The organism is Marivirga aurantiaca (assembly GCF_016679925.1).
Classification (GTDB): Bacteria; Bacteroidota; Bacteroidia; order Cytophagales; family Cyclobacteriaceae; genus Marivirga; species Marivirga aurantiaca.
The window spans coordinates 57,672-115,342 of record NZ_JAEQBW010000009.1; the positions used below are offsets into that span (position 1 = coordinate 57,672).

Sequence of the window (57,671 nt, forward strand, 5' to 3'; positions counted from 1 at the left end):
ACGTATACAAGTTGCGATAACATATTATTATTATAGGTTTTAATGTTAAACATTAACTTGTCTCCAATTAATATTGTTTATCTCAAGCTCTTACGAATCGATGAACAAGTCCTTAGAAGGCTTTAAGCTTGTCAATTATTAGATGTGAATCAAGTTGCTGCCAATTCTCGAGAATGCCAGGTCGGCTCATTATTTCATCCATAATGGTTTGTTGTTTCTTACCGGTTTTGAGAGCATCAGAGTAGCGCATATCACTAAAAGTAACCATGGAATAGAGAGGAATCCATTGGTCAGGGAATTTTTCATGAAGCATAGCCTCTATTTTCTTTTGTACGAGGAATTTTTCATCTGCTACTAAATCGCGCATTTCTACAAAATTATGAAGTGCCAAATCTGAGATGGCATCTGCATCAACTTTTCTCATTTCCTCATAAAGAGGCAATGCTTTGTCCCAATCATCTGAATATTCTTCCAATAATTTATTCAATACAAAACAATCTTCAAAGCCAGCATTCATTCCCTGCCCATAAAAAGGAACTATTGCGTGGGCTGCATCACCAATTAACACACAATTATTTTTTACCCATGGAAAGCATTTAATAGTGACTAATGAAGAGGTTGGGTTTTTAAAATATTCTTCTCCAATGTTTTTTATATACTCAAGGCTGTCGGGGAAAGTCTCACTAAAGAAAGCACTCACTTGCTCCGGAGTTTGCAGGCTCTCAAAAGAGGGAGTTCCCTCAAAAGGAAAAAACAAGGTACAGGTAAAACTTTTATCTAAATTGGGAAGGGCAATTAACATATACTTTCCTCTTGGCCATATATGTAAGGCATTGGATGCAATAGCAAAATCACCGGATTCTGTTGGGGGAATTGTCAACTCTTTATATCCATGAGGAATGTAATACTGCTCATAATTATACCTGTTAGTTCCCACCATGGCCTGGCGCATTTGAGAGAAAGCCCCATCAGATCCAAAAATTAAATCGAATTGGTGGGTAATATTTTTTTCAGGGGTGGCAAATTCAACATGAGTATTATCAAGGCTCACATTTTTAGATGTGTGTTCAAAGTTAAGCTCTACGCCAACTTCTTCTGCTTTACTAATTAGGATTTCGTTGAGTTTCCCTCGGGAAACAGAATTGATAAACTGTCCTTCTTTGCCATAGGGCTGGAAAGTTAATTGGCCATCAACACCATGCATCATCCGCCCTTCCATCGGCAATAATATTTTGCTTACTTCATCAAATACTCCGACTTCTTTTAATGCTTTAATTCCTCTTCTGCTTAAGGCCAGATTAATCGATCGTCCAGATTCATTCCCTGCTTTACGGATGTCAGCCCGCTTCTCAAACATACTTACTTTATACCCTCTTTTTCTGAGATAAATGCTCAATAACGCACCTACCAGGCCTGCGCCTAAAATGCCAATATGCTTTACTTGCCTGCTCAAATTATTTCTGTTTTAGGGCCTCCAATGATTCTTTCAAAATTTTTGAAAATTGATATTGTTCTTCGAAAGTGTTGTATAAAGGCACGGGTGCCAATCTTATTACATCTGGCTCACGCCAATCTCCTAATATACCACGATTCATCAATTCATCAAAAAGTGCTTTGCCATATTTTAAGGTAAGTAAGGATAACTGGCAACCTCTCTCTTCAGGATTTTCAGGCGTAATGAGTTCGAATATCTTTTCTTCTTTATTTACTTCCTTTATCAAATATTCAAGGTAACCCGTCAATAAAACACTTTTCTTGCGTAAAGCTTCCATTCCTGCCTCTGCAAAAATTTCCAATGAGGCTATGTGTGCAGCACCACCTATTATATTTACATTACTTAGCTGCCAACCATCGGCTCCCTCCATTGGAATAAAACCTTTTTTCATCTTGAACCTTTCCTGTTCGCTATGGCCCCACCAGCCGGCAAATCGTGGGATTTCAGGATTGTTACCAAATCGTTCATGTACATAAATACCGGACACATTCCCAGGGCCGGAATTCAAATATTTATATGTACACCACGTGGCAAAATCCACATCCCAATCATGTAACTTCAGATTAATATTTCCTGCAGCATGCGCCAAATCAAAGCCTGCATAAGCACCTGCTTTGTGGGCAGCTTCCGTAATAGCTTTTAAATTGAAAAACTGACCGGTATAATATTGTACTCCACCAATCAACACCAAAGCCAATTCTCCGCTATGCTTTTGAATGGTTTCAATAATATCTTCAGTTCGCAAATTTCTTTCTCCTTTTCTAGGAGCTATTTCTACAAGGGCTTCTTTCGGGTCAAATAATTTGTTGCCACCATGATAGGCGTGCCAATTTAGTTGAGATTCAAATACGTATTGGTCAGAAGGAAATGCACCTGCCTCAACTATAATTTTATATTTTTTGGCTGTAGGCCTGTAAAAAGACACCATCAGCAAATGCAAATTGACTGTGAGGTTATTCATAGATACCACCTCTTCAGGCTTTGCCCCCATAATTGCAGACAGGCTTTTTTTGCTATAGGTATGAAAGTGATACCAGATATTATCTTTTTTCGGGTTGAAATGTCCTTCCACTCCAAAGAGCTCCCAATCTTTTAATTCTTTTTCAATAAAAGAACGCGTACGTTTTGGCTGTAAGCCGAGTGAATTACCCGTATAATAAATTACCTGTTTCCCATTGATCACTGGTATATGAAATTCATTTCTATAATTCTTTAAAGGATCTTGCTGATCCATTTTTTGAGCAAATTCTCTTGAGTTCTCGTAAACTTGATTCATTTTTTGTTTTAAAATTTAATATACTACTGCTTCCAGCTATATGATGCGAGGTAAATCTTATTTATGGCTATCAGCACTTTAAAAGCTATTTGACAAATAGATTAAGCTGTTTATGATGTTCTGTTTCTATTAACAGCCTTTTCCTTTCCCGCCCACCTACATATCCGGTTAGTTGTCCTTGGGCACCCACCACTCTGTGACATGGGATCAATATCGGTAATGGATTTTTCCCTATCGCATTAGCTACCGCTCTTACTTTTTTTATATCTCCTAATTGAGCTGTAAATTTACCATAGCTGATGGTTTTTCCGCAGGGTATTTCATTTAATTTCTGCCAAACTTCCAATTGAAATTCGGTGCCTTTTAGATCATAAATTAGCCCCAGAAGGAACAGTGATTTTTTTCTCATCTCTATGAAATATTCCTCTATTTATTTCTTAGCAGGCACCTTTTTGCACACTAATATTGCTAAATTAGCTAGCAGGCGTCAGGCGGTTACAAACCGTCTGACGCCTCTCAGCATCCTCTTGCGTCAGAAGGCTATAAGCCGTCAGACGCTTTAAGAAATTTTGATTATTGAATGACATGCTGTTCCTGGTGTAGCCCTAACCATTTCAAGGCATTCTGACCCAATAATTTTCTTTTAATCTCATCACTGAGATGACTTTCCTCAATCAGCTTGCCAGGCTCTAGCTCTCCTAGGGGGAAAGGGTAATCTGTACCCAGGGCAATCATATCTTCTCCCATTGTTTTTACCAAAAATTCCAGACTATTGGGGTCATGCACCAATGAATCCACATAAAATTTTCCAATATAATTCTTCGGATGATGAGGGTTGTCTATGGCGCAAAGGTCTGGCCTTACATCGAAACCATGGCCTATCCGGCCGATAGTGGATGGGAAGGATCCGCCTCCATGAGCAAAAGCTACTTTAAGATTGGGCAACCTTTCAAATACTCCTCCAAAAATCATTGAACAAATCGCCCTGGATGTTTCAGCAGGCATGCCTACCAGCCATGGAAGCCAGTATTTTTTCATTTCATCTTTGCCCATCATGTCCCAGGGATGAATAAAAATGGATGCTCCTAAATCTTCTGCTGCCTGAAAAACGGCAAAAATTTCCGGGGCTTCTAAATTCCAATCGTTAATATGCGTACCAATTTGAACTCCGGCCAGCCCTAATTCTTTCACACATCTTTCTAATTCTTTTATGGCCAGATCAGGTGCCTGCATAGGCAAAGTACCCAGACCAATGTACCTATCGGGATAACGTGCTACCACCGAGGCAATATGATCATTCAAAATCATGGAAAGATCCTGAGCATGATGTGGTTTTGCCCAATAACTGAACATTACCGGCACAGTAGAAAGTACTTGCACATCTACATTGTGATGGTTACAGCTTCTTATACGTACCTCGGGATCCCAGCAATTATCTTCAACCTCACGAAAGAACTTGTCATCCATCATCATCCGGGCACAACATGGTTTATGGTGCTCCAGACTAATAAATCCTCCATATCCATATCTTTCTTTCAAATTAGGCCATGTTTTAGGCAGGATATGGGTATGAATATCTATTTTCAGGGGTCTTTTATGCGCTATCTCACTAACTTTTTCCATTTTACACAAATCTTAGATCGGTCTCCATTACATGCCCACAATTATTGCAGGTTCTTAATTCTTTTGAGCCGTAAAATTCTTTAAATCTTGGTATAAAATCTTTTTCAATATCCTCCAATGGAAAGTATGTTTCATGAAGTTTATTGTTACAGTTATCACAAAACCACATCAGGCCATCTTTCATGGGAGTACCTTTCCTTTTTCGCTCTACTACCAAGCCGATTGAACCCTCTTTTCGCATGGGGCTATGCGGAGTTTTGGCAGGGCATAAAAACATATCACCAGGGCCTAAATCCATGGAAACAGCTTTTCCTTCATCCTGAACTTTTACTGTTATTTCTCCTTCTAACTGGTAAAAAAGCTCTTCAGTTTCATTATAATGGTAATCTTTACGGGCGTTGGGGCCACCTACTATCATAACAATATAGTCATCCGCCTCAGTATATAAGTTTTTATTACCAACAGGTGGCTTGAGTAAATCGCGGTGCTCATCTACCCATTTATTTAAGTTGAAAGGTTTATTAATAGCCATGCATTCAATAATTAATAGGTGAATTTTAAGCTAAAATTTAGCTCTTGTTTTGTTTATCTTTTAAATTTAGTGAAATTAAGATTCAGAATAAAACCTCCGGAATAATTATCAACAAAGGTTTCTGGTAAATTAATCTCACTCGGAGTTCGTTTTAATAAAAGTGTATTATGGCTACCTACGTAAACAGGTCGTCAAATAATATTCAGATAATCTGCAAAAGAGCTTTTATCTTAATTATTAAATCAAGCTAAAATTATCCGTAGTTTTGATAAAGGGGCTGGTTTATTCAACATTCATATTGAAATGAGCATGATTCCTAAAACACCAACCGAGGATGAATATTTGGACATGCGAATTCCATGTGGCAACTAAAAATCAATTATATACACATGAAAGAAATATAAAATGGATTTAAAATTAACAGGAAAAAGAGCGTTGGTTTGTGGTAGTACGGCAGGAATAGGAAAAGCGATTGCAATTGCTTTAAGCAATGAAGGTGTTTCAGTTACATTAATGGCAAGGGACAAAGATAAACTTACTAAAGTGAAAGGTGTTTTGTCCGCTAAAGAGCAGCAAGATCATCACATTATAGTGGCTGATTTTAATGATCCGGAAACGGTGAAAAATGAAATAAAAGAATACTGTCAATCAAACCAAATTGACATCTTAATAAATAATACAGGGGGGCCTAAGCCCAATCCTATTCATGAGTCTTTGGCTAGTGATTTTTTGCAGGCCTTTCAACAGCACCTGATTTGTAATCAGCATTTGGTGCAGGCTGTATTGCCAGGAATGAAAACTGCTGGCTATGGTAGGGTAATTAATATTATATCTACATCGGTAAAACAACCTATTGCCAATCTTGGAGTTTCCAATACAGTGCGCGGAGCAGTGGCCAGCTGGTCAAAAACGCTTTCCAAGGAATTAGGTGGGTTTGGGATCACTGTCAATAATGTGTTGCCGGGCTTTACAATGACGGGGAGATTAGAATCAATCATTCAAAAAAAGAGCAAGGATTCAGGAAAAAGCCTGGAGGAAGTAAGTGCTGAAATGCATACACAAATACCTGCGGGAAGATTTGCCGAACCTCATGAAACAGCTGATGCGGTGGTGTTTTTAGCTTCTCCAAAAGCATCTTATATCAACGGAGTGAATTTGCCTGTAGATGGTGGCAGGTTGGATTGTTTTTAATATGGAAAAAATACAGAATTACATTAATGGAGAACTGAGAGCTCCTGCATCCGGAAAATATATGGAAAATATTAATCCGGCTACTGCTGAGGTTTTCTCACTGGTTCCGGAATCTGATCAATCAGATTTAGAAGTAGCGATTCAATCAGCTCAGGCAGCTTTTCCAACATGGAGTCAAACTGATGTGGCGGAAAGAGCAGCCATTATGGTTAAAATTGCTGACCTTATTTCTCAAAATTTAGAGGAATTGGCAATGGGCGAAACTACAGATACTGGTAAACCACTGCAATTGGCAAGCACTGTGGATATTCCCCGTGCAAGTGCCAATATGCGCTTTTTTGCTCATGCCATTACACAATACAAGTCTGATGCGCACAGCATGCCCGATGCCATTAATTATACTATGCGGCAACCTATAGGTGTAGTAGCTTGTATTTCTCCATGGAACTTGCCTCTCTATTTATTTACATGGAAAATTGCCCCGGCACTGGCTGCGGGAAATTGTGTGATAGCCAAGCCTTCAGAAATTACTCCTTATACAGCCTATCTGTTTAGCAAACTTTGTATTGAAGCGGGTTTGCCTCCTGGAGTACTTAATATTCTGCACGGATTAGGTGGTGACATAGGAAATGCCATTATTGAGAGTCCTCAAATAAAAGCTGTTTCCTTTACCGGTGGCACTGCTACAGGAAGAAAAATTGCTTCCATTTCAGCCCCAATGTTCCGTAAGCTCTCGCTGGAGTTAGGCGGAAAAAATCCTGCTGTGGTTTTTGCAGATTGTGATTTGGATAAGACAGTTGATGCTTTAGTAAAAGCTTCCTTTACCAACCAAGGGGAAATTTGTTTATGCGCTTCAAGAATTTTAGTTGAGCAATCCATTTATGCGGGTTTTAAAGAGCGGTTTGTAGCTAAGGTGAAATTGCTAAAAGTAGGGGATCCTTTGGAGAATGAGACTAATCTGGGAGCTATTGTTTCCCGGGGACATTATCAGAAAATAAAGTCCTATATAGATTTAGCATTGGAAGAGGGTGGTGCAATGCTTTGTGGCGAAGAAATCTCCACCACCAATGAAAGATGTAAAAACGGCTTTTTCTTAAGCCCTTATGTTTTTGAAAACCTAAGTCCTGATTGCCGGGTCAATCAGGAAGAAATATTTGGCCCTGTAATTACTTTGACTCCTTTTGACAATGAAGAGCAAGCATTGGAAATGGCTAATAATTCTGCTTATGGTTTAGCGGGCACTGTCTGGACCAATGATTTAGGGAGAGCTCATAGAGTGAGTGCCCAATTGGAAACCGGCATAGTGTGGGTTAACTGCTGGATGAAAAGAGATTTACGCACGCCATTTGGCGGAATGAAAGCCAGTGGCCTGGGCAGAGAGGGTGGTTTTGAAGCATTAAATTTCTTTACAGAAAGCAAGAATATTTGTATAGCGCATTGATGGATATAATAGGAGCTATAAAGATAGAAGTAGAAATATGATCAATTAAAAATCGATCATCAGCCCTTCAAATGTTTGATTTCCTTATCAAAATCAGAAATAATTTTTTGTGTTTTGTTAAATTGGTCATATTCTGTACCTGCTTTTGAAATAGCTTCGCTGTGCGAGATTTTCCCTTTACCGTCTAAGATCTTGAATTCATTAAAGTTTAGGAACTTATCTACACTTTTCGCTAAACCTTCCATTGTAAAAGTGTTTTCTCGCTCTATCAAATTCTCTATGTAATCAAAATAGCCTGTCACTGTACGTTCCAATCGCTTTATTTCTTTTTCATCCAGATAGTTTTTGGCAATGGAGGTATCGGATTTTAAAATCCTGCCTTTGGGAGCATTTTTCCAGGTGGTCAATCCCATATTTTCCTTGGATGCGCTGGCAGTTGCATAAATAATTTCTGCTGCTGTTTGTCCTGTAATGGCAAAGTGGAACTTGTTTTGAACCATCACATAAAAATGCTTAGTAATTTCAGATTGAGGGTTGTAATCAATACTACACTCTGCAAAAATATCTGTAATTTGCTGGTAAATTCTACGTTCACTTGCCCTAATTGAGCGAACTCGTTCTAATAATTCTTTGAAGTAGTCTTTGCTAAATACTGCTTCGCCTTGTTTCAATCTTTTATCGTCTAATACAAACCCTTTAATAATATATTCTTTAAGGGTCTTAGTCGCCCAAATTCTGAATTGCGTGCCTCTTTGCGATTTAACACGATACCCAACAGAAATGATAACATCAAGAGAATAGAACTTGACAGGTTTGTCAGAACCACTAATGTGCAAATTTTGCACATTGCTTTTTTCTTCAAGTTCACCTTCCTTAAAAACCTTGCCTATATGCTTGGTAATCACACTTCTTTCGCGGTCGAAAAGTTGGCTCATTTGTTCTTGTGAAAGCCAAATAGTTTCATTCTCCAATAATACATTCAGTTTCACTGCGCCTTCTGGCGTGGTATATAATATAAAATTGTCCTGTTTTGGTTCTAATTTATTCATCTCTTCATTACAAGCAGCTAATCAATGTAGTTATTCTTCTATAGCCACTAAATTAGTCAATTTTATAGTACAGCTCGAATGATTGAGGAAATTCAGCGTTGAACAATAGCTCATTTGTGACGAAAAGCCATATTTGTTGTTTGTACCGGATCAATTTCTTTTTTTGTTTGAATGAGTGAATTAATCACAGCACCTCACACCCATTCCCATTAATCCCCGAGCAATATACTTTATTAGCTATTCCTAAATTGTTATAGAAATTAGCAAATAGCAGCGCAATTTCCTCAGCCTTTATTTTGCCCTCTGTAAAGGCAAAAATTGAGGGGCCTGAGCCGGAAATGCTACAGCCAATGGCACCATTTTCCAAAGCCAGTTTTTTCGCTTCTTTATAGCCCGGAATCAGGAAGGAACGAATAGGCTCAGCGATTAAATCGTTCATGCTGGCACCAATTAGCGTGAAATCATTCCCCATCATCCCAGCAACAAGGCCAGCTACATTACCGCATTGTTTGATCACAGCATCCAACCCTAACTCTTTCTTTAGTACTTTTTTGGAGTCGGAAGTCTTTACCTCTATTTGAGGATGGACAATAGCAATATGCAAATTTTCAGGAAAGGGAATATTGAAGACCTGTAAAGGTTCGTAACCTTTAATTATGGTAAAGCCTCCCAAAATGGAAGCTGCCACATTATCAGCATGAGCTTTTCCTGAAGTAGCTTTTTCGCCTAACATGGCAAATTGAATCAATTCTGTCTGTGAGAATGGTTTGCCCAACAACTCATTTAAAGCAAATGCAGCACCTGCCGCACTGGAACCACTGCTTCCCAGGCCACTTCCGGGCATTACATTTTTATGAATGCGAATATCCAGACCTCTTTTTATTTTTTGCTGTTTCAACATTTCAATTGCTACTATCCCGGCAATATTTTCTTCGGCTGTGGTGGGCAAGTCTGGAAATCCATCAATTGGATGGATATGAATCCCTTTCTTGTCCGTCCATTGCATTTCTATCGTATCCCCAATATTTTCAAGTGCTAAGCCAAAAATATCATAGCCCGGACCTACATTGGCGATAGTGGCTGGTGCAAAAATCTTTATTTTATCCATTTTTAATTTTTTATAAAGCGCAGATATTAAATTAATTCTCCCTAAAAGTATTGGCAATCCGCATAATGTCACCAAAAATACCGGAAGCAGTTACATCCGCTCCTGCCCCGGCACCTTTCACTACCAATGGTTGCTCCGGATACCTTTTTGTGGTGAACAATACGATATTATCTTTTCCTTCCAAATTGTATAACGGATGAGATTTTTCAATTAATCTTAAGCCTGTTTCTGCTTTGCCATTTTTGTAAGTCGCGACATATTTCAACTTTTTACCGGCTTCTTCTGCTTCTTTCATTTTCTTCTGAAAAACTGCTTCATGCTTCTCTAGCAGTGAAAAAAAATTATCTACTGTAACTGCCTTCATACATTCTTCGGGGATAAATGGTACTGCCTCAATGTCATCCATTTCCATTTCGAAACCGCTTTCCCTCAAGAGAATTAAAACCTTCCTTTTTACATCCACGCCACTTAAATCTATCCTTGGATCAGGTTCTGTATAGCCTTCTATTTGTGCTTGTTTTACTACTTCCGAAAATAATGATTCCTCGCCATCATAATTATTGAAAATAAAATTCAGACTACCTGATAATACGGCTTCAATCCCCAATATTTCATCTCCACTTTTAATCAGATCATTCAATGTATTAATGATGGGCAAGCCGGCACCCACATTCGTTTCAAAATGAAAGTGGCTTTTGTAGCGCAAGGCAACAGTTTTCAGCTTTTTATAGTCTGCATATTTGCCAGTACAGGCAATTTTATTAGGCGTTACCACTGAAATGCTTTTTCTTAATACAACATCATAAGTTAAGGCAATGCTTTCCTCAGCAGTATTGTCAATGAATATACTATTACGTAGGTTCATGTTAATCATTTGCTCTAAAAACAGATGGGTCTCCATTTTTTGAGCTTTTTCTTCCAAATAGGAAAATGGAGTGGTTAAGTCAATGCCTTCTTCTTCAAAATGCATTTTGCGGGAATTGGCAATGCCCACTATCTTTAAATCCAGGTGATGTTTTTCTTTCAGGTATTCTGTTTGTAAGTCAATTTGTTTTAATAGCGCTTTCCCCACATTTCCAGTACCTACTACAAATAGGTTTACCCGTTTAATGTCTGACAGAAAGAAACTTTCATGTAAGCTGTTCATGGCTTTTTTAATTTGATTTTTCTGAATGACAGCGGAAATATTCTTCTCGGAAGAACCCTGGGCGATGGCGATGATGTTGATGCCATTATTTCCCAAAATACTTAACATCCTGCCACTTACCCCAATTTGCTCTTTCATATTTGATCCCACCAGTGCCACTATGGCCAAGTCAGTATCAATTCTTAATGGATTCAGCTTTTGCTGACGAATTTCTTCAGAGAAAGCACTTTCAATGGCTTCTTTTGCTTTTTGCATTTCTTCCTGATCAATGGCTACACAAATGGAATGTTCCGAGGAAGCTTGTGTAATAAGTATGACTGAAATTTGTACTGAGGCCAGTGTTTCAAAAAGTCGGTATGAAAAATGCGGAATGCCCACCATACTACTTCCTGATAAATTGAGTAAGGCGATATTTTCTATACAGGAAAGCCCTTTGATAATTTGCCCGTTTTTCTTTCCCAATCCGTGAATTTTAGTGCCGGGATCTGTCTTTTTGAAGGTATTTTTGATGAAAACCGGTATTCCTTTCCTCAATACAGGCTGAATAGAGGGTGGATAAAGCACTTTAGCACCAAAATGTGTTAGCTCCATGGCTTCTTCGTAATCCATTTCTTCTATCACATAGGCATTGGGCACCCATTGTGGGTTGGCTGTCATCATTCCGCTTACATCGGTCCAGATTTCTATGCATGGCGCATCCAAAGCGGCTGCTATAATTGCAGCGGTATAATCAGAGCCTCCTCTGCCTAATGTGGTGGTTTCACCATTAGAAGCAGATGCCAGAAAGCCCGGACATACAAATATTTTAAATGGGGCAACAAAATAATCCAAAATGGCTTTGTTGGTTTCCTCAAAGTAAACATTGGCTTTCCCGTGCTGCTTATCAGTATGAATAAATTGTTTGGGGTCCGCTAATGCTACACTTACTTCACTTTCCTGAAGAAAATAAGTGATAATTCGTGCTGAAAGTATTTCACCATAGCAGCTGATTTTATCCAATGTTTTGTTAGAGATTTCCCGAACCAAAAATACACCTCTCAGGATGTCTTCCAATTCATTAAGCAATAGCCGGAGTTGCCCCATAATAGGGCTTTGATTTTTTAAATCAATTAATTGCTGGGCCGTTTCTATATGTTGCTCAACAATTTGTGTAAGTATTACCTGATAGCTTTCATCTCCACTTGCTGCCAGCTTACTGGACTGAATTAAACGATTAGTAACACCGCCAAATGCGGAAACTACTACCACGGTAGAATCTTGAAGTGATTTTTCTTGTATGATTTCCTTTACAAGACGAATATTATGAGGGGTACCTACGGATGTACCTCCAAATTTTAAAACCTGCATGTTTAAATTGGATTAAAGTAAAATTCTTAAAACTTGAATTGATTTTGCGAAGCCCTGCTTCTGGGATGATATGTAAATTTTAACCCCGAAAAGGGGTAATTGTAGTAGCTGTGAATGTGAAAGAAATGCACGCAATACTTCTGTTACACTGAGCAGTGTTGGCTGTAATTTGATTGCGATATTGATTAATATTCTTAAACATTTTACTGTTGATGATGGAAAACTAAGGTTTTATTTTTTAGAAATAAAGTATTTTGATTAAAAAGATTGTAAAATCTGATGAATAGGAAATAAAAGAAGTGAGTAGTAATGAAAGGGGAAATATATTAGTGAGGAGTTTCAGAAAGGTCAGTAGTTTTTTGCACTATATTTTTACATTACTTGATTTGGCAAAAATTTCCTCATTTACTCTTCTCAATTCTTTCCAATCCAAAGTTTCCCCTAGGCTTAAATCCCGATAGAATTCCCTGAAATAACTGATGCATTCCTTTTTAAACAATTCCGGAGCAATACTTGAAGGGTAAATGGGCCTTGCTGTTGGACTGGAATATCGTTCTTTTTTGGAGAGTCTTTCCCCTTCCAGCCTCAAAATAGGTGCGGTATCTGTAAAATGTTCAGCTTTCCATGTTCTTTTGCTGTTTTCCATCCTGTTTAGCCTGTCACACAACAATTGCAAGTTTAATCTGGGAAAATGTTTGCGTGTGGTAGTTACCCAGGTGGTGTATTTATATTCCAACTCATAACGGTTGCCTGAATACAAACTCATAACCATATCTGCATGATTACTGCCGGCATATAAGCTGTAGTAATGCAAAGGTTCCTTGGCTTCTACTAATTGCATTTTTATATCGGAAATAGTCTTCCTTTGTATGTTTTGTTCCAATTGGGCTATTACACATTTATACTCCTCAGTTTCTTTTATTTTTTCTTCATTTTGGATCATTTCTGTGAAAGCTTCTAAAAAGTAATGGTATTTAGGCACACAGGCTTCCATTTCTTTTTCGGCTATTTCAGGTGCACCAAAAGGAGGATAAAATAAGCGCGCTTCTTCCTCATTGAGCAAGCAAACTATTTTTAATGCTTTTCTCCATTCAGAGTTTTTGAAGTCAATTTCCCGGAAATCGGCTATTTGCGCTATTTCAATTAATAGGTTTTTGTGCTTCAAAGCCAATTGAGGATTGAAAAGAGCCCACACTCCTAAAAATCCATCAATGTCATAGTGATTGTTGGTTACATAGCTCTTATTTAATTCGGGAATATCTTTTTCTATTGCTTTAAGCACAATTTCTGTACTTGTATCAGCTTCGCAACCTTCAGGAACGGGTGCTCCTCTCCAGTGTGATAAATCAAAGCCTTGTGGATGATGGGCATCCATTACTATTACTTCATGGGGATATTTTTTGACATCGTAAAAAGGTATGAAGGTTTTCATAGACTATTGGATGATTTTAAAACTTTTATAATGGCTGTCACAAAACTCTGTTTCATGACAGCCATCATTATAGATAAAAATAATCAGAACCTGATATTCATCCCTAGCAAGAAGTTGGTTCCTGCCTGAGGGTAATAGTAATTTTCACGCACTACGTATTCACCGCCTGAATAACCAAATGTATATCCATTGGACACATATTTTTCATTAAAAATGTTATTAACCATTAATTTCAGTTCTGCTGTTTTTATAAAAGGTAAGCTAAATTTATAAGAAGCTACAAAATCGCTTACCAAATAAGCATCGATAGCCCTTTCATCATTGGAAGTATTGTCCAAATATTGTTGGCCTACATATTTACCTAATAAAGAGAAACTAATGGGTTGTAGAGGTGTAAATGTTAAATCACCGCCAGCAATTAGATTTGGAGAGAAAGATATATCAGTGTTTTCGTAATCATTTCTTACGATGTTATATTCACTAAAATCGGCTCCATAATCATATAATATTTCAGTAAATTCTTCAATTTTATTATGACTGAAAGTGGCATTGGCATTCAATTGCAAAGAAGGCGTAATTTTTACAGATCCAATAAGTTCTATTCCCATTCTATAGCTATTGTCAACATTGGTTCTCACACTTGAACCTACATCATTCAAGGCTCCAGTAAGTACTAATTGATTTTTATAATTCATATAATAATAAACGGCCTCTATGCTGTAATTTTTATCTCTTTTTTTATAACCAACTTCCAAATCTCTTAAAGTTTCAGGTTGAGGTGTAACATCTTCAATTGCATCAATGAAATCGTTACGTACCGGCTCTCTGTTGCTTATGGCAAATGAAACATAAGCTGAGCTGTTGTTATCAAAAAAGTAGGAGAGGCCTGCTTTCGGATTAAAAAAGTTGTAATTATCTCCGGCATTTATTTCTCTTAAATCATTATCAACACCTACTGTTCTGTAATCGATACTACGAACCTGCAAATCTGCAAAAAGGTTGATTTGCTGATTAAGCTGGTAATTTGCTTTTAAGAATGAGTTGAAATCCGTTTTGAAGCCATTATTGTCATAATAGCGATCTCTTATTTCAGATTCTCCGGCAAACCTGGCCCAAATGATTTCCCCAAAGTGGTCACCATCATATTCATTATAGCCACCGCCTAATGTGATATCCAGCCCGTTATTATTATCATAATTTAAGCTATAGGTAAATCCATAGAAATGGTTGTCAAGCCATCTTCTTCTTATTAAATCAGTAGAGGATATTGTACTGTCCCCTATTTGTAAATCAGGTAAGTTGTAATCTTCAAAATCATCATCTGCTCTGTGTTGCTCATAATATCCTCTTCCATAGGTGTAATGAAGAGCCGCATTGGCCTGCAATTGTTTGCTAAACTGATGAGAAAGATGTAATTGATAATGATCCTGCTGATAGTTATCAGTTTCATTATCATATTGGTAGTAATTGTAAGTACGACCAGAATTCAGCAGGTTCTCTGCCTGCTCATCTGTGAATCCATTATTGGCAATAACTTCCTGCATTCCGGGAATATCATTTTCCAACCTTGCCTCAGGTGTGCCCCACCAGCTTTGATAAGTCTTTTCTTTGCCTCCAAAAGTGAGTGCTTTGAGAATGGTTTTATCGCCATAATAAGCACCGGAAAGAAAATAAGACTGTAAATCTGATGTAGCCCTGTCTATATAACCATCAGAATGGATATTGGAAAGCCTCCCCTCAAAAGCCCATCCACTATTCATGATGCCGGTATTGAAGATTACATTATGTCTGCGTGTGTTAAAGGAACCAAAGGAATTGTTCACTTCCCCAAAAGCTTCTTGTGCGGGCGTGCTGGTTTGCATATTTATAGACGCGCCAAAAGCCGCAGCGCCATTAGTGGAAGTTCCTACACCTCTTTGTATCTGGATATTGTTGACTGAGGAAGACAGATCAGGCATATTTACCCAAAAAGTGCCATGTGATTCGGAATCGTTAATAGGAATACCATTAACAGTGACATTAATTCTTGTACCATCACTTCCCCTGATACGAATACCGGTATATCCTACTCCGGCTCCCGCATCAGAAGTAGTTACTACAGAAGGCGTATAATTAAGCAAAATAGGCATGTCCTGCCCGAGGTTTTGCTTTTCCAAACGCTCCTTGCTGACATTGGTATAGGTAGTTGGTGTTTTTTCATCCGCCCGGGTGGCTGATACGATAACCTCATCTGTCATCCGGATGTCTTTTTCCATTTTAAATATAAGACTCAGATCACTATTTAATTGTATTTCCTTTTCTATAGGTTTATAGCCTATAAAGGAAACTTTCACTGTGTAAGTGCCTTCCGGAAGTTTATTGATGATAAACTCACCCTCTTCATCCGTCACATCTCCTTTATTTAATTCAGGAATAACTACTGAAGCACCAACTAAAGCCCCTTGTTCTTCTTTGTCCGTTACTGTGCCGGAAAGGCGTAATTGTGCCATGGAGTTAACCGCTAGCAGACAAAAAACTGTGGATAAACACCACCATTTGTTAAAGTGTAACATGTAATTTATTATTATAAGTTTAACATGTGAGAAGTGGGGTACTTACCTCTCTTTGTTTTCCTTAAACCGCTCCCTTCGACCGCATTACCGGCATCAGGTTCATTGGGTATAATCTCAGCCCGTGTATTAAGGCACCCCTAGCTTGTGAAAGCTAAATCTTTATTATCAGAGAATCTGTTTTATCAATAATTATTCAATCTATCTCTTTTTCAAATAAGCATGATTGAAACAGTATAATCTATATTAATTTTTAAATCTGTATTTCGGTATAAATTCCTACGCCCGCATTACCGGGATCAGGTTGTGGGTATGTTCTCAGCCCGTTATTATAAGGCACCCCTTGTTTGATACTACAAAGGTAGATTGGTTAATTGATTTTGACAAAAATTGTGGGGTTTATTTACAATTCGCATTCCATCCTGAATTCATCAAAATAATTATAGATATTTTACTTACTTTGTTAGTTAAATATAACCTATGAACAAGCAGCTTAGAAGCATATTAATCATACTGGCGATAATTATTGTCCCACTATTTATTTATGGCTATTTGCAGCTTCTATCACTTAATGAGGATGAACAAATGGCGAATGTCATTTATGAAAAGCAAATGGAAACAGTGCTTTTTTCATTGAATCAGTATGCTGATGATATGATGACACAGTGGGCGCGTGAACTGGATAATTCCGGCAGTGATATTTTCGAAAATGCCTCCAGACTAGTATTAAGTAATGAACCGATACAGTTATTATCCATCAATAATTTGGAGGCTGAGGTTGATTCTGTTTTCTATGGAGATTATGTAGATGAATCTCTTGATGCGAGACCATTTATAGAACAGTGGCTCTTTAAAAATGACACTACGCTTTCCCGGCTTACCCGCTATTTAAATGCTGGTTTTCAAAAAATTCAAGCTGTGGAGAATTGGGAATCCATCAAAGGATTAAGAGATAACCAGATGGGTATTACTTTTATGCAATATGATAATGATTCGACTTTATATAATGTGTTTATCTTATTGGAGCCCGAATTTTGGGTAGAGCAAGTGCTAGGTGCCAAAATGCAGGAAATTGCGACTGATAATTTTAGCGTAGCAGTTTTGTATGAAACGGAAAATACTGATCCTCGGATTATATATAGTACAGGAGATTTCAGGTTACCAAAAGAATACACACAAAGCAGCCTTTGGATATTGCCCGACATCCATTTAGCGATTCAAACAACCGGTGAAAGTTATTCTGCTTTAATAAGGGAGCGAAGCAGAAATAATCTCTTCTTTTTAATCTTTACCCTACTCACTGTTTTGGTGGGAATCTTTATCATTATCAGGAATATACGAAGTGCTTTAAAAATGGCGCAATTGAAATCGGACTTTGTTTCTAATGTGTCCCATGAAATCAGAACTCCACTGGCACTTATCAGGATGTATGCCGAAACTTTAATGTTGGGCAGAATTCCTTCCCCTGAAAAGCAACAGCATTATTATAATGTCATTTTTCATGAATCTGGCAGACTTACCTATTTGGTGAATAATATCCTGGATTTTTCCAGGATTGAGTCCAATAAGAAAACTTATCAATTTGAAGAAATTGATCTGAATGCATTGGTAGTAAATTTCTGCAAAAGCTATAGTTATACTTTTAACGAAAAAAATGTGAGTTGCCAGCTGAATTTAGCAGAAGGGGAACTCCCTGTTCTGGCGGACAGCCAGTCATTGGAAGAAGCGTTTTCAAACATAGTGGAAAATGCAATCAAATATAATGATAAGACTGTTCAGCTTGAAATGGAGACCAAAAGTGATGGTAAAAAAGCGTTTTTTAGTATCAAGGATAACGGTATAGGTATTCCCAAAAGTGAACAGGCTAAGATATTTGATAAGTTTTACAGGTTGGAAAGTGCCATGACCCAGAAAACCAAAGGAACAGGTTTGGGTTTAAGTTTGGTAAGGCATATCATGGACTCCCATAAGGGAGAAATCAAGATCCAATCTACTGTAGGAGTGGGTAGTACCTTTATATTAATATTTCCTTTAAATCAATCAGCATGAGTAAAATATTAATTGTAGATGATGAGCAGGCTATGAGAGAAGGGCTTTCGGATAATTTGTTGTTTGAGGGCTACGAAACGGTATTGGCTGAAAATGGGAAAGTGGCCCTGGAAAAAGCAAAGGAAGAGCATTTTGACCTGATAGTGTTGGATGTAATGATGCCGGAAATGTCAGGTTTTGATGTGTGCAGAAAACTGAGACAGTTGAATATTTTTACTCCGGTTATTTTGTTAACTGCCAAGGGTGAAGAGATTGACAGGGTGCTTGGCCTTGAGCTGGGAGGGGATGATTACATGACCAAACCTTTCAGTCTAAGGGAATTATTGGCAAGGATTAAGGCGATACTTAGGCGTACCCAAACAAGCGAATCCCAAAATAAGGCAGATGAGTTTATTAAAATTGGGTTAATGGAGGTTGATTTCAATAAGTACATAGCTAAAGTATCAGGTAAGGAATTGAAACTTTCTCATCGTGAGCTAGAAGTACTTCATTTCTTATTGAAACATAAAAACCAAATTGTAAGCAGAGATGATTTGTTGAAAAATATTTGGCAGTATGATGAATTTCCCACAACAAGGACAATTGATAACTTTATATTAAGATTAAGACAAAAAGTAGAGATTCATCCTAATGAGCCAAAAGTGATTTTAACGGTACATGGGATGGGGTATAAGTTGGTATGAGTTACTCGTGACATCATGTGACATTTGTTTACTTTCCAGTGACACACAGTAACATAGATAAGCTTTAGTTTGAATTATAAAACAAAACTAAAAGCTATGAGAACTTTAAAGATTACATTATGGATGATGCTTATGAGCATGTTTACTTACGCACAGGATTATATCTCTACAGAGACTGAGTTTGATAAAAGACCGATTGTTAAAATGAATTTGAATGGAGAAAATGTATGGGTATTATTGGATACAGGTTCTGAATACACCATATTAAATATGGATAGTCAGGATAAGTATCAATACAAAACTTATCCCTTAAGTCAAGCCAGGTATCAGGTTCAGGGAGTCGGGAAACAATTGATGCAGATGTATACTGTGAGAAAAGCTGTGATAACTTTTAACGAAATCCAATTAAAAGGAATAATTTTAGCTTATGATTTATCAAATGTAGCAAATTCCATCAAACAAAGAACCGGGAAAACCATTGCTGGTATAGTTGGTTTGGAGATGATGAGAGCCCATGGATTTGTTATAGATGTTGCAAACAACAAAGTGATTACTAAAAGTGGGAATCATAAGAAAAAAGTATTACAGAATGAAAAATCAACTTTAGCTGTTACAGCTAATTAAGGTATCGATGATAGACCGCAATGAGTAATTATAAAAAAACAATTTTCATTTTTCTCTTGGCTTCTTTACATTGTTTAGTAGCAGGTGCCCAGGTGAAAGGCGATTCCAAAACGGAAGATAATAGTATTATGAGTTGGATATGGGAACTCATGATGGAAGAAAAAAAATGGGATCATCCACATTATGTAAATGAAAATGTTTATCAGGATGTGGATCTTAAAAGAAGTATTGCAGGGCAGTGGAAATTTAGCATTGGGGATAATTTAAAATGGAAAAGTGCCAATTATAATGATAGTAATTGGGAACATATTTTGGTGCCTGCTGATTGGGAAAATGAAGGTTTCCACGGTTACGATGGCTATGCATGGTATCGCTTGCACTTTGATGGTAGATTATTGAACCCTAAAGACGTTAATTTTCTTATACTGGGCTTTATAGATGATGTAGATGAAACCTATATCAATGGAACTTTAATAGGGAAAAGCGGGCAATTTCCCCCACGATTCAGAACAGCTTATAATTCCAACAGGAAATATTATATTCCTACAAGTACTATCAATTTTGGTGGAGACAATGTACTTGCCGTGAGGGTGTATGATGATGGTGCTAATGGTGGGATTGTACGCGGAGAAATGGGTTTTTATACAGCCAAAACCCATAAAGGTTTATTACAACATTTGTATGGTGTTTGGAAGTTCAATACTCAAAATGAACCAAATTTTTATAGTGAAAAGATTGATGATTCCTGCTGGGAAGATATTTTAGCACCAGCATATTGGGATAATCATGGGTATAGAGCCTATGATGGTATAGCCTGGTACAGAAAAAACTTTCAATTGGATTTTAAACCGGATCAAAACAAGCGATACTATTTGATTTTGGGCAAAATAGATGATTTTGATGAAACTTACTTGAATGGTGTCAAAATTGGCGAAACCATTGATGGGAGAGCAGTAGGTGAAAGTAGATCCTACATTAAAACAAGGATTTATAAAATTCCACAAAACTTATTAAGACCTACTGGCAATAATATTGTAGCAGTAAAAGTCACTGATATTGGCATTGAGGGAGGTATCTATAAAGGGCCTTTAGGAATTGTTGAAGAGGCTGATTTGACCAATATATTGAGGGATAACTGATTTCTGCTGGAAGTATTTTCCCTGAATACCATCCTTTCAATACAGCTGACACCCCACTTCTTATTTGTGGTAAAGGTAAGAAAAGCCACCTTCTTCTCAGGCTTTTGATATCATATGAAAATCAATTAAGCTACAAGTAATGTATATTTAATTGGATATATTAAATATGCATTCGTACTTTTGTGGGTTGTAATTGTCTGATAATAAAAGTATTCCCAATCCAATAACTCTATGAATCGAATCTTTACTCTCCCAAAATCCATTTTTTATTTAATTTTTACTGTTGGTTCCATCTTAAATGTACAGGCTGCCGACTATTACTGGATAGGTGGTAGTGGTAACTGGAGTGAGCTATCCCATTGGGTTACAACCTCAGGAGGCAGCACTGAACACACTGTATTACCAGGTGAAACTGATAATGTGTATTTTGATGCCAATTCTTTTACTAACGATGGTCAGGTATTGACTATCGATCGAAGTATCGTCAGAGTAAGGGATTTTATTTCCGAGAACGTGACTTTTAATGTGACTTTCACAAGTGAAGTGGCTGATACTGATTTTGAAATTTATGGTTCTTTTAAAGTGCCAGCCAATGTTGTTTTAGAATGGCCGTATGCATTAGTTGATTTTCGCAGTGATGATGCAGGAAATGAAATTCTTGTTGAGAATGGAAAAGTTAATGCAGAAGGAACAGGCTCCTTCAGGTTTGCCGCTCAGGGAAGCTGGACTTTCTTAAGTGATTTGACAGCTACTTATTTATATCATACTGCAGGAGAGTTAATTTTAGGAGCCAATACTTTTAATTGTGAGTATTTTTGGCTTCAGTATAGCTCTCCTAAAATTCTTAATATTGATAATGCTACTATAAATGTGGAGCAATGGAGAACTTTGGGTGCTTCAGGGATAACTTTTCAATCAAACAACTCCATCATAAATCCTAGTAAACTGTTCGAGGGAATGGATTTAACCTATGGTACGGTGAATTTTAAAAGACCAGATAGTTTTTCTAATGATGTGGAAGTTTTTGGAAGTAATACCTTTAATAATTTCTCTGTTGCCAAAGATATTGCACTTGAACTTGAAGCAGGCACTACTCAAACTATTCTCACTTCTCTGGATTTCAATGGATTGGCTACTGAGGAGGCTAAAATATTATCTAGTGAACCTGGGGAGAAAACTTATTTTGCAGGTGAAGGAATAAATATTTCAGGTGATTATGCGAAAATTAAGGACAGTGACTTTCAGGGAACTGCTACATTTAATTTAGAAAACACAGTGGTCGATCTCAATTCCATTGGATGGGAAGTGAATAGCGTACCCATTCCTACAGGAAATGGGTCATTTTATTATTCAAAGGTTTATGGAGATAGTCTTTATATCGGATTATCTGCTGGAGGAGGCTCTGAAAGAATTATTTTTCTTAGGGAAGGAAGTTTTCCTGATGTGACAGTAGCTGATAATACTTCTTATACAGCAGATAGTGAGTTCGGCAATGGTTCATTAGTGGGTACCGGCACCTATGTAGTTTATCAAGGGAATGATAACCTGGTAAAGATTACTGGTTTAAATCCTGGTACAGAATATTATATGTCAAGGATGGAAGTGAATTCTACTCCTGATAACTCAAGTATAAAATATCAAAGTACCACCACCAGCTTTGCAAGAAGCGAAACCACGTTGGAAAGCGGAGTACTTTATATGAAGAATGGAAGCGCCACTGTAAACACTGGTGATTCGTTTTATGATGATGGTGGAAAAGGTTTTTTCTTTCCAAACCGGGAAAATGTACTTACTTTAAATTCCGGTGAAAGCGGTAAATCTGTGGAGCTTACTTTCAATGAAATGGAAGTCCGCTCTTATGAAAAATTAAGGATATTTGATGGAGCTGACACTACGGCTGCTTTATTGACTTCACTATCAGGAGATAGCCATACATTACCCTTAAAAGTAACTTCTTCTGGAGAAGCATTGACCGTGAAGTTTTATTCAGCAGATTTTGTTACCTCAGAATTTAGCTTGTATGGATGGCAAGCGGATGTGGCTTTGATTTTTGCAGCTCCTACTATTGGTTCATCCAATCGTGTTATAAATTCTTTTACTGATACATCTATCAATTTTGGTTTCACAAAAGGTGATGGTGATAGTAGATTAATTGTGGCGAAACAGGGCAATTCTTCCATACAGTTTACTCCGACTGAAAATACTACTTACTCTTCCAATACTAATTTTGGCTCAGGTCAGGACCTGGGCAATGGTGAATTTGTTGTTGCTTTTTCTGACATCAATAACCTAACTCTCACGAATTTGACATCAGCGACTGATTATACCATTAAGATATGGGAATATAACGAAAGTGGTGGATTAAAAGCTTTCAAGACATCTGGTTATCAATTTAATATAAATAACAACGAAGTTGCACCCGAAGAGATTACAGATTCTTATAATGTAGTATTTAGAGAGCCTTACTTCATTAAAAATGATAAATTAGATATTAGAATAAATTATTCTCTAAGTAGTGGGGATTATCCTTCTGATAGAAAAATACTAGTTTTGGCAAGTGAAGATCCTGTGAACATAGCAGATCTCGAAAGTACATTAGTGGATGATTTCAGAGTGAATGCAAATAATGAATTTGGTTCTGGAGATGAAGTGCTCACCGGAGTATTTGCAGTTCATAATAGTTCTTATACATACTTTGAGCTTAATGGTCTTTCGCCTGAAACACAATATCATCTATATGTAGTCTATTTAAGAGAAAATGGAGCCGGTACCAGGTACGGGTTTAATAATGTAGGATATAATACATATACAACCAAAGAAAGTAATGCAATATTCTTAGGAGAAGCCAACACATCTGTTGATGCTGTAAAAGTATTATACAATCCGACTGGCTTTGGCAGAATAACCCAGGAGTCTTTTGTGGAAACCTATTTCCCGGCAAACCCTGGTGAAAAATTATCCTTTTTAGCTACACTTATAAACCTGGGGTCTGCTGAACAATTTCCTTTTGTCATTTATGACGGATTAAATACTTCGGCTCCTGTTTTAGCAGATTTTAGTGGTTTCAGTTCATCTGATGATCATAATTATTTACCTATAACAGCAACAAATTCTGAAGGTGCTTTAACAATCCATTATGAATATACTGGTGGTGGATTCGGTTATAATGGAGATCCTCTAGGTTTTAGAAGTTTATTGTACGTTTATGATGACGGATTAAGTACTCCCACTGAAAAAGTTAAGAATATAACTGTAAATGATATAACTAAAACAACAGCTAATATTGGATGGGAAAGAGGAGGTGGAGATAATGTTATGGTTATTTTGAATAGAGAGGGATATGAAAAAGCTCAAATAGTAAATGGTTTAACCCATCTGGCAGCCAATGATTTGAGTGAGGAAATATCAGCAGGAAATTATGCCATTTATAGTGGGAATGGAGAGTCAGTAAATCTTACTCAGTTAATTTCCGGAACAAAGTACACGCTAGATTTTTATGAGTTTAATGGTAGTGGGAATAAAATCACTTACGGAGAGCCTGTAAGTTATAGTTTTATAACTGAGACCAGCAGACCTTCACTGGCCTCAACTGATCTTAAATATGAAATTACAGATTCAGAGACTGTTAGGTTAAGTTGGGAGAATGGAGATGGTGAAAATAGAATAGTGATCGCACAAAGTTATACAGGACTTGATTTCGAAAAGAAGGATTATGATGGTAAAGATTTCGAAGCGAACTCTAATTTTGCAAATGGAAAAACTTATATAGATTCGGATTTTGATGAAATCAAAGTGCTATATAATGGAACAGGAAACTTTGTAGATGTAACAGGTCTTTCTAATGACTATTACTATCAATATCGTGTATTAGAATATAATGGTAGTGGATTGACTGCGAATTATCTTGCTTCAGACGTCTCACAATTTTCTTTGTTGCCTGAAACGCCCACAGCAAATGTTACTGATGCAGAACTTTATAATATAACTGCTTCAACTGCTAAGTTAAGCTGGACAAGAAGCGTTAATTCTTCTAGTATAGTGTTTTTAAGTGAAGACCCTAATGCTGTTCTGGAATTAGAAGATGGTATTTACAATAACTATACAATTCAAAACTTTAAGCAGTCTAATGGCTATGTAGTTCACGCTAATGATAGGTATTCTAATGATATATTGATCTCAGATTTAAGAGCAAGTACAACCTACTATGTTTCAATATATACCGCTAATGACTTTAGCAGTCAAATTTATAGTATTAATAGAGAGAATGTTCCGAAATTGACACTTACAACCACCTCTACTAAAGATTTTTACTGGGTAGGTGGTGATGGTGATTGGGCAGATCCATCTCATTGGGCCAAAACAAGCGGAGGAGGAGTTCTGCATGATACTATTCCTACCTCCGGAAGCAAAGTATATATAGATGAAAATTCATTTTCGGATACCGATCAAGGATTTATAAATATCTTAGATAATGTCTCTTTATATGCCCTATCTACTGAAGGATTAAATAAGTCGATTTTATTAAACAATTATGATAGCCTGGAGAATTACAAAAGAGATAATAGGTTTATTGTGTCAGGTGATTTTATCTTGTCGGATTCCATCAGGAGTGGAATTGATAAATATATTTTCAATGGGGTTGAAAGACAGAGTAGAATAAGTTTATCGAATAATTTAGGAAGTAATAGTTATTTGAGTATTAATTTAAGTCAGACTAGCCCTGCTAATGAAATATTAATTGATTCATTACCAAAGAGGATTTGGTATTTTGCTGTAAATGACTGCAAAATTACTTTTAGTAAACCCTATGAGCTAATGGAAGTCATAGATTGGAGTGATAGGAATACGGAAATGATTAATCCTCCAAAAGCGGTAAGGACAAACTATTTGAGGTCTGATCAAAGGTTTCTTAAGCTATATCCTAGATATAATTATTCAACATTTATCATTTCAGGTTCTCCAACCATTGATAGCCTTTTTATAGGAAGTAATGATTTGCAAATCGTTCCATCTGCTCACCTAACGGTCAATGCAATCGCTAATGAAGGGAGTGAATTTTTTATCTATTCAGGAAGTAAGCATGAGCAGGGTTACATTTCAACAGAAAAAGATTCATTGATCATAGAAAATGTGGAGGTATTTAATAGCCATGCAATAGGTGAGGGTAAAATAATTGCTAAAAATGCTGTCTTGTATGATAATACTGATGGATGGTATCTTGATGGAATTAAACAACCTTCAACGCCTTCAAGTCCGCAGAAACCGTATTTATCCTATGGTGACTCAACAAATATTCATGTGAAATGGCCTCAACTATCAGTAGGTAAACCTTTGCTGTTAATTTGGAAGGATGAAGCAGGAACTGAGACACCTGTCAATAATTCGGTTTATCCTTTAGTGAATGATTTTGAATCAGCTACTCTTCTGGGCAGAGCCCGCGTATTCGATTTAAATGACTTGAACCAAGTTAAATTGTCAGGATTACAACCATCCACAACTTATAAAATGGCTCTATATGCTTACAATAAATATGATACAATGATTAGCTACAGTAGCCGTAGTAGTGTCTTTGAATTCAAAACTGCTGATATACACGATTCTTATGTACAGGATTCATTTGATCATCAAATTATAGCACAAGGGCAAACTCTCTATTCTTCAGAAGGCATAGGATATCAACATGAGGGATTAGAACTTCAAAAAGCTACCATATTGGCTGATGCTAATAATAAACAAGTCGCTTTTAGAGTAGCTTATTCTGAAAATAACATCATGAGATTGTCATTATATCCTGAGGATAGTAATGAGGAATTAGTGAATTTCGCAATTAGCGTTTTTGCTGATCCTGAATTTCTGGACAGTACTTATATAAGCCCTTCAGTAGGGAAAGGGTTTAAAGTTAGCTTATATAAAAATGGAGGGTCATCTGCGAATCCATTAGGACCAAAATTTTATATCCAAAGTGTTAATGGTCAATTAAGTGAGGAACCTTTAAGTATCGTAGAGGAATTTCAGGTGCTGCAAGCAACAGATAGCTCCCTTGAATTATCCTGGAATGCTTTAGCGGAAGAGAAGGTACTCATTATTGCAAGTGAGTCCGCTAATATAAATACTATACCAGAGGACTACTTTACCTATCGTGCCGACTCAATATTTAAAGCCGGAGATCGATTGAATACACATGATTATGTAGTTTATAATGGGAATGGTAATAGTTCCACTGTTATTGGCTTAGATCATAATACAGAATATTCTTTTAAGGCCTTCTCTTATCATCAGGAAGCAAATCTAACAACTGATCCCAACTATAAAACAGATACTGCTGCTTTTATTTCAGCTAAAACCTTAATCAAAGTTCCTGAAGGTGGCTTGGAAGAAATGGATCTCAGTGAGTTTACCAGCAAGAGTATGAGGATTTCCTATACAGGTTTTGAGGCTGATGGATCAGTGGTTTTTGTCTCTGAAACGCCTGACTTTGATTTTGCTCCAAACGATTCGATTGAACTTAATTCTTTTAATTACAATAATAGTTATAGCAATGCCCCTGAAGTAGCTGAAGGAGTAAAAATGTTGTATGCGGGGAATCAAAAAACCGTTGATTTTATTTCTTCCGGTTTTGCCGAGAGTAAAAATTACTATTATAAAGTTTTTCTATTCAATGGGAATCGATATGAAAAGAAGTTTAACACCTCCGATTTCCTTTATGATTCAGCCAGAACTATAGAAGCTACTTTTGAAATCACCAGTTTAGAAAGTAACGTACTTTGCCCGGCATCGGAGCTAAATATCAATTATCAGTATACTGGTGTTAATTATACTGGACAACCATCTAAAGCGATAATTTCTGCAAATGAATCGATGATAGATGCTGTTGAATTATCAATTTTGGATTCGGCTGATTTTGGTATGACAATCGAAATACCCGATAATTTACCGTTAGGTGATTACTATATGGCAATTGTTCCTGATAGTGGAGATTTTGAAGTGTTCCCACAGGCTGTTTCAATTGAGGAAGTGTCTATTCCAATAATTATTCGGGAAGCGGATCAATTAATAGCTGATACTGAGGAAAATATCCATTGGCTCAGAAACAATGTTTTAATGGATAATGAAACCGATTCGATTCTTTATTTAACAGAGGAGGGTGAGTATGTTGCGATCAGGGCATTTGCTAATTGTGAGTATACATCCAATAGTATCTATGTGAAAGCACGCGTATCATTTGAAAGTGATACATTGACAACTTGTGTTAATCAGGAAGTTACTTTTAACTATCAAACTTTTGGGAGCTTAAGTGATGTATCGGATTATATTGCTATACTTTCAAATGACAATAGCCAGATTGATGTAGAACTTTCAGAATTAAATATTGAGGAAAATTATTTCAACCTGAACTTACCTGAAGATTTAGTTACTGGTTATTACACAATCACTCTGAAGGAGGCAGCTGACAGTATAGAATCGGGAAGTAAAACGATCTATGTGGAAAATTATGAACCGGTTGTTATTACCGTGACAGAGAATGGCCTTATGTCTAATTATGTAGAAGGAAACCAATGGTATTTCAATGGAACGGAAATACCGGGTGCAACAGGGCAGGCAATAGCTTTGGACAGATCCGGAGCTTATTCAGTAAGGGTGGACACAGAGTTGTGTAGTTTCTTCTCTGAGGATATAGCCCTGACCTCCAACAAGAAAGGACTGGCTGCTGTTGGCTTTAAAGCTTATCCTAACCCAGTAAGAGACCAGTTTCATATAAAATACATGGGAGATAATCTTGCTAAGGTAAAAATCGTAGTTTCCAGCCTTACGGGTAAGTTAGTCCATTCCGAAAATTTTGATTTTAGTCAAAGAAGGAAAGTGGAAATACCTATGAATGAATTGGAATCGGGAGTATATTTTATCACAATAGAAACTCCAGATTTCCGGGTAGTAGAAAAGGTGCTGAAGAAATAGGTAATTGCCTCACAAACTGTAATAAGAAAAGGGACTCAGTCCCTTTTCTTATTTTCAATTATTTCAACTTCCTCAATAGCATTTTGAAGTCTTTTTTCTTTGCCGGAAATGATTGAATAATCAAATCCGTAAGCTTCTAATTCTTCCTGGTATCTGTTAAAAAGTAATTCTCTTATAGTAGGATTTTCCCTCAAGGGATCTGCCTCCCATGGTAAATCAGGCTTACACAGTAAATAAAATTGATAAGGATTAGTTTCAATTTGTTGGAGTACCCAGGGATGACATTCCCCATATTTCACTTCATACCAAACCTTCATCATAATCAAGTCTGTATCGCAGAATAATAAGTTTTTGGCAATGGACATCATTTTATCTTCCCAGATAACCATTCCTTTACTAATGGCTAGCAAATCTGCCCGGCTGTAGTCAGGCCCGTTTTCCTCCAGGTATTTACGGCCATATTCCGGCACGAAGGGTTCATTAAAATGATGGGCCAATCCTTGTGAAATCGTACTTTTCCCTGTGCTTTCAGGCCCTATGATGGCTATTTTATTCATCCTTTTTGCTTTTGATAGGATCTGCGCCATTTTACATAACCAAAAATAGCAATAATAACATAAGCAGTAAATAGAAGGGAGGTGAGATAAAGCTCTCTTTGAAAAAAGATGTAAGCCCCCACGGCATCAATCACTATCCAGTACAACCAGTTTTCCAGCACTTTTCTAGTGACCAGTATAGTAGTAAATATGCTGAAAATAGTAGTGAAGGAATCTAAATAAGGGAGTTGGGCATTGGTTTGGTTGACCAAAATATAACCCAGAGCGACAGTAAGAATTAATCCGGCAACAATGAACAGACTGTGCTGTATGGGTTTCATTTTTGAAACAGGTAAATCTCCTTTTTTTCCTGGATTACGCCAGTGCCACCAACCATAAATAGTAGTACCTAAATAGTAAAACTGTAAGCCCATTTCCGCATACAGTTGTACCTGATAGCAAATAATAATGTAAATTGATACTCCTACCAGGCTTGCAGGCCAGCACCAAATACTTTCTTTGGCGGCAAAAAATATATAAAGTACACCAAAAAAAACACCAAAGCCTTCCAGCCAGCTCATGGCTAAAAGTCCATGGTACAATTCTTTCAAAATATCCATCTGCTAAATCATTTATTCCTACGCCTGCATTATCAGGATCAGGTCCAGGGTATATTCTCAGCCCGCTATTTTAAGGCACCCCTTATTATTTGGCTAAGGTAGGGGGATATTTTGATTTCACCAAGAAGAAGTCAATGCCATTGAGTTAAGACAATCATCCTTCTCTCTTAGGAGAAGGGTCAAAGGATTTACCTGCCAGCATATGGCTGGAGGTTTAAATAAAAGCGTAAATTAATAGCATTGAAGAAGGATTAAGGAGATACTTTTATTCCTCCTTATACTTTTGTTTAAGATTTACAGACTTCGTTTTCTTACTCTTCATCCTTAAATTTAGCACTTCTACCACTAATGAGAAGAAGATAGCGAAGTAAATATAACCTTTTGGCACATGTACATGGAATCCTTCAATAAATAACAACACACCAATCATTAATAAGAATGATAGGGCTAACATTTTTACTGTTGGATGTTTGTTAATGAAATTACTGATGCTTTTTGCAGCTACCAACATTATCACTAAAGAAATTACAACAGCAATTACCATAATCCAGATATTATTAACCAAACCAACGGCTGTTAGTATAGAATCAAAAGAGAAGACAATATCCAGTAAAATGATTTGTACGATCACAGCTTTAAAAGTACTGAGCTTTTTCTTTTCCCCTTCGTGCTCTTCTTCCCCTTCTAATTTTTGATGAATCTCTGTGGTACTTTTATAGATCAGGAATAAACCTCCAAGCATTAAAATGAGATCGCGGCTCGTAAGTGAAAAATCAAACACTGTAAATAAAGGAGCTGTTAATCCCACTAACCAGGTGATGGCGAATAAAAGGGCAATACGCATAAGGAGTGCCAAAAACAAACCTAATTTACGTGCCTTGTCTTGTTGGTTTAGCGGAAGCCGATTACACAATATTGAGATAAAGATGATATTATCAATGCCCAATACAATTTCCATTAAAGTAAGGGATAGTAGGCTTATTAATGCATCAAATGTTAAAAGGGATTCCATAGGTTAATTTTAAGCTTTAATAGTTAAAGTGGGATTTCTACTTTGGGTAATTTCGCGTATTAAATAGTCATTGAGAATGTGAGGGGAGGATGATGGTAAAAGTAGTTCCTTCTCCCAGGGTACTATCAAGTTTTATGTCACCTTTCAAGCGTTCAACAGCTCTTTTCAATATAAATAAACCTAGTCCTGTTCCTTCTGCGGAATTGTTGGCCCGGTAAAACATATCAAATATTTTCTGCTGGTGTTCCTGTGCAATTCCCTGTCCATTGTCTATTACCTTAATTACAATGTCTTTCTTTTTTGAGTCTACAGAAATATGTATGGTACATTTCTTTTTCTCTTTATCAATGTATTTAACACTGTTTTCAATAAGATTTTGCAGAATAGTATTTACGATATACCATTCGGAAGAGAAACTGAGATTACTCTGCACCTCAATTTTAAAATGTATCTTGTCAAAATTGGGGAGATAAGTGTAGGCAGTTATACAATTGTCAATGATCTCATAGAAATTGATTACTGTTCTTTTTATCTCTCTATAGTTTAATTCAGTAATGTTGATGAGTTCCATTACGATCATGTTCAATCGTTTGATCTGGTTTTCATACATCCTGAAATATTGCAATGCTTTTTTATCAGTAATATCTCGTTTGGCCAAATCACTTAACCCCAGTAGAGAAGCAATAGGCCCTTTCAAATCATGCGATACTCTATAGAAAAAGGAATCCATTTCCGTATTCTTTTTTTCGATGATAGAAGCAAGTTCTATCTCCTTTTCAGCATCTTTTTCATTGTCTTCAATTTTTGTAAGCACCTGATAGCTATCTATCATATTCTGGATATATTTTTTGTCGAACGACTCTTTTATCTCTACATATTTTTCCAGATGATATAGCGATTTCGTTTTGTCAGAGTCTTTATATACAACATATAAAAGGTGATGGCATTTATAAAGTGATTTGATGAGTTGATGTTCTTCGGCTTTCTCAATAGCTATTGTTAAAATGTCAATAGCTCTTTCAGCTTCATTCTTGGCCACATAAATACTCCCTAATTGCTCATAAGATTGAACAATTCCAGCCGGGTTATCCTCGGAAGTATACAATTCCAATGAGAGAGTAAAATCACTCTCCGCTTTTTGAAAGTTATTGTTTTTTAAGTGAATTTTTCCGCTTATGAAATAGGCCCTGGCAAGTCTTTTCTTGTTTTCAAATTCTTTCTTGAGTTGAATGCTTTTTTCAATATATCCGGAAGCCTTTATTGTTCTCTCAATTTTTTGGTGTAAATCACCTAGACAAAGATAAGCCTCTGCTTCCAGAAATTTGTCATTAGTATTTTTACTAATTTCCAATGCATCATTGTAAGTAGTGAGTGCATTCTTAAAATCTTTAAACTCCTCGTAAATATTTCCGATGAGGCATAAAGTAAGGCCTTGTTTATTGAATTCACTAATCTTTTTGTACAGCAATGTTGCATCCAGCAAATAGGGGATGGCTTCACTCTGCTTTTGTTGATGCAATAAAGCTTTGGCAATATTTAATTGGGCATCGGCATTTCCCTTGTCATAACTTATTTTTTTAGATAAGATAAAAGCCCTGTCAGCCAAACTTTTAGAGGTATTGTATTCTTTATTTCTTCTTTGCAAAAAGGATAAAAGGTTTAAGCCATTGGCATGAATATCACTTTTTTCCTTGATTTTTTGACTTTTGAACAATGCTCTTTCAGCAAGGCTTACTGCTTGAACAATATCTCTTGAAGAGACATCAAATGCTGTCTCCAATAAGGACTTTATCTCATCTTTTAAAAGGGTGTGAGTTTCCAAAAATAAGCTTTTACTCTAAGGTGTAAAATACAAATATACTATCAAATATTATATTCATCATCATCTCCGGATGATTCTTCCATATTTAACATACTGCTCAACAAGTCCTTAAAGCTATGTCCGGTGGCTAATCTATGTTTACTCAACAGGCTGTATTCAGCCAAACCGTGCAATGCAAATTCCATTAAAAAATACAGGTCTCTGTCTGAAATATTCTTGTGTTTGCTTTTGACCAAATCTTCCAACCCGGAAATACTGTTTAATTTCTTATAATATTCCTTTACCGGCTCATCATTGAAAATATCTATATGGTTACCATCATTAAACCATTTGCTAATAGGTTTATATGGGTTTTTCAACTCTCTGCTTTTCCGTAATTCTTCCGGGTTCGGGAAAAACTCCACAAATTTAGTTCTAATAGCTTTTCCTATGAGTGTTTGGGCCACAATTCCCGGGCCTTCTTGCTCACCTTCATAAACCAACTCTACTTTACCGGTAATAGCAGGAATTACACCTATAAAGTCGGTCATTCTCACAAATGTTTTCTTTTCCTTATTTACCAAAGCCCGCCTTTCTGCAGCGCTTATCAAGCTTTCATAGGCTGAAATGGTTAATCTGGCGGAAACTCCACTTTTTTCATCAATATATTCGCTTTTTCTGGCTTCAATGGCTATTTGCTCTACTAAATCCTTTACCAGATCATTCATTTCCACCATTTCTGATTGCTCTGGTTTAATGGCAGATTCCTGCTCAGTTATTTTTCTTCCGATTGCAATAGAACCCGGGTAGTGTGTGATAATCTGGGCGTCTATCCTGTCTTTCAAGGGAGTAATTATGCTTCCACGGTTAGTGTAATCTTCTGGGTTGGCAGTAAACACAAACTGTATGTCGAGAGGCAGCCTTAATTTAAACCCCCTGATTTGGATGTCTCCTTCTTGTAAAATATTGAACAATGCCACCTGAATCCTGGCTTGCAAATCGGGTAGTTCATTAATAACAAAAATGCCACGGTGCGATCTGGGAATAAGACCGTAATGTATCACTCTTTCATCGGAATAAGGTAATTTCAAGGTGGCTGCTTTGATAGGATCCACATCGCCAATTAAATCCGCTACAGAGACATCAGGTGTAGCTAATTTTTCTGTATACCGTTCATCTCTGTGCATCCATTGGATGTCTGCATCATCTCCTTTCTCTTGAAGTATATCTTTTGCTCCCCTGGAAATAGGATTTAAAGGATCATCATTAAGCTCTGTGCCGGACAATACAGGAATATATTCATCCAACAATAAGGTCATCATTCGTGCAATCCTTGTTTTTGCCTGTCCTCTAAGGCCCAATAAATTGATATTATGTCTGGAAAGAATGGCGCGTTGAATGTCCGGAATCACAGTGTCTTCATAGCCCCATATGCCTTCAAATACATTCTCCCCTTTGCTCATTTTAGCTATTAGATTTCTTCGAAGTTCTTCTTTTACGGGCTCAGGTACATATCCTGATTTCTTTAGTTCTTTGAGTGTGGTGATTTGTAATCTATCGGAACTTTTAATGCTTTGGTAGCTCATGTTTTACGTATATGGATTCTAAAAATAAATTACAACAATGTTTGTCATTTCCTCGATAGCCCCGATAGCTATCGGGGGGGTATTTTCAAGTTTTATAAATGATTCTCGTGTAATTGCCTAATAGGCTCTATTTAATATCTTTTTTTTCTGTTTCTCTTATAATCTTCAAATACTAAATCTCCTAGTCCTTGCAGGCTACTATAATAAGCATTTCCATTATTTACTGTAGTGAATTCTTGCACGAATTCTTGTAAATAAGGATCTGATGCAATCATAAAAGTTGTAATCGGTATATTTAACCTCCTGCATTGTGCACTAAGGTTGAGGGTTTTATTCAATATTTTAGGATCTAGTCCAAAACTGTTTTTGTAATATTTAATTCCTTGTTTCATACAGGTGGGCTTCCCATCTGTAATCATGAAAATCTGTTTATTCTTATTTTTTCTTCTCCGCAATAAATCCATAGCCAATTCCAAACCTGCTATTGTATTGGTGTGGTATGGCCCAACTTGTAAATAGGGCAAATCTTTAATTTCAATTTGCCATGCATCATTGCCGAAGACAATAATATCCAATGTGTCTTTTTTGTATTTTTTAGTAATGAGTTCAGCCAATGCCATGGCTACTTTTTTAGCAGGTGTTATCCTATCTTCACCATACAAAATCATGGAATGTGAAATATCTATCATCAATACAGTGGAAGTTTGGGTTTTATATTCGCTTTCCACCACTTCCAGATCATCTTCTGTAAGCTGAAAATCACCTAAACCATGATTGATTTGTGCATTTCGTAATGAATCGGTCATAGAGATTTGGTGTAATAAATCGCCAAATTCATAATCACGTCTGTCTGTACCAGGCTCTTCACCTAGTCCTATGAAATGGGTTTTATGCTCTCCTTTTCCTGATTTCTTTAATTTGCCAAAAATTTCTTCCAGCGCACTTTTCCTAATCGATTGTTCTGTTTTCGCAGTAATTTTAAAAGAACCATCCGGGGTTTTATCTGTAATAAAACCTTTATTCTTCAAGTCTTCTATAAAATCACCAATGCCATAATCAGAGGTACTGATATTATATTGTTTATCAATATTGGTAAGCCAGCTGAGCGCTTCTGATACATCGCCTCCTGTAATCAATAACAATTCATTAAATATATTGAATAGCTGATCAAATGTGGTGTCTGATAAATCTTTGTGAGCTAAATATTTAGTGAAGCGGTATCCTATCATAATGATATATAACTAAAATATAGAGTGGAATGTTACTGAATGGATAAAATTAAAAGTAGCAACATTTAAAATCTCTTTCCTGTTCTGCTTTTATGATAATTTTAGCATTTCTTTAATCGGTTCTTTATGCAGAGGAAAATAGAATATTAAAGTACCTGATGTGAGAATTCCTGGTTTACATGTTGGGAAAGAATTAATTCCTGTAGTGTATGCTCTAAAAGGTTTTCATGGCCAATTTCTATGGTACCTAATCGGGAACATATATGGGAGATACTTACTGTCTTCACTTCTCCTCTGTCCATAACCAAATCATTGCCACGATCACCTGATCCACCATACTTGTGGAATTCTCTGATGCTTTCAATGGTATAATCTTTGTTTTCTGCCAGCCACATCTTGAACCACTTTTTCCTGTCGGCAATAGCTTCCTTAGTGTAAAGCTGTGCAGAAGCCCATATATGAGGTTGAGAGGAATCAAATTTTTTCAGATACTTTTCTACTCCATCCCATTTGAACTCTAATATTTTCAATTCAGGATCATGAAAAAATACCACCATGGTGAAAGGTTCAATATCCGTGAAATCAAAGTTTTTGAAAAATTCGTCAGGTTTTATACATTCAATGGCTTCCAATAGTACCAAGCCTCTGCTCATTCTATAAGGAGGCTTATATTCATGGGGCTTATTAGCACCATTTAGCAGACAAGCACTTATACCATTATCAGTAGTAGCAATCCACGAACCACCGGCTAAAGGGTCCTTTGGGAAAATAATGTTTTTACTCTCCAAATGATGGTATGCAGGAAATGTTACATGCCCCCTCACAGGACTCTCATCCCTGTTCGTGGTAATAATGAACTGCTCATTTTTAAGAGGTAAATAAGTTAGTGTGCACATATCCTGTTTAGAAAGAGATAGAATACTACGAAATAATGGGCGTTTTAAAAACTGTTTCTCTAAATAGTATAATAAAAATGGAGCGGGTCTGGATAAATGAATGAATATTCTAGATAGTGTTCTATTTTTTCTCCATTGATAAACCGTTGGAGGAGGCTTGATGGTTCGTTTTCAAAAATAGGAGGCTCAAAGCCCAGTTCTTGTGCATTTCGGAGGAAAACCTCTTTCCTGCTTGGGTGAAGGGGAGCCACTGCATTAAATAGCTCTCCAAATATATTTCTATGAACTAGCTGTTGAATAATTCCTACAGCATCATCTCTGTGAATATAATTTACTTTTTGTTGTGCGTTATTTACCTTTTTACCGGAAAAATACTTACCCGGCACTCGGTCATACCCTAACAATCCCCCCATTCGGATAATGGTCAGTCTTTTTCCAAACTCATTTCTCAAAAGATTCTCAACCTGCCATAAGGCTTTTGCTCTATCGGAGGTTTCATCAACGGGTTCTTCCTCTGTAATTTCCTTGTCCCTATCAGGATATACTGAAGTAGCACTAATGTATATTATTTTAAGGTTCTCTGGAATAAAGGAAATGATGGATTGGATACATGCTAAATGAAAGTCTGGTCCTTTTGATCTGGTTTGGGGTGGGATATTAATCACCAAAAAATCAGTATCGAAAAAATCAGATTCATAATTTTGTAAAGGGAGTGTTATTTGATAAGGGATGATTTTTTTGTGTGATAAGAGATCGGTTTTGGAATTAGAAGTTGAACTTCCTTTCACAATGAAACCATCTTTTACAAATGCTTCTGCCAAAGGAAGTCCCAACCATCCACAACCTAAAATGCTGATTTTATTCATATTTTAGGTCAATAATTAAATTAATCATTTTTCTTTTTTGGAATAGAATTGAAAACATAATCCCAGAAAGGTGAAGAAACACCAAAATATTTATCGGGATGTTTGTAATGATGAACACTGTGATAAATCCAGAGCCATCTCAGAAAGTTTTTAGGTGGCTGGTAAGCATGAATAGCATAATGTACAAAGGCATAAAGCACATACCCCATTAAAAAGCCGGGTACAAAAGCAAATGCATATTTTTGCATGATTAACCACAACACTCCAAAAATAACAGAACCTATTATAATGGCTCCTGCAGGTGGCATCACTATTCTATCTTTATCTTTTGGATATTCATGATGCACCCCATGAAATGTATATTGAATTGCCCTTTTCCATTTTTTATCATCCTTCATGTGGAATACATAGCGATGGATAAAGTATTCACCTAATGTCCAACTGAAGAACCCTGTAATGAATAAAAGTACAAATGTGCTCATAGCAAACTGTATCTCGGCTACAGCCCAATAGCTCAAAAACAAGGAGATAGCTGTTAAAATACTCAAGGGTATAGAAAAGTGGCTTCTGGTAAGTTTTTCCAGAATAGGATTCTTAAATAATTGCTTGGTACCTGTCGAATTTACTTGTTGATCTTGTATTGTTTCCATTACATTTAAAAGTATCTAAATTCACTGAATTAGTTTTAATGAACGATGAAACAAAACTAATTGTTGGATATGCTGATAAAATTAATCATGATTGATATCAGTACTTTTGGTATCTGGTTGAAATTCATGTGGTTCGTTATTAATTATTTTCTCATAAAACCTTTCGTATAAGGGCAATATGTTAGTGATATCGAATTGCTTTGCACGAGCCAATGCAGCATCCTTAAATGACTTAATATTCTCGTCCTTCAGAATGAACAAGGCTTTCTCGGTCATTTCTGCAATATCACCTACATTACATGTAAAGCCTGTTTTACCATTGATGTTCAGTTCCGGCAATCCACCTACATTGGTGGAAATTACAGGAACTTCACATGCCATTGCTTCAAGGGCTGCCAGTCCGAAACTTTCTTTTTCGGAAGGCATAAGGAATAAATCACTTACTGATAAAACCTCCTCAACGGCTTCCAGCTTTCCAAGAAACCGGATATCATCACAAGCCCCCAATTCCCTGCAAAGTTTTTCCATTTTAATTCTTTCAGGCCCATCGCCAACCAATAATAATTTGGCAGGAATCTGTTTTCTCACATTATCGAAAACATAAATCACATCTTCCACTCTTTTCACTTTCCTGAAGTTGGAAGTATGCGTAAGGAGCTTTTCTCCATTAGGGCAAATGGCCGTTTTAAAATGATCTTTCTTTTGTTTTTTGAACCTGTCAAGGTCAATGAAATTAGGAATGACTTCAATATGCTGGTATATATCGAAATGTTCTAAAGTGTCTTTTTTTAGATCCTCGGAAACTGCAGTTACACCATCTGATTTGTTGATGCTGAATGTGACAACAGGTTCGTATGAGGGATCTTTTCCCACCAAAGTTATATCAGTACCATGCAAAGTGGTAATTACAGGAATATTGATATTGGTCTCTTTGAGTATTTGTTTGGCCATAAATGCTGCAGAAGCATGGGGTATGGCATAATGCACATGCAAGAGATCAAGTGATTCGTGTTTCACCACATCAACCATTTTACTGGCTAACGCCAATTCATAGGGGGGATATTCAAAAAGCGGATAAGACCTTAAGTCGACTTCATGGTAAAACAAATTTTCATTAAAAAAATCTAATCGTGTAGGTTGGGAATAAGTGATGAAATGTATTTTGTGGCCATTTTTGGCCAGGGCCTTGCCTAATTCAGTGGCTACAACCCCGCTTCCTCCAAATGTTGGATAGCATACTATGCCTATTTTCATTTAAGTGATATTTTATTTTCTCGGACCTAAAGATAGTCGATCTAAATCTATTAGATAAATTAAATTGTAAAACGGCTAAATGATACATGATGTTTTTTTATTTTTGAAATACCAGTAAATGATCTTTAAAGAAAGAATTTAGGCTTTTCGGGAAAAGAAATATCCAGCTTACTCAACTCATTAGTAACTTCATCATTATCATTAAAACTCAATTGACATATTCAATTTGTTGCTCTTCGTATTTAAAAATAGATTCATATATGGTATCCATAATCCTGGTGCGTATGTTGCCGTCAATGAGCTTTCTGTTTTCAGCATCCGGATATACACGGTTAGAAAGGAATATGTAAACAAGTCCAAATTCCGGATCAGCCCAGGCAGCGGTACCTGTAAACCCGGTATGTCCAAAAGCCAGAGGGGATGCATATCTGGAGGTAGGTGAGGGACCTTTTTCCTCTACAGGCTTGTCCCATCCCAATCCGCGCCTGTTGTCGCTATATTGTTTTTTGGTGAAATAGGGAACGGTTCCTTTTGCAAAATACCTGCTTCCTCCGTAAGCACCATCCCACAAGTTCATTTGCATTAAAACAGCAAGATCCATCGCATTGCTGAACAATCCCGCATGGCCAGCCACCCCGCCCATCATGGCGGCTCCCTGATCATGTACCCATCCTTTTATTAAATCATTCCTGAAAAGCCTGTCATTTTCGGTAGGAGCTATCCTTTCAGCTGAAAAATTACAGAGTGGCAAAAAACCCAACGTATTTAATCCTAATGGCTGATAAAGATTTTCAGATAAAAATTCCTCATAAGGCAGGTTGAGTATCCGCTCGCATATTTTTTGCATGATGTAATAGCCCATGTCAGAATAGCGATATTCATAGTTTTTCTGCCATTTGGGCTTGCTTAGTAGTTCCGACTCTATTACCCACTGCCAGATAGAATCTGACAGCATAGTGTGTCCATAAAGGCCTGAAGCCAATTGATGCGGATATAAGCTGCCCGCCTGAGTATTGTAATGAGGGGATTTTGTGCCAAAGAAGTCGCTGGTTCTCATCCAAAAGGGGATATAAGGAAGCAACCCTGCCTGATGGGTTAGTATATCCCTTAAAGTCATATTTTTTTTATTGCTCTTCTTTAATTCCGGTAGATAATTATAAATTTTTTTGTCCAAATCCAATATTCCCCTGTCATAAAGAAACATAATACTTTGAAGAGTGGCCGCCACTTTGGTGATTGATGCTAAGTCGTATATGGTTTCGCTGTCTACCGGAACCTCTCTGTCATAAGCCAAATAACCATAGTTCTTGTCAAAGATTATTTGACCATCTTTGGCCACAATCACCTGGCAACCGGGAGTTGCCTTGGTATCGATGGCTTCTTGTGCAATCATATCAATTCCTGATAAAATAGAGGCATCCATACCTACTTCTTCAGGCTTACTAAAGCCAAAGCGGTTCAAGGTAGTGGTTTGTATGCCAGTGCCCACAGGAATTTTTTTAGAGATGCTTACAGGTAATTTGCCTTTTGCCGGCTTTGCCCCAAACAATATCTGGGGAGCCAATTGTTGGGTTTCAGGCGTATCTTCGTACATCAACAAGATATGGTCGAAGTTTGATATATAACTCAAGCTGTAGGCATTTCCAAAAACTGATAATACTACATTGGTTTCTTCTGCCAGTTTTTGCAGGAAAAGCAAGTCATCATCCCTAAGCCCAAACCTTTTAGAAGCATAATTGGCCATATCATGAATCCCTACAACCACTGTTTCATATTTCGACAGTTGATTCATTAGCCGGGTAAGTACGGCCGGATCATCTTCTTTTTTGTTGAGTTGGTAATGGCTAAAAGGAGCATATTTGCTTAGATATTGTTGAAATAGGCTATTCTCTTCGCCTCTTAATGACAGAGAGGCAAAGTTGGTAGTGTCTAGCAAATGGATCGGCACAAAGTTGTTTTTACTTTTAACCAGTGTAGCTGCATCCGCATAAAGTTTGGTTAATAAACTTTCTGCTGAGGGATCATGAAGCTTCTTATGGAGGTCCTTTGAATCCAATTCTTTGAAACCCTTATCTAAACCTAATTTATATTTGGCTATCAATATTTTCTTTACACTCTCCTCTAATCTTTCTTCACTTATTTGTTTTTTTTGAATGGCTTTTCTGATTTTTCCGACAGCGTTGGGTACATTCATTGGAAACAACAGTACATCATTTCCGGCCTGAAAAGCCAATAAATCAGTCTCTCCCGGTTCGTAGAAATCGCTAACACCTTTCATATTCAGTGCATCGGTAAAAATCAAACCATCAAAACCTAATTCATTTTTCAGTAAATCGGTAACTACCGCTGATGATAATGTGGTGGCTTTATTGGGAGTGTCATCATAAGCAGGCACATGAAGGTGGGCCACCATTATGCTGCTTAAGCCGTTGTCAATTAGTTGTTTAAAAGGATAAAGTTCCAGATTGTTTATCCTTTCCTTAGAATGATTGATTACAGGCAGGGTAAGGTGGGAATCAGACCCGGTGTCTCCATGGCCGGGGAAATGCTTGGCATTGGCAAAAACACCATGATCCTCCAAGCCATTCATATAGGCGATTCCTTTTTTGGCTACATTTTCTTTATCCTCTCCAAAAGAGCGAAAGCCTATCACAGGATTCTTAATGTTGTTATTTACATCTACCACAGGGGCGAAATTCACATGCACACCTACTACCTTGGCTTGGCGGGCTATTTCTGCTCCCATCTGATAAATCAGACTGTCATTTTGAATAGCACCCAAAGTCATCTGCTTCGGGAAATTCATGGTGCTGTCTAGCCTCATGCCTAAACCCCATTCCGCATCCATACCTATCCAAAGTGGAAGTTTGGACTTTGCTTGTAGTTTATTGGTCATTTCAATTTCCCTTCCCGGACCTCCCTGAAAAAATATCAGGCCTCCTATATGGTATTTTTCTATGAGTAGGGATAAATTCTCTACATGCTCTTCTCCCTTATTGGAATAAGCGGCCACCATAAATAATTGTCCAATTTTTTCATCTAGTGTCATAGATTCATAAATATTGTCTACCCATTTTTTTTGATTGGGGTCATGAATAGTGGGACGCTCCTGTGAGAAGACAACAGGTGGAAGATTAAAAAGTAGTAATAGGAAAAGATAAACTTTTTTGAACATGCTGTAGTTTTGAATTTATGATAAAAGCGAAATTAACATTAAGTTTGTTTTTTGGGAAATAAGCTATTCGTTACTTCTGGAAATAATAAAATTTGATTATTTTCTGTTTTAACTTGTACACAAGTAGCAAGCTAACGAAAAGAACAAATAATTCGTTTGTTATGTAAGCTTAAAGATTAAAATAAAGAATCATGAAATAGCCATAAACCGAAGCAAACCAACCGAGCATGAATATTAGGTGTAAAAATGGCGGTTATTGAGTTTGCAGGTTGCTGAGCTATTTCATATCGCTAAGGCGGTACAAGTTGTGACCATTAACAATAAACTTATACACATGAAAATTCCATCTATATTCAGACTGCCAAGACATCAAAGATTTGAAATAAAGCCAAGATACTATGATCCTGTGAAAGAGGACATAGACAAGAGGACAAGCAGAATCAGACAAGAAATGAAGTATGAAGCTTCCGGAAATCGCACGGAAAGCATAAGAGAGGCATATTCTGCCGGCCGGAAGGCGAACAAGTCCGCTGATTTATTTCAGATTCTGATGGTAGGAATTATTTCAGTGGCTTTAGGAGGTTATATATTTTACGGTGCCAACGTCTATTTCGCTTTACTGTTATTGATACCATTGTATATTTTTTTAAGAAGAAAAAAACGCTAAATATTTTTCATGCCTAATATTATTCAATTATTACCTGATGCAATAGCCAACCAAATTGCAGCGGGAGAGGTAGTGCAGCGACCTGCTTCTGTTGTGAAGGAATTAATGGAAAATGCTATTGATGCAGGTGCCAAAAATATTAAATTAGTTGTGAAAGATGCCGGCAAGCAGCTCATTCAGGTAGTGGATGACGGGTCGGGAATGAACGAAACAGATGCACGCATGTGCTTTGAACGGCATGCTACTTCCAAAATAAGAAAATCAGAAGATCTTTTCACCCTTAAAACCATGGGATTTCGTGGAGAGGCCATGGCTTCTATAGCGGCAGTTTCGCAGGTGGAACTGAAAACCAAAACGGAAGCGGCTGAATTGGGCACATTGATCCAGATTGAGGCCTCTGAAGTGAAAAATCAAACACATGTAGCTTCAACCAACGGATCAAGTATTTCCGTTAAAAACCTCTTTTACAATGTTCCGGCCAGAAGGAATTTCCTGAAATCCAACCCTGTAGAACTAAGGCACATCATTGAAGAGTTTCAAAGAATTGCTTTATCCTATCCTGCAATAGCTTTTAGTTTTCACCAAAACGATTTGGATGTTTATCAGTTGACACCCGGAAAGTTGAGCCATAGAATAGTGGGGCTGTTTGGTAAAAATTATCAGGAGCAATTGGTGCCATGCGATGAAAGTACCGATCAATTAAAAATATACGGCTATATAGGGAAACCGGAATTTGCCAAGAAAACGCGTGGAGAGCAATTTTTCTTCGTGAATAACCGCTTTATCAGAAGCGGTTACCTACATCATGCGGTCATTAATGCTTATGAAGGATTGCTGGCAAGGGAATCCCACCCTTTTTATGTGCTTTTTATAGAAATTGACCCTCAAAAAATTGATGTGAATGTGCATCCTACCAAAACTGAAATTAAATTTGATGATGAGCGTACCATTTATGGTATTATGAGTGCTTCGGTGAAGCAGGCAATTGGAACACATAATGTGGCTCCTGCTTTAGATTTTGAAAGTGATGTCAACTTCAGCTTTACGAAACCCAGGCAGGCAGAATTAGGTAGTTTCTCTACCAAAAGTTCTAATTATCAGAAATTTAAATCAGGTGATGAAAATGATGAATGGAATAAAATCCTGAATAATTTTCAGGAGCTAAGTCAGAAAATCACTGAAAAAGAGCAAACGGAAGAAGCAGGTTTCCAAAGAGGAACGCCAGCTCAGGAATCGGTTACTTTTGGGAGTTCAATCAATGATCCGGATGATCAGCAAATCCCGGCTAAATCATTTTCCAATGAATTGACGGATGCCAAAAGAAGTGTTTTTCAGATTCATCATAAATATATTGCTACTCAGGTGAAGTCTGGTTTGATGCTTGTGGATCAACAAGCCGCCCATGAACGCATATTGTTTGAGAAATTTTCGCAACATTTGCATCAGCAAAATGGAAGTTCGCAGCAGTTTTTGTTTCCTGAGCAAATTAAATTGTCACCGGCAGATTATGCATTGGTCATAGGAATGGAAGAGGAATTGAAAGCTTTAGGGTTTGTTATCTCCTCCTTTGGAAAAGAAACAATAGTGATTAATGGAGCACCTACTGAACTGAATGATTCTTCTGTAAAAGCTATTTTTGAGGGACTTATTGATCAGTTCAAACACAATAAAAATGTTCTCACTGTTTCAAAATCAGAGAATATTTCACGCTCATTGGCCAAACGCTCTGCCATCAGGTCAGGGCAAAAACTTAATGCTGAAGAAATGAATTCGCTGATTGATAAATTATTTGCTTGCGAGAATCCAAATTATACGCCATCAGGCAATTCAACTTTTATTATTTTTGATCTTGATAAGATCGCAAGCTTCTTTAACCGATAAAATTTATGTTCGCCAGACTGACTCCTGTTGTCAAATATTTATTACTGATTAATATCGCATTATTATTAATCCCATCTGTGCTTAATTTAGAGTTGTCCGGCATTTTCGGCTTGCACTATATTTTTGCAGAAAACTTTAAACCATTCCAGTTTATCACCTACATGTTTTTTCATGGTGGCTTTGGCCATTTACTGGGGAATATGTTTGCCCTTTTTATTTTCGGCCCTATGTTAGAAAGGTTTTGGGGAGCAAAACGTTTTTTTATATTTTATATGATCACTGGTGTTGGGGCAGGCATGCTTTATGGAGTGGTTAATTTTGTAGAGATGCAGCAATTGGAAAGTGCTGCCCAGGATTACATTGAAAACCCCAATTATGAAGCTTTCAATGCTTTTATCAGAGATAATGCCAGCTATGCCTACCGGCAGTGGTATGATTTTATAGATGCCTATGGGGAGAATCAAGGGAGCAGGGAGTATATCAATGCAAGTGTTCAGCGCGTAAAGGAAGTAGTGCGTTTTCAGGGGAATATTCCAATGATTGGTGCTTCGGGTGCTATATTCGGGATTCTATTTGCTTTCGGCTTTTTATTCCCCAACACTGAACTCTTTTTATTATTTCCACCTATCCCTATCAAAGCTAAATACCTTGTAACCTTCTATGCTATATACGAGTTATATGCAGGCATACAGCGGACTCCGGGAGATAATGTGGCGCACTGGGCACATTTGGGCGGTATGTTAATTGCTTTCATCCTTTTAAAGATATGGCAGGACAATAGGAGAAAATTTTATTAAGTATCATGGCAGGAATTTTTGATGAATTAAGACAGAATTTTAGAAGACCCAATAATGCTTTAAATCAGCTCATTATTATCAATGCAGTTGTTTTTGTGGGGCTTGGAATACTTGGAGTGATAAGTGCATTTACCGATTCTCAAAATATATATGCTATTGTTGATGCACAATTCACCATTCCTCCTGACATGGAAAGGTTTATATACCGACCATGGACATTGATTACCTACGCCTTTTCACATGCAGGTTTTTTACATATTCTCTTTAATATGTTGGCACTTTATTGGTTTGGAATGCTTATTTCCCAATACCTTGGAAGTGCTAAATTAGTTAACTTATATATTTTGGGAGCTCTGGCTGGTGCGGTAATTTTTATACTGGCTTATAACCTGATCCCTTTTCTTGCTGAAAGAGGATCTAATGGAATGGTGGGTGCTTCTGCCGCTGTGTTTGCAATAGCCACTGCAGCAGCTACATTGCTGCCCGATTATCGTTTTCATTTGATTTTTATCGGTCCGGTGAAAATTAAATATATAGTGGCAGTTTATATTTTAATGTCCATTCTTGGTTCAGCCGGGGCAAATGCCGGTGGAAATATAGCTCACTTGGGTGGTGCAGGAATTGGTTTTCTGTATGTACGAGGCTTACAGGCAGGTACGGATTTTGGCTTATGGATTCAAAAATTCCTCGAAGGAATTACCAATCTTTTTAAATCCAAACCTAAGATTAGGGTAACTCACAGAAGTAATAAGAGCTCCGCAACCAAAAGCAGTTCTACTCAGAAGCAGTCAAAATCATCTAAAGTTGAACAAGAGGAAATTGATTTGATTTTGGATAAAATTTCCGAAAAAGGGTATGAAAGTTTGAGCAGGGAAGAAAAGCAGAAACTATTCAATGCCAGCAAGAAGTAATTACGAATTAGGCTTCTCATGATAATTGACTTTGCATAGAAATTCTTCTTTATGGCTTCTAGAAAGCATTTTATTAAAATTCTTTAGGAATAAAAACCTCAAAAAATAGGTCTTTCGTTGAAAAGTGGGGTTTGTTATTTTGTTTCTCGTATTTCGTTTCCAAATTTTATTTTACTTTCTTTTTTCTTGACAAAAAAGAAACAAAAAGTCAAGACAAAAAGATGCTTCTATGCTACAATTCCGCAATTCCGCGCGCTCCCCGCCTTTTTGTCCTCCTACCCGCCCTCTCCGAGCAAAACTTGTCCCGGTAAGTCGGGATTTTATTTGGTTTAGAGATTTCGAAGTATTTATCAAGAGTACCCGAATTAAGAATTGTAAATTGAAGATTAAGCCAATTGATGTATCTTCATATTTGTAAATGTTTTTAATTCGTAATTAACCAATTTATGATTAAATCTGGCCAATTACATACATTTTTTCCATGGTAGGATTTTCGCTTCCTCCTCTTGGTTCCAGGGTAACGGCAAAAGCTGAAGCTTTATCCACGCTTTTCATTTTGAGCAATGAAGTCATGTCACCACCCACATCAAATACTCCCATATCCACCGGTTTGCCTTCTACAATAGCCCATAATTGGTATTGTTGTGCTACTTCATTGGCAGGCATTTTCTTGGCATTTAAATACACTTCATTGGTATTTTTATTCCAATGAACCATCGCCTGAGCATCAGGAGACAACTCCAACCCCTCAAGTGGTACATTTTCAATGCCGGGCTGGCGTAAAATTTCCATATTGCTGGCGTATTGATCTGACTGGTTCTTTACTATATTATACTGCTGTGCCAGGGTTTCATTCTGGGCATATAAAGCGGATAGCCTTTGTTCAGATTCTACCCATTGCCCACGATAATAAAAGGTGAGAACAATTCCCAGTATCGCAATAATGCTTGCGGCAGCAGTGAGGTAAGGATAAAAAGATTGGGTATTACCGTCATTGCGGACTTCTTCAGTGAAATTATTATTTTCCGGATTTTGCTTTAAGTCAATTCCTAAATCATAAAATAAGTCTTTTTTTAATGAACCGGGAGGTGCTACGCTTCCAGCTTGCCCCATCGCAAACAAAGTTTCTTCTGTTTCATCAATTGCCTGGCGAATTTCCGGATGTTTCTCGGCTAATATTTGCACTTCTTTCCTTTCCTGCTCCGTAAGCTGGTCCAAAACATAGGCTTCTATGATGCCTGACGATATGTAATTCTCGATATTCACAATAATAATGCCCTTAGTTCACGCATGGCTGTTCTTGCCCTTGTTTTTACAGTTCCCAAAGGAATACTGAATTCTTCGGCAATTTCAGTTTGTGTGTAGCCTTTAAAATACATTTGATCAATAATAAACCTCAATTCCTCCGGAAGCTGATCCAGTACTTTTTCAAGTCCAATGCCATCAGTGTAAAGAGTATGAGAGTTGGAATGATCAATTGCATGTACGTTGTCTGAAACTAAATCGGTTTTAAAGGTTTTTTTTATTTCCTTAGATCGGATTTTATCTATGGATGCATTACGGCTAATATTCACCAGCCAGGTATAAAGGCGGCCTTTTCCGGCATCATAAGCAGAAAAATTATTCCAGACCTTCATAAATATATCATTAAGCACTTCCTGAGCTACAGATTCGGATTTTACTATCCGGATTATTACACCATACAACGCGCTACTGTAGTTATCATATAAATATTCCAGTGCTGCGGGCTTTTTGGCCTGTAGCTCTTTTATTAATACTTCTTCTGATATTTTTATAGCGGTGCTAATGATTTTTGGTTGTTTCTTCAAGGGTAAATAAAATGATATAAATTCAAATAAAAAAAGCTGTTGAGAGATTTCAATATAATATCCTTTCCCAACAGCTTTTTGTTCAAATTTATATTTTTACAAATGGATCACTTCATCATAAGCAGCTGCTGCCGCTTCCATGATAGCTTCACTCATTGTTGGATGTGGGTGTACTGTTTTAATCAATTCATGCCCGGTAGTTTCCAATTTCCTGATGGCCACAATCTCAGCAATCATTTCGGTTACATTAGCGCCAATCATATGAGCACCTAACAGTTCTCCATATTTAGCATCAAAAACCAGTTTCACGAAACCATCTTTGGCACCGGCAGCACTTGCCTTTCCTGATGCAGAGAATGGGAACTTACCAATTTTAATATCATAGCCTGCTTCTTTAGCAGCTTTTTCAGTATAACCTACTGAGGCAATTTCAGGACTGCAATAAGTACATCCGGGGATATTGCCGTAATCCAATGGTTGAGGGTTCTCTCCTGCAATCTTTTCCACACAGATAATTCCTTCGGCTGAAGCAACGTGGGCCAGCGCAGGTCCGTGAACGATGTCTCCAATGGCAAAAACACCCTCTACATTAGTTTTGTAGAAATCATCAACAATCACTTTTCCTTTTTCAGTGGCTACGCCAACATCTTCCAGCCCAATTCCTTCAAGATTTGTAGATACCCCAACTGCAGATAGAACAATTTCGCACTCCAAATGCTCCTCGCCTTTGGCTGTTTTCACAGTTACTTTACAGTTTTTACCTTTTGTATCCACTTCAGTTACCTGTGAACTGGTCATTATTTTAATACCCGCTTTTTTGAAATTTTTCTCCAAGGCTTTAGAAACCTCTTCATCTTCTACAGGAACCACTTTATCCAGAAACTCCACAATAGTCACATCAGTCCCAATGGAATTGTAGAAATAAGCAAATTCAACACCTATAGCTCCTGAGCCTACTATCACCATAGATTTTGGCTGTTTTTCCAGAGACATGGCTTTTCTGTACCCAATAATTTTTTTGTTATCTATTTTCAGGTTAGGCAATTCTTTTGACCTTCCGCCTGTGGCTAAAATGATGTTGTCAGCAGTATATTCCGTTTTCTTGCCATCATTATCCACTTCTACTTTCTTACCGGCTTTTAGTTTACCAAAGCCCATGATGACATCAATTTTATTCTTCTTCATCAGGAACTGAACACCTTTGCTCATGCCATTGGCTACTTCACGGCTTCGCTTGACCATTCCTGCAAAATCAACAGATGCATCCTTCACATCAATTCCGTAATCTTTTGCATGAGAGATGTATTCAAAAACATTGGCACTTTTTAATAATGCCTTTGTAGGGATACATCCCCAGTTAAGGCAAATACCACCCAAACTTTCTTTCTCCACTACTGCCACTTTTTTACCCAATTGAGCTGCTCTGATGGCTGCCACGTAACCTCCGGGGCCGGTACCAACAACAATAATATCATATTTCGAAGCCATATCTATATTTTTATTTTTATGAATACTGATTTTTCGTCTGCAAATTTAATGGATTTGCCCCTAGAAAAAAATTTTGGCTCCCTTAGGATTTACAATACTTCGCTCATGCCACATTTTAATGTTTTTATACGTTCTTCCGGCATTATAAATCACGAATAAGGAAATTAATAAAACAATACCGAATCGAAATAGGAAACCCTTCATTAATGAATAGGAAGATGCCAGGTTGACCAAAAGTAAAATAAACAGTGGTAAAATGGGTGCTAAGAATCTGTCTATACTATCTGCCTCAATAAGTGGCATAAACGAATACATCGTTAAATAAACCATCATTAAAATGGTTACCAATGAATGGCTTTTTTTCAAGATTAATATGGCTAATATTAAAACCATTGAGATGATTGCTATGAAATCAACTATACCAAGGAGTTGGGCAGGGAAAATAAAATGAAATAGCCTGATCAAAATATTTGATATATTGATAAAAAGACCGTTGAAAAAATTTATTTCTATTTCAGATGAAGGGTCTGAAGCTTTACTCATTATGGTGAGGTTCCAAATAAGGTTAGGCAATACAGCTATAAGAACTCCTCCGGCATTTAATAATAGCTTTTTGTAATTTTTGTTTCTTGAAAATTGGGTTAAAGCGTAAATGGATATCCCTGCCATGATAAAAATCCCCGCATTGCGTTGCAGGCACATGGCTGAAAAAACAAGGATCCATATAAGGTAAGAGAAGTTATTATGGTTCTTTTCCCATTTAGCATAAGTGTATAGCCCTCCATATAACAGCAGTGTAAAGAATATTTCAGTCCATAAAAATGTAGACATTAAGTAAGGGAACAGGCTAATACAGAAAATGAATAAAACGATTAAGGCGGTTTTATTGGATGAGCTTATTTGCTTGAGGAAAAGATAAATACAAAGCAGAGCTGCATTAAACAGGAGAATGTGAGCAAAATAATAGGCGTTTTCTGATGAAAACAGACTCAATAGCATGGGGAATAAGGGAGGCCAATAAATATAGCTTCCTCCATCATGACTTAAAAAAATACCTTCAGCCTGGAAACTTCTGGAAGCTGCCCAGTATTGAAATGAATCGGAGGTCCAGATTAAGCCTCCCCAGCTGCAATAGAGCAGTATGCTTGTGGCAAAAAGTAAACAGGCGCCCAATAAAATCAATTCAGTTCGTTTTGAAACAGAAGATGGCTTCAACATATTTATCTCAGGTAGCTTTTGAGCAGGATTAAATTCTAATTTGCTGATAAGTTTCTTAATTTGCATCTTAAATGTAATTTTAAGCCATTAATCGACTAAAAACCAAATATGACGAAATTATTAGAAGGAAAAACAGCATTAATTACCGGTGCTTCCAAAGGTATTGGAAAAGCCATTGCTCAAAAATATGCCCAACAAGGTGCTAATGTAGCATTCACTTATCTTTCGAGTGTAGAAAAAGGAGAGGCTCTTGAAAAGGAACTGGCCGCATTTGGGGGAAAAGTTAAAGGCTACCGTTCCGATGCTTCTGATTTTTCAGCTGCGGAAAAACTGATCAATGATGTGGTGGCTGATTTTGGCACATTGGATATTTTAATCAATAATGCAGGTATTACCAAAGACAATTTATTGATGCGCATGAGTGAGGAAATGTGGGACGATGTAATTAATGTGAACCTGAAATCATGCTTTAATACTGTGAAAGCAGCTACCCGTACTTTTATGAAGCAGAAAAGCGGATCCATTATCAATATGACATCCGTAGTGGGGATTAAGGGAAATGCAGGCCAGGCTAATTATGCAGCTTCCAAAGCCGGTATTATTGGATTCACCAAATCAGTTGCTTTGGAATTGGGCTCCAGGAACATACGCTCCAATGCTATTGCTCCCGGTTTCATTGAAACAGAAATGACGGATGCCCTGGACGAAAAAACAGTTCAAGGCTGGAGAGATGCTATTCCTTTAAAAAGAGGTGGCAAGCCGGAAGATGTGGCAGAGGCCTGTGTGTTTTTAGGTTCTGATATGTCGGCCTATGTTACAGGCCAGGTAATTCATGTCGATGGTGGAATGCTTACCTAATATAGAATGCCGTAATTGAAATCCCTGAATAATTTTAGGGATTTCAATTATACTAAATGGACTGGTATTCACTACCTTTGATTTCTCTGCGTTATCAGTAATGTTTAATCGATTCTATTTTTCAAAATAGGATTTCATCCTAGCTTTTAAAGTTTCTATGCTCAGTTCAGCATTATCTTCTTATTGGATTATTGTATGCCTCCTCATAGGACTTGCTTATGCCTATATATTATATGCTTTTGGTAAAAAGCCATGGCCCAGGAATTGGAATATTGCCTTGTTTGTTCTTCGTTTCCTTGGTGTTTCCTTAATAGCCTTTCTTTTTCTTGAACCATTTCTGAGTAACAGGACTTCTCAATCTGAAAAAGCCAACATCGTTTTTTTATGGGATGATTCACAATCGATCCAAAACAGTCTTCCCAATGAGAAAATCCAACAAACCTGGACGGAAGTGAACAGCATTGCCACAAAACTTCGGGATGAAAAAGAAGTAAATGTTGACATCATTAATTTAAAAGGAGAAAATCTTTTGGGGGTGGATTCGGTAAATCAGGTGACTCCTGTGAGTCCATTGGATCCCGGTCTTAAGCAAATCTCTAACCAATACGACAATGATCTAATTGCAGAAGTTGTATTGTTCTCAGATGGGATTTTTAACAGAGGAATTTCACCTGAATATTTTGCCTACCCATTTACTGTTAGTACTGTCGGAATAGGCGATACTATAGAAAAAAAAGATGTGGAGCTCAAGAATTTGCGCTATAACAAAGTATCCTATGAAGGTAACAAGTTTCCCGTTGTAGCAGAAATTGTACAAAATGGATGGGAGGGTGAAGAAACTACAGTGGGGATTTACAAAAACGGAAAACTTATTGAAGAACAAACCATCACTTTTGAATCTGGTTCTTCAGTAGAAGAAGTCACATTTCTAATGGAGGCGGATGAAAAAGGCTACCAATCTTATACTGTTCGTGCAAAACCATTTGAGGAGGAATTCAATAAAAGGAACAACCAACAAATGGCTTATGTGAATGTAGTGGAAGGGAAAAAGAAAATCCTTTTATTGGCACGAGCTCCTCATCCCGATGTAAAAGCACTCCAGCAGTCGATCTCTCAAAATGAGAACTATGAAATTCACCTTGTTGTAGCAGGCCTTGATGAATATAAAGAAGAAGAATATGACTTAGCGATATTGTTTCACCTTCCTGATAAAGCGAACTCTTTTCAGGCGGAAATACGGGAGTTGAGCAGACGGAATGTTCCTCTATGGGTAATTACCGGGCCTGGGATGGATATTGATCGTCATAATAGCTACAATAAATCCGTTCAACTTAAAGAATGGACAGATACAGATGAAGCCGGTGCTTATATCAATTCCAACTTCAATAAATTTGAGCTCACAAGCGGGCAGAAAAACCAACTTAACAAACTGCCACCTATAAATGTGCCTTTTGTTGATTACAAAGTAAACCCCAGGGCCGAAGTTTTGTTTTTCCGACAAATTGGAAATGTAAAAACAGATAAACCACTTTTTGTTTTTTATACCGATGATGAAACACGTCAGGCCACTTTATTGATAGAGGGCTTTTGGAAATGGAGGTTAGTGGAACATATGAATACGGGGAGTTTTGAATTTTTCGATGAATGGGTAATGAAATCTGTTCGTTACCTGACAGCCAATAATGAGAAGGATCAATTTAAATTATATACTGCAAAGGATGAGTTTACAGATACTGAACAAATTATTTTTCGGGTGGAGCAATACAATGAAGTTTATGACAGGATTTATGGTAATCGGGTAAACCTTATTTTAAAGAATGAAGCGGATAGTAGTTTTGAGTTCCAGTTCACCCCTGACCGAGTACAACCCGATTTTGAACTCAGGGCTTTGCCTTCTGGTATTTACAGATATACAGCTGTAACAGAAATCTCAGGTAAACGACATACCGCTTCCGGCCAATTTGTAGTGAGTAATTTTGCAATAGAGCAACAGAATTTGGTGGCCGATTTTGAATTATTGAAAAGAGTGGCTCATAAAAATGAGGGACAGTTCTTTTATGCGAATGAAACAGATTCTCTGTTGCAATATTTAACCAACAAAGAGTATCCTAAAATTGTAAGTGGTAAAATAGAAAAACAACCACTGACGGAAAATTATTGGCTTTATGGAATAGTCTTTTTGATATTGTTTCTGGAATGGTTTATGAGAAGATATTATGGTTCATACTAAATAAAAAACAATTATATATCCCTAATAATTACATATACTTAAAGTGAATAATTGGATTGTAAATTTATTTCTGATCCTGTAAAATATTATCTCTACTGATGTAGTTATCAAGTCTGGAAAGGAATTGAATTGCTTTCTGAAAAGCGTTTTTTCTTAAACATCCATAAATTTTTGCTAAAATGCCCAAATATTACACTAAAAATTAAACTAATGCTTCATAATATCTGGGGTAACCCATTGATATTGTGAAAAATATAATAATATTGTCACTTCGTTTTTTCAACAATCACAAATTATGCTCAAGAAAGGTATTACTCTCGTTCTCTCATTAGCTGTAATCTTATCCGTTTATTTATATTCTTATCAAAACCAAAGCATTCTCTCGGAGGCTGATTTGGAGGTTATTGATAGCGTTGAAACTGCAATAGTGATTCCTGAACCCACGGTTTTATATGGTATGGTGGTGGATTCATTCCAGATAGCTGAAAATTCAGTAAAAAGAAATGAAAGTATTTCAGATATTTTGTTAGCCTATAATGTGTCACATCAGGTTATTTTTCAGTTGGCCAACAAAGCCAAAAACATCTTTGATGTGAGGAAAATTGCCCCGAACAAAAAGTACACTATTATTTATCAGGATATTGACTCGCTACCTTCAGCCAAAGCGTTAGTTTACGAGCCTAATCCGGAAGAATATGTAGTTTTTAATTTGAGGGATTCAATCTCTGTGCACATGGAGAAACGACCTATAGAAATTCAGGAAAAATCATTAAGTGGTGTAATTACTTCTTCTTTATACAATGAAATAATCAGAAATGGCGGTACTCCTGAGCTGGTCGATTTGGTAGCTGATATGTATGGATGGCAAATTGATTTCACTAAGATATATCCGGGCGATAAATTTAAAATATTATATACTGAAAGAACAATTGAAGGACAGTCTGTAGGCATTGAGGAAATAATAGGAGCAGAATTAATTCATTATAACAGCCCTTTTCTTTCAATAGCATTTGATCAGGGTGATGGTACAGATTATTTTGATGAAGAGGGTAAAAGTTTGAGAAAGGCGTTCTTGCGTTATCCTGTGAAATTTACACGGATAAGTTCAAGGTATACTAAAAAACGATTTCATCCTGTTCAGAAGAGATATAAAGCCCACCTGGGAACAGACTATGCGGCTGCAACAGGTACTCCGATTTACGCTGCTGGCGATGGAGTAATCACTAAAGCAGCTTATGAAAAATACAATGGTAAAAATGTTAAAATCCGTCATAACGGGACGTATTCTACACAATATCTCCATATGTCCAGGATAGCATCAGGAATAAAATCCGGGAGTAAAGTGAAACAAGGACAATTAATAGGCTATGTGGGAAGCACAGGTCTTGCATCAGGCCCTCACCTTTGTTACAGGTTCTGGAAAAATGGCCAACAGGTGGATGCTTTAAAAGTTGATTTACCATCTTCAGAGCCGATTATGGAAGATTTTATGACTACCTACAACAGGTATAGGGATTTTGTGAGATCACAATTGGACTTAATAGAATATCCTGAAGAAACTAAAGAAGTTTTATTAGCAGGAGTTAAATAAAATTGTTTACTTTATTACTCGTTGATAACTGTAAATAATCTATTAAATGCCCTCTAAGTTTCTTGCTGTCAGTTTACTGATATTGTTATTTTGTACAAATATAAAAGGGCAAAAAGTCGGCTTGGTATTAAGTGGAGGAGGCGCTAAAGGGCTGGCACATATCGGTGTTTTAAAGGCCCTGGAAGAAAACAACATTCCTATTGATTATATAGTGGGTACTTCCATGGGAGGTATTATTGGAGGAATGTATGCCGCAGGCTTTACTCCTGACGAAATTGACTCCATAGCTACTAGTCCGGAATTTCTTAAGTGGGTAAATGGTGAAATACCGGATCAATATCAGGTTTACTATTTAGAATCAGATCCTGTTCCAAAATGGCTTGAAGTGAATTTAGGAGTAGACTCCACCTTTGACGCCCAATTTAATCCCAAGTTGGCCAATGATTTGGCCTTAAACTTTGCTCTTGCTGAAAATATGGCTGCCGCTAATCAGGTGGCAAATGCTGATTTTTCTCAACTTTTTGTGCCTTTTACTGCCATAGGGGCAGAATTGTTTACTCAAAAAACCGTTTTGTTAGATTCAGGTAATCTGGGGGCATCCATGAGGGCTACTATGTCGGTGCCATTTGTATATAGACCTATCAGAATTAATGGGCAATATATTTTTGATGGGGGCATCTATAATAATTTCCCTGTAGAACCAATGAAAGAATCATATAACCCGGATAAAATTATCGGGGTAAATGTATCTGCCAAGGTATATGAAACTTATCCTGCTCAAATGGATCAAAAACTTATTTCTTCTTCATTATTGTATATGATGATGGACAAGGCTGACCCGGGAAGCCTGGGAGAAGATAATTTTTATATAGAACCCAATCTGGAGGGCTTTTCCGGATTTAAATTCAAAGGATCACGAGAAATAATTGATAGTGGCTATGTATCCACTATGAAAGCAATGCCGGATATTTTAGCAGCAATAGAAAGAAGGTCTGATCCTTCTGTCCTGAAGGAATCCCGGTTGAAGTTTAAGAAAAAGCAAAAACCTTTAATTTTTTCCGGTATCTCTTTTGAAGGGTTTGAAAAAAAGCAAGAGGTATATATTAGAAAAGTATTGAGCCAGGAAACTACCTCTGAATTATCTATTGATAATATTAGGGCAAACTACTATCAGCTGGTGGCAGAACCTTATTTCTCCGACATCTTTCCTGAAATAAAGTTTGACTATAAAACCCAAAAGTATATTTTCTCATTGTATTCGGACAAAAACGAAAAGATCAGATTGCAATTAGGGGGAAATATTGCAACAGGTGGGTTAAGCAATATATTTTTCGGAGCAAAGCTGGATGTGCTTGGCAACTGGCTTTATAGCCATAATTTAAATGGAAGAATTGGGGAATTCTATAAATCTTTTCAATATAATTTACGCATTAATATCCCATCTGATTTTCCATTCTACCTGGAGCCTTATTTCATCTATAATAGTTGGAATTATCTGGGTATCAGTAGTTTTTTAACTGACAGGAATGTGACTGATATTGTTCAGTTTGATAGAAATTACGGTATAAATTTTGCCTTTCCGCTCAGACAGAAATTCAAAATCAATTTAAAGTCAAGTTTTTTGCAGAAGAACAGCAGGTACGGCAACTCCAATGGATTTCAATCTTCTGATACACTCGATGCTAACTTTTTCTATGGGCTACACCATGGAGTTTCCATAAAATACAATAACCTGAATGAAAGAGTATTTCCTACAAGAGGCAGGAATTATTTTGTGAATATTTCCCATAATTTAGGAAGTGAAGATTATACACCGGGATCTACCTCTGACCTGGTACAAATAACGGATAAGCATAGTTGGTTACAAATGGATGCTTATTATGAAAATTATTGGCCACTAAAAGTAGGGGAGTTTGGTGTGGTTGCCAATATGAA

Annotated in this window: 41 protein-coding genes and 2 riboswitches (2 of these 43 cut by a window edge); of the genes, 15 read left to right on the top strand and 26 right to left on the bottom strand. The window is 37.1% G+C overall.

The features are described 5' to 3' along the window. The 6 genes from JKA74_RS16285 to JKA74_RS16310 all read right to left on the bottom strand — a co-directional run. Window positions 1–23, bottom strand: partial view of a BLUF domain-containing protein gene (locus JKA74_RS16285; protein WP_201432289.1) — the 5' end (the start) only. 400 nt of this gene lie to the left of the window's left edge; only the first 23 of its 423 coding nucleotides appear in the window; its start codon is at window positions 21–23; the stop codon falls past the left edge of the window. A gap of 89 nt (window positions 24–112) precedes the next feature. Beyond that, window positions 113–1,453: an FAD-dependent oxidoreductase gene (locus tag JKA74_RS16290; protein WP_201432290.1), complete on the bottom strand. Its 1,341-nt coding sequence runs from the start codon at window positions 1,451–1,453 to the stop codon at window positions 113–115. A 1-nt stretch (window position 1,454) separates the two neighbouring features. Continuing rightward, window positions 1,455–2,771, bottom strand: a complete 1,317-nt coding sequence (gene kynU / locus JKA74_RS16295) for a kynureninase (RefSeq protein WP_201432291.1) — start codon at window positions 2,769–2,771, stop codon at window positions 1,455–1,457. 85 nt (window positions 2,772–2,856) lie between these two features. Continuing rightward, complete coding sequence (locus JKA74_RS16300; protein ID WP_201432292.1) at window positions 2,857–3,180, bottom strand: methylated-DNA--[protein]-cysteine S-methyltransferase; 324 nt, start codon at window positions 3,178–3,180, stop codon at window positions 2,857–2,859. Between the two features lie 164 nt (window positions 3,181–3,344). Continuing rightward, complete coding sequence (locus tag JKA74_RS16305; RefSeq protein WP_201432293.1) at window positions 3,345–4,394, bottom strand: amidohydrolase family protein; 1,050 nt, start codon at window positions 4,392–4,394, stop codon at window positions 3,345–3,347. Window position 4,395: 1 nt separating this feature from the next. Next, the gene (locus JKA74_RS16310) at window positions 4,396–4,926 is read right to left on the bottom strand and encodes a 3-hydroxyanthranilate 3,4-dioxygenase (RefSeq protein WP_201432294.1); all 531 of its coding nucleotides are present in this window, start codon (window positions 4,924–4,926) and stop codon (window positions 4,396–4,398) included. A gap of 405 nt (window positions 4,927–5,331) precedes the next feature. Here JKA74_RS16310 and JKA74_RS16315 point away from each other — a divergent pair, with 405 nt between their 5' ends. Both JKA74_RS16315 and JKA74_RS16320 read left to right on the top strand, forming a co-directional pair. Continuing rightward, window positions 5,332–6,117 (top strand): SDR family oxidoreductase, encoded by a 786-nt coding sequence (locus JKA74_RS16315; RefSeq protein ID WP_201432295.1) that lies wholly within the window; start codon window positions 5,332–5,334, stop codon window positions 6,115–6,117. A gap of 1 nt (window position 6,118) precedes the next feature. Beyond that, window positions 6,119–7,558, top strand: coding sequence for an aldehyde dehydrogenase (locus JKA74_RS16320; protein WP_201432296.1), 1,440 nt, complete (start codon window positions 6,119–6,121; stop codon window positions 7,556–7,558). 59 nt (window positions 7,559–7,617) lie between these two features. Here the strand turns inward: JKA74_RS16320 and rhuM are convergent, their stop codons facing one another. From rhuM to JKA74_RS16345, 5 genes are all read right to left on the bottom strand, one after another. Continuing rightward, the gene (gene rhuM, locus JKA74_RS16325) at window positions 7,618–8,607 is read right to left on the bottom strand and encodes a virulence RhuM family protein (RefSeq protein ID WP_201432297.1); all 990 of its coding nucleotides are present in this window, start codon (window positions 8,605–8,607) and stop codon (window positions 7,618–7,620) included. 184 nt (window positions 8,608–8,791) lie between these two features. Then, window positions 8,792–9,715, bottom strand: coding sequence for a homoserine kinase (locus JKA74_RS16330; RefSeq protein WP_201432298.1), 924 nt, complete (start codon window positions 9,713–9,715; stop codon window positions 8,792–8,794). Between the two features lie 31 nt (window positions 9,716–9,746). Further along, window positions 9,747–12,209, bottom strand: a complete 2,463-nt coding sequence (gene thrA, locus JKA74_RS16335; RefSeq protein WP_201432299.1) for a bifunctional aspartate kinase/homoserine dehydrogenase I — start codon at window positions 12,207–12,209, stop codon at window positions 9,747–9,749. Window positions 12,210–12,573: 364 nt separating this feature from the next. Beyond that, entirely contained in the window at window positions 12,574–13,641 is a 1,068-nt protein-coding gene (locus JKA74_RS16340) for a DUF6687 family protein (protein ID WP_201432300.1), read from the bottom strand. Window positions 13,642–13,724: 83 nt separating this feature from the next. Next, on the bottom strand, window positions 13,725–16,130 hold the full coding sequence (locus JKA74_RS16345; RefSeq protein ID WP_236587865.1) for a TonB-dependent receptor: 2,406 nt from the start codon (window positions 16,128–16,130) through the stop codon (window positions 13,725–13,727). 115 nt (window positions 16,131–16,245) lie between these two features. Then, a riboswitch (TPP riboswitch) is annotated at window positions 16,246–16,342 on the bottom strand. 328 nt (window positions 16,343–16,670) lie between these two features. On the opposite strand from JKA74_RS16345, the gene JKA74_RS16350 reads away from it, so the two are divergent. The 5 genes from JKA74_RS16350 (at window position 16,671) to JKA74_RS16370 (ending at window position 28,641) form a co-directional block, all read left to right on the top strand. Further along, window positions 16,671–18,239: a sensor histidine kinase gene (locus JKA74_RS16350; RefSeq protein ID WP_201432302.1), complete on the top strand. Its 1,569-nt coding sequence runs from the start codon at window positions 16,671–16,673 to the stop codon at window positions 18,237–18,239. Further along, complete coding sequence (locus JKA74_RS16355) at window positions 18,236–18,922, top strand: response regulator transcription factor (RefSeq protein WP_201432303.1); 687 nt, start codon at window positions 18,236–18,238, stop codon at window positions 18,920–18,922. Before JKA74_RS16350 ends, JKA74_RS16355 begins: the two co-directional genes overlap by 4 nt. A gap of 96 nt (window positions 18,923–19,018) precedes the next feature. Beyond that, window positions 19,019–19,546: an aspartyl protease family protein gene (locus JKA74_RS16360; RefSeq protein ID WP_201432304.1), complete on the top strand. Its 528-nt coding sequence runs from the start codon at window positions 19,019–19,021 to the stop codon at window positions 19,544–19,546. A gap of 20 nt (window positions 19,547–19,566) precedes the next feature. Then, a complete protein-coding gene (locus JKA74_RS16365) occupies window positions 19,567–20,685 on the top strand; it encodes a beta galactosidase jelly roll domain-containing protein (protein WP_201432305.1) in 1,119 nt (372 codons plus the stop codon). A gap of 231 nt (window positions 20,686–20,916) precedes the next feature. Next, window positions 20,917–28,641 (top strand): T9SS type A sorting domain-containing protein, encoded by a 7,725-nt coding sequence (locus JKA74_RS16370; protein ID WP_201432306.1) that lies wholly within the window; start codon window positions 20,917–20,919, stop codon window positions 28,639–28,641. Between the two features lie 35 nt (window positions 28,642–28,676). Here JKA74_RS16370 and JKA74_RS16375 read toward each other — a convergent pair whose 3' ends face one another. The 11 genes from JKA74_RS16375 to JKA74_RS16425 form a co-directional block, all read right to left on the bottom strand. Further along, on the bottom strand, window positions 28,677–29,198 hold the full coding sequence (locus JKA74_RS16375) for an AAA family ATPase (protein WP_201432307.1): 522 nt from the start codon (window positions 29,196–29,198) through the stop codon (window positions 28,677–28,679). Continuing rightward, on the bottom strand, window positions 29,195–29,797 hold the full coding sequence (pnuC, locus tag JKA74_RS16380) for a nicotinamide riboside transporter PnuC (protein WP_201432308.1): 603 nt from the start codon (window positions 29,795–29,797) through the stop codon (window positions 29,195–29,197). The genes JKA74_RS16375 and pnuC overlap by 4 nt, the downstream gene beginning before the upstream one ends. Then, a riboswitch (TPP riboswitch) is annotated at window positions 29,795–29,890 on the bottom strand. Its footprint overlaps the gene before it by 3 nt. 172 nt (window positions 29,891–30,062) lie before the next feature. Then, the gene (locus JKA74_RS16385; RefSeq protein ID WP_201432309.1) at window positions 30,063–30,809 is read right to left on the bottom strand and encodes a TerC family protein; all 747 of its coding nucleotides are present in this window, start codon (window positions 30,807–30,809) and stop codon (window positions 30,063–30,065) included. 67 nt (window positions 30,810–30,876) lie between these two features. Further along, on the bottom strand, window positions 30,877–32,631 hold the full coding sequence (locus JKA74_RS16390; protein ID WP_201432310.1) for an ATP-binding protein: 1,755 nt from the start codon (window positions 32,629–32,631) through the stop codon (window positions 30,877–30,879). A gap of 41 nt (window positions 32,632–32,672) precedes the next feature. Further along, a complete protein-coding gene (locus tag JKA74_RS16395) occupies window positions 32,673–34,196 on the bottom strand; it encodes a sigma 54-interacting transcriptional regulator (protein ID WP_201432311.1) in 1,524 nt (507 codons plus the stop codon). A 131-nt stretch (window positions 34,197–34,327) separates the two neighbouring features. Further along, entirely contained in the window at window positions 34,328–35,425 is a 1,098-nt protein-coding gene (locus JKA74_RS16400; RefSeq protein ID WP_201432312.1) for a vWA domain-containing protein, read from the bottom strand. 146 nt (window positions 35,426–35,571) lie between these two features. Further along, window positions 35,572–36,321, bottom strand: a complete 750-nt coding sequence (locus tag JKA74_RS16405; protein WP_201432313.1) for an NRDE family protein — start codon at window positions 36,319–36,321, stop codon at window positions 35,572–35,574. A gap of 59 nt (window positions 36,322–36,380) precedes the next feature. After that, window positions 36,381–37,187, bottom strand: a complete 807-nt coding sequence (locus tag JKA74_RS16410; protein WP_201432314.1) for a Rossmann-fold NAD(P)-binding domain-containing protein — start codon at window positions 37,185–37,187, stop codon at window positions 36,381–36,383. A 20-nt stretch (window positions 37,188–37,207) separates the two neighbouring features. Continuing rightward, a complete protein-coding gene (locus JKA74_RS16415; protein WP_201432315.1) occupies window positions 37,208–37,837 on the bottom strand; it encodes a sterol desaturase family protein in 630 nt (209 codons plus the stop codon). Window positions 37,838–37,918: 81 nt separating this feature from the next. Further along, window positions 37,919–39,091: an N-acetyl-alpha-D-glucosaminyl L-malate synthase BshA gene (bshA, locus tag JKA74_RS16420; protein WP_201432316.1), complete on the bottom strand. Its 1,173-nt coding sequence runs from the start codon at window positions 39,089–39,091 to the stop codon at window positions 37,919–37,921. Window positions 39,092–39,299: 208 nt separating this feature from the next. After that, complete coding sequence (locus JKA74_RS16425; RefSeq protein WP_201432317.1) at window positions 39,300–42,266, bottom strand: glycoside hydrolase family 3 N-terminal domain-containing protein; 2,967 nt, start codon at window positions 42,264–42,266, stop codon at window positions 39,300–39,302. 334 nt (window positions 42,267–42,600) lie between these two features. Here JKA74_RS16425 and JKA74_RS16430 point away from each other — a divergent pair, with 334 nt between their 5' ends. The 4 genes from JKA74_RS16430 to JKA74_RS16445 are packed head-to-tail and all read left to right on the top strand — an operon-like array spanning window position 42,601 to window position 46,522. Next, window positions 42,601–42,933 carry a hypothetical protein gene (locus JKA74_RS16430; RefSeq protein WP_201432318.1) on the top strand — a complete coding sequence of 111 codons (333 nt, stop codon included), beginning with the start codon at window positions 42,601–42,603 and terminating at the stop codon, window positions 42,931–42,933. A 9-nt stretch (window positions 42,934–42,942) separates the two neighbouring features. Next, the gene (mutL, locus tag JKA74_RS16435; protein ID WP_201432319.1) at window positions 42,943–44,814 is read left to right on the top strand and encodes a DNA mismatch repair endonuclease MutL; all 1,872 of its coding nucleotides are present in this window, start codon (window positions 42,943–42,945) and stop codon (window positions 44,812–44,814) included. A gap of 5 nt (window positions 44,815–44,819) precedes the next feature. After that, window positions 44,820–45,611, top strand: coding sequence for a rhomboid family intramembrane serine protease (locus tag JKA74_RS16440; RefSeq protein ID WP_201432320.1), 792 nt, complete (start codon window positions 44,820–44,822; stop codon window positions 45,609–45,611). 5 nt (window positions 45,612–45,616) lie between these two features. Continuing rightward, window positions 45,617–46,522 (top strand): rhomboid family intramembrane serine protease, encoded by a 906-nt coding sequence (locus tag JKA74_RS16445; protein ID WP_201432322.1) that lies wholly within the window; start codon window positions 45,617–45,619, stop codon window positions 46,520–46,522. Window positions 46,523–46,972: 450 nt separating this feature from the next. On the opposite strand, the gene JKA74_RS16450 is transcribed toward JKA74_RS16445, so the two are convergent. From JKA74_RS16450 to JKA74_RS16465, 4 genes are all read right to left on the bottom strand, one after another. Next, the gene (locus tag JKA74_RS16450) at window positions 46,973–47,788 is read right to left on the bottom strand and encodes an anti-sigma factor (RefSeq protein WP_201432323.1); all 816 of its coding nucleotides are present in this window, start codon (window positions 47,786–47,788) and stop codon (window positions 46,973–46,975) included. Continuing rightward, window positions 47,785–48,351, bottom strand: a complete 567-nt coding sequence (locus JKA74_RS16455) for an RNA polymerase sigma factor (RefSeq protein WP_236587866.1) — start codon at window positions 48,349–48,351, stop codon at window positions 47,785–47,787. The genes JKA74_RS16450 and JKA74_RS16455 overlap by 4 nt, the downstream gene beginning before the upstream one ends. Before the next feature lie 96 nt (window positions 48,352–48,447). Next, window positions 48,448–49,839: a dihydrolipoyl dehydrogenase gene (gene lpdA, locus JKA74_RS16460; RefSeq protein ID WP_201432325.1), complete on the bottom strand. Its 1,392-nt coding sequence runs from the start codon at window positions 49,837–49,839 to the stop codon at window positions 48,448–48,450. A 60-nt stretch (window positions 49,840–49,899) separates the two neighbouring features. Then, window positions 49,900–51,123, bottom strand: coding sequence for a glycosyltransferase family 39 protein (locus JKA74_RS16465; RefSeq protein ID WP_201432326.1), 1,224 nt, complete (start codon window positions 51,121–51,123; stop codon window positions 49,900–49,902). A 42-nt stretch (window positions 51,124–51,165) separates the two neighbouring features. Between JKA74_RS16465 and fabG the strand changes: the two genes are divergently transcribed. The 4 genes from fabG to JKA74_RS16485 all read left to right on the top strand — a co-directional run. Beyond that, complete coding sequence (gene fabG / locus JKA74_RS16470; protein WP_201432328.1) at window positions 51,166–51,915, top strand: 3-oxoacyl-[acyl-carrier-protein] reductase; 750 nt, start codon at window positions 51,166–51,168, stop codon at window positions 51,913–51,915. A gap of 157 nt (window positions 51,916–52,072) precedes the next feature. Further along, a complete protein-coding gene (locus JKA74_RS16475) occupies window positions 52,073–54,145 on the top strand; it encodes a hypothetical protein (RefSeq protein WP_201432329.1) in 2,073 nt (690 codons plus the stop codon). Between the two features lie 295 nt (window positions 54,146–54,440). Next, window positions 54,441–55,736 (top strand): peptidoglycan DD-metalloendopeptidase family protein, encoded by a 1,296-nt coding sequence (locus JKA74_RS16480; RefSeq protein WP_201432330.1) that lies wholly within the window; start codon window positions 54,441–54,443, stop codon window positions 55,734–55,736. Window positions 55,737–55,782: 46 nt separating this feature from the next. Next, window positions 55,783–57,671: the 5' portion of a patatin-like phospholipase family protein gene (locus JKA74_RS16485; RefSeq protein WP_201432331.1), read on the top strand. Its footprint extends 400 nt past the window's final position; 1,889 of the gene's 2,289 nt are visible here — the first part of the coding sequence; its start codon is at window positions 55,783–55,785; its stop codon lies off the right edge, out of view.

What these genes read in the sequence shown, in the direction of transcription:
- kynU (WP_201432291.1), bottom strand. Translation starts at nt 2,771, where the DNA reads ATGAATCAAGTTTACGAGAACTCAAGAGAATTTGCTCAAAAAATGGAT.
- JKA74_RS16300 (WP_201432292.1), bottom strand. Translation starts at nt 3,180, where the DNA reads ATGAGAAAAAAATCACTGTTCCTTCTGGGGCTAATTTATGATCTAAAA.
- JKA74_RS16305 (WP_201432293.1), bottom strand. Translation starts at nt 4,394, where the DNA reads ATGGAAAAAGTTAGTGAGATAGCGCATAAAAGACCCCTGAAAATAGAT.
- JKA74_RS16310 (WP_201432294.1), bottom strand. Translation starts at nt 4,926, where the DNA reads ATGGCTATTAATAAACCTTTCAACTTAAATAAATGGGTAGATGAGCAC.
- JKA74_RS16315 (WP_201432295.1), top strand. Translation starts at nt 5,332, where the DNA reads ATGGATTTAAAATTAACAGGAAAAAGAGCGTTGGTTTGTGGTAGTACG.
- JKA74_RS16320 (WP_201432296.1), top strand. Translation starts at nt 6,119, where the DNA reads ATGGAAAAAATACAGAATTACATTAATGGAGAACTGAGAGCTCCTGCA.
- rhuM (WP_201432297.1), bottom strand. Translation starts at nt 8,607, where the DNA reads ATGAATAAATTAGAACCAAAACAGGACAATTTTATATTATATACCACG.
- JKA74_RS16330 (WP_201432298.1), bottom strand. Translation starts at nt 9,715, where the DNA reads ATGGATAAAATAAAGATTTTTGCACCAGCCACTATCGCCAATGTAGGT.
- thrA (WP_201432299.1), bottom strand. Translation starts at nt 12,209, where the DNA reads ATGCAGGTTTTAAAATTTGGAGGTACATCCGTAGGTACCCCTCATAAT.
- JKA74_RS16340 (WP_201432300.1), bottom strand. Translation starts at nt 13,641, where the DNA reads ATGAAAACCTTCATACCTTTTTACGATGTCAAAAAATATCCCCATGAA.
- JKA74_RS16345 (WP_236587865.1), bottom strand. Translation starts at nt 16,130, where the DNA reads ATGGCACAATTACGCCTTTCCGGCACAGTAACGGACAAAGAAGAACAA.
- JKA74_RS16350 (WP_201432302.1), top strand. Translation starts at nt 16,671, where the DNA reads ATGAACAAGCAGCTTAGAAGCATATTAATCATACTGGCGATAATTATT.
- JKA74_RS16355 (WP_201432303.1), top strand. Translation starts at nt 18,236, where the DNA reads ATGAGTAAAATATTAATTGTAGATGATGAGCAGGCTATGAGAGAAGGG.
- JKA74_RS16360 (WP_201432304.1), top strand. Translation starts at nt 19,019, where the DNA reads ATGAGAACTTTAAAGATTACATTATGGATGATGCTTATGAGCATGTTT.
- JKA74_RS16365 (WP_201432305.1), top strand. Translation starts at nt 19,567, where the DNA reads ATGAGTAATTATAAAAAAACAATTTTCATTTTTCTCTTGGCTTCTTTA.
- JKA74_RS16370 (WP_201432306.1), top strand. Translation starts at nt 20,917, where the DNA reads ATGAATCGAATCTTTACTCTCCCAAAATCCATTTTTTATTTAATTTTT.
- JKA74_RS16375 (WP_201432307.1), bottom strand. Translation starts at nt 29,198, where the DNA reads ATGAATAAAATAGCCATCATAGGGCCTGAAAGCACAGGGAAAAGTACG.
- pnuC (WP_201432308.1), bottom strand. Translation starts at nt 29,797, where the DNA reads ATGGATATTTTGAAAGAATTGTACCATGGACTTTTAGCCATGAGCTGG.
- JKA74_RS16385 (WP_201432309.1), bottom strand. Translation starts at nt 30,809, where the DNA reads ATGGAATCCCTTTTAACATTTGATGCATTAATAAGCCTACTATCCCTT.
- JKA74_RS16395 (WP_201432311.1), bottom strand. Translation starts at nt 34,196, where the DNA reads ATGAGCTACCAAAGCATTAAAAGTTCCGATAGATTACAAATCACCACA.
- JKA74_RS16400 (WP_201432312.1), bottom strand. Translation starts at nt 35,425, where the DNA reads ATGATAGGATACCGCTTCACTAAATATTTAGCTCACAAAGATTTATCA.
- JKA74_RS16405 (WP_201432313.1), bottom strand. Translation starts at nt 36,321, where the DNA reads ATGTGCACACTAACTTATTTACCTCTTAAAAATGAGCAGTTCATTATT.
- JKA74_RS16410 (WP_201432314.1), bottom strand. Translation starts at nt 37,187, where the DNA reads ATGAATAAAATCAGCATTTTAGGTTGTGGATGGTTGGGACTTCCTTTG.
- JKA74_RS16415 (WP_201432315.1), bottom strand. Translation starts at nt 37,837, where the DNA reads ATGGAAACAATACAAGATCAACAAGTAAATTCGACAGGTACCAAGCAA.
- bshA (WP_201432316.1), bottom strand. Translation starts at nt 39,091, where the DNA reads ATGAAAATAGGCATAGTATGCTATCCAACATTTGGAGGAAGCGGGGTT.
- JKA74_RS16425 (WP_201432317.1), bottom strand. Translation starts at nt 42,266, where the DNA reads ATGTTCAAAAAAGTTTATCTTTTCCTATTACTACTTTTTAATCTTCCA.
- JKA74_RS16430 (WP_201432318.1), top strand. Translation starts at nt 42,601, where the DNA reads ATGAAAATTCCATCTATATTCAGACTGCCAAGACATCAAAGATTTGAA.
- mutL (WP_201432319.1), top strand. Translation starts at nt 42,943, where the DNA reads ATGCCTAATATTATTCAATTATTACCTGATGCAATAGCCAACCAAATT.
- JKA74_RS16440 (WP_201432320.1), top strand. Translation starts at nt 44,820, where the DNA reads ATGTTCGCCAGACTGACTCCTGTTGTCAAATATTTATTACTGATTAAT.
- JKA74_RS16445 (WP_201432322.1), top strand. Translation starts at nt 45,617, where the DNA reads ATGGCAGGAATTTTTGATGAATTAAGACAGAATTTTAGAAGACCCAAT.
- lpdA (WP_201432325.1), bottom strand. Translation starts at nt 49,839, where the DNA reads ATGGCTTCGAAATATGATATTATTGTTGTTGGTACCGGCCCCGGAGGT.
- JKA74_RS16465 (WP_201432326.1), bottom strand. Translation starts at nt 51,123, where the DNA reads ATGCAAATTAAGAAACTTATCAGCAAATTAGAATTTAATCCTGCTCAA.
- fabG (WP_201432328.1), top strand. Translation starts at nt 51,166, where the DNA reads ATGACGAAATTATTAGAAGGAAAAACAGCATTAATTACCGGTGCTTCC.
- JKA74_RS16475 (WP_201432329.1), top strand. Translation starts at nt 52,073, where the DNA reads ATGCTCAGTTCAGCATTATCTTCTTATTGGATTATTGTATGCCTCCTC.
- JKA74_RS16480 (WP_201432330.1), top strand. Translation starts at nt 54,441, where the DNA reads ATGCTCAAGAAAGGTATTACTCTCGTTCTCTCATTAGCTGTAATCTTA.